This window comes from Sphingomonas pruni NBRC 15498 (assembly GCF_001598455.1).
Classification (GTDB): domain Bacteria; phylum Pseudomonadota; class Alphaproteobacteria; order Sphingomonadales; family Sphingomonadaceae; genus Sphingomonas; species Sphingomonas pruni.
On sequence record NZ_BCYZ01000028.1, the window covers coordinates 1 to 51,887 of the forward strand.

A 51,887-nucleotide genomic window follows, 5' to 3' on the forward strand; every position below is an offset into this window, starting at 1 on the left:
CCGGGTCGGCAAAACTCAAAAGCCCCTCCCCTGAAGGGGAGGGGCTATAAGGGCGTCACGCTTCGCCTCGTCTCTATCCCAAGCAACGACGTCCGCCCCGCTCGCCAGCAGCGCGCGCGCGGTCGCCACGCCCGAGCGCGCCAGTCCGAGCACCGCATAGCGTTCGCCGCGCCAGGACGGACTGGTGATCACCGCAGCTTCAGCGTTGCCAGGCCGGCGAGCGCGAGGACCAAAGCCACGATCCAGAAGCGGATCACGACGGTCGATTCGGGCCAGCCGAGTTGCTCGAAATGGTGGTGGATCGGCGCCATGCGGAACACGCGCTTACCGGTGCGCTTGTAGACGAACACCTGGATGATGACGCTCATCGCCTCGACCACGAACAGGCCGCCGATGATGCCGAGTACGATCTCGTGGTGCGCGGTGACCGCGATCGCGCCGAGGGCGCCGCCCAGCGCCAGACTGCCGGTATCGCCCATAAACACCGCCGCCGGCGGCGCATTGAACCACAGGAAAGCGAGCCCCGCCCCGATCATCGCCCCGCAGAAGATGGCGAGATCGCCGACCCGGGGGACGTGCGGGATGCCGAGATAATCGGCGAACTTCACGTTACCGGCCAGATAGACGATGATCATGAACGCGACGCTGGCGATGATCACCGGCATGGTCGCCAGCCCGTCCAGCCCGTCGGTCAGGTTCACCGCATTGCCGAACGCGACGATCGTGAAGGCGGCGAAGACGACATAGAACCAGCCGAGATCGATCACCACCGAGTTGAAGAACGGCAGATAGAGATGCGTGCCGTTGGAAGTGTTGGTGTGGACGATGATCGCGCTGGCGATGCCGGCGATGGCGAACTCGCCGAGCAGGCGTACCCTCCCCGAGACGCCTGCGGTGCTCGCTTTGCGCACCTTGTCGTAATCGTCGAGGAACCCGATCGTGCCGAACCCCAAAGTGACGAACAGGCACGCCCAGACATAGGGGTTGGTCAGGTCCATCCAGATCAGGATGGCGATCGTCATGCTGGTCAGGATCATCAGCCCGCCCATGGTCGGCGTGCCGCGCTTGGCGAGGTGCGATTGCGGGCCATCGGTGCGGATCGGCTGCCCCTTGCCCTGACGGACGCGGAGCCAGCCGATGAAGCGCGGCCCGATGATCAGGCCGATCAGCAAGGCGGTCGCCACCGCAGCGCCCGAACGGAAGGTCTGATAGCGGACCAGATTGAGAACGTGCGGGAAACCCAGCGCCTGGGCGATCCAATACAGCATTACATTTTCCCGCCGGCGAGCGCCGCGACCACCGCAGCCAACCCGACCCCGTTCGAACCCTTGATGAGAACCGCGTCGCCCGCTTCGAGTGTCGCCATCAGGCGGTCGCGCGCGGCAGCGGCGTCGGGCACATGGACGATTTCGACTTGGCCCTCAAGCGCTTCGGCGAGCGGCTGCATCTTTTCGCCGACAAGAATGACCAGTCGGACGCCAGCGTCACGAACCGGCCCGGCTAGCCCCGCGTGATAGTCGTCGGACTTCTCGCCCAGTTCGCGCATCTCGCCCAACACCGCGATCTTGCGGGTCGCCGCTTCTTCGCCGAGCACGGCGAGCGTTACGCGCATCGACGCCGGATTGGCGTTGTACGCCTCGTCGATCACCAGCGCGCGGCCGCCCTTCACCTCGACCGAGAAGCGCGCGCCGCGTCCGGCCAGCCCGCCGAGATCGGCGAGCGCCAGCCCGGCCAAGGCGAGATCGCCGCCGACCGCATCAACCGCGGCCAGCACCGCGAGCGAATTGGATACCCAGTGCTTGCCCGGTTGCGCGACGGTATAGCTGAGCTCGCGTTCGCCGATCCGCGCGGTGACGAAGGTGCCGCCATTGGCCGCCTTGACCGCCTCGATCGCGCGGACGTCCGCGCCCTCGTCGATCCCGAACGTGACGATGCGAGCGGCATAGGGAGCGGCGGCCGCGGCGAGGCGCTCGCGGTGCGGACTGTCATAGGGGATGATCGCCACGCCACCCGGCTCGAGACCCTGGAAAATCTCGCCCTTGGCGTCGGCGATCGCGCTCTCGTCCGGGAAGAACGCCGCATGCGCCGGCGCGATCGCGGTGATTATGGCGACATGCGGCCGTACCAGGGTGGTCAGATGCGCGAGTTCGCCGGGATGGTTCATGCCCATCTCGAACACGCCGTAATCGACCTCGGCGGGCATCCGCGCCAGGCTGAGCGGAACGCCGGTATGGTTGTTGTAGCTCTTGACCGAGCGATGCGCCGACTTGGCCGGCGAGCGGTCGAGCGCGGCGAACAGCGCCTCCTTGGTGCCGGTCTTTCCCGCCGATCCGGTAACCCCGACGATCCGCGCCGAGGTCCTAGCGCGTGACGCCTTGGCGAGCGCCTCCAGCGCGGCGAACGTGTCCGGCACCCGCACGTTGGGGTGCGAAGTATCTTCACTGACGATCGCCCCCGCGGCGCCGCGGTCGAACGCCTGGTCGAGGAATTTGTGGCCGTCGGTGGCCTCGCCGGTCAGCGCGACGAACAGGTCGCCGGGACCGACTTCACGCGAATCGAACGTGACGCCAGAAACGTCGAACGCCGCCGAAGCGGCGCCGTTGGTGGCTGTCGCGATGTCGGCCGATGTCCAGAGCGTCATTGCGCGCCTCCGGCCGTATGGGGCGATCGAGAGGAGGCGATTGCGAGGAAAGTGGCAAGCATCCCCTCCTCTAACCGGCGAGCCCGGCTTTGGCCACGCGTCACGCCGCCGCCTCCTCGCGTGCCACACTCACGTCGTCGAATGGCAGCACCAGGTCACCGACAATCTGGCCCTGTTCGTGCCCTTTTCCGGCGATCAGCACGATGTCCTCGGCGCCCGCTTGCCTGACGGCATAAGCGATGGCCGATCGACGATCACCGATCTCGATCGCGCCCGGCGCGCCCTTGAGCACTTCGGCGCGGATTGCGGCCGGGTCTTCGCTGCGCGGGTTGTCGTCGGTGACGATCACCAGATCGCCATAGCGCACGGCGATCTCTCCCATCAGCTCGCGCTTGCCATGGTCGCGGTCGCCGCCGGCGCCGAACACGACGATCAGCCGCCCGGCCGTGTGCGGCTTGAGCGCGGCGATCGCCGCCTCCAGCGCATCAGGCGTGTGCGCATAATCGACATAGACCGGCGCCCCGGTTCGCGTGATCACCGCGCGTTCGAGCCGCCCGCGCACCGGCTGCAGCCGCGCGAGATTGGCGATGGTTTCTGCAACATCGCCGCCCGTCGCAATCACCAGCCCGGCCGCGGTCAGCGCATTGGCCGCCTGATACGCGCCGATCAACGGCAATGTGACCCTGAGCTCGCGATCCTCGGCTTCGATCACCAAACCCTGGCCGAGCAAGGTCGGGTCGCGACTGACGAGCCGAAGCGCGCCGCCGCGTTCGCCGACCGTGATGATGCGCTGGCGCCGCGCATGCGCGAGATCGATGACGCGCGCGGCTTGCGGATCGTCCGCCCAAACAACGACGGTGCCGTCCGGATCGAGCACTTCCGAAAACAGCCTGAGCTTCGCGGTCAGATAGGCGGCCATGTCGCCGTGGTAATCGAGATGGTCGCGGCTGAGATTGGTGAAGGCCGCGGCAATCACCTTCAAGCCCTCGGTGCGATATTGCGACAGGCCGTGGCTCGACGCCTCGAAGGCGACATGGGTGACGCCTTCGCGCGCCAGCCCCGCGACGTTGGACAGAAAAGTGACCACGTCCGGGGTGGTCAGACCGGTCGAGACACTATCATCCGAGGTCGTCACACCAAGCGTGCCGATCGACGCGGCGTGGTGCCCGGCCATCCGCCACAATTGGCGCGTCATCTCCACGGTCGACGTCTTGCCGTTGGTGCCAGTGACCGCGACCACCGTTTCGGGGAACGGCGCGAAGAACTGCGCGGCGAGATGCGCGAAAGTCTGGCGCGGATTGTCCGACGCGATGTGCAACGCCCCGTCGACGGTGACGCCCGGACGCGCGACGACGGCGATCGCGCCCGCAGCGACTGCCGCCGGGATGAAGTCCTCACCGTTGACGCGGGTGCCCTCGAACGCGCCGAAGATCGTTCCGGGCGCGACCTTGCGATGATCGATCGCGAAGCCGGTGACGCTGGCGTCGCCCCCGCCCGTCACCAGCTCGCCGAGTTTCATTCGGGGTCCGCCATGGTTTGCGTCTTTTCCCCAGGCCGATGCCAGATCAGCGGCAGCAGCTCGTTCACGTTGATGTCACGCGACGGGTCGGGCATCACACCCAGCATCGGACCGGCGCGCAGAATGAAGCGGTCGACCACCGGCGCGGCGGTGTAGGCCGCGGTCCTGACGGCTCCTTGGGGCGAATCGAGCATCACGATCACCACATAGCGCGGCGCATCCATTGGGAAAGCCGCAGCGAAGGTCGAGACGTTGGCTTTCTTCGAATATCCGCCGCCGGTCGCGACTTCCGCGGTGCCGGTCTTGCCTCCAACGCGGAAGCCGGGGGCATCGGCGGTCCTGCCGGTCCCCTCGGTAACGACGAGGCGAAGCAATTGACGAATCCGGTAACTGGTCTGCTCGCTGATCACGCGGCGTCCCGGGACGTCGGTGCCCGGCTGGACCTTCATCAGCGTGACGGGCCGCCATACGCCGCCATTGACGAGCGCCGCATAGGCAGCGGCCAGATGCATCGGAGTCACCGCGACGCCGTGGCCGAATCCGGCGGTCATCGTCGTCACGCGGCTGAACCTCTGCGGGAACAAAGTCCGTCCGCGCGCGGGCAGCTCGAACGGCATCGGCTTGTCGAAGCCCATCGAGCGGAACATCGCCGACAATTTGTCGCCACCCAGTTCGTCCGCGATCCGCGCAGTGGCGATGTTCGACGAATGGATCAGCGTCTCGGGCATGTCGAGCCAGCGGTTCTCGCCGTCATGGTCGTGGATCTTGAATCCGTCGATCTGCAGCGGCTGGGTCGCGTCGAAGCGCTTGGCCATCGACGTGACTGTTCCGCTGTCGATCGCGGCGGCCATGGTGATCGGCTTGAACGTCGAGCCGAGTTCATAGGCAGCGCTGGTGACGCGATTGAAGAACGGCCCGGGCAGCTGCTTGCCGTCTTCGGTAACGACGGGCTTGGGCGCCATGCCTGGATTGTTGGGATTGAAGGTCGGGAACGACGCCAGCGCCATTATCTCGCCGGTGTGAACGTCGAGCACCACGCCAGCGCCACCCTTGGCCTTGAGATTGACGACCTGCTGGCCGAGCTCGTTTTCCAGCGCCGATTGCGCGCGCGCGTCGATCGACAGCGCGACCGGCTTGCCGGCGGTATCGGCCGAGGTCAGCCGCTGGTCGAGCGCGCGCTCCATCCCGCTCGCGCCCTTGTTGTTGACGTCGAGGAACCCGAGCACTTGCGCCGCCAGCTCGGACTGGGGGTAAAGGCGCTGTTGCTGGCGTTCGAACACGATCGCCGGTTCGCCGATCGCATTGACTTCGGTGACAAGCGACGCCGATGCATCGCGTTCGATATAGCTGAACCGGGTACCCTGCAGTTTTGCGTAGATCTGGTTCTCGTCGAGACCCAGGATATTGGCCAGGCGCTGCGCGATGTCGCGACGGTCACCCAGGATCTGGTCGGGGTGGACGCCGATCGCCCAGGCGTCGATCGTGCGCGCCAGCGGCTCACCATTGCGGTCGACGATATCGCCGCGGATCACGCGGTCGGCCATCGTCGACGCGCTCGCCGCACCCGCCGAAAACGCGAAAAAGCCGAGCTTGGCGACAACGACCCCGATCGCTGCGCCGTAGAGCAGCATCATGATCATCAATCGCTTTTGCGCGGTCGCACGGACCAGCGCGCGCTCGTCGGCAAGACGGCGCGGCGCGATGGGTCGTGCGAGCAGGTTGCTCATCGCGCGCCATCCTCCCGGCGTGCACCGCGCGACAGCGAGCCCAGGGTAGCGTCGCTCAGCAGCTTGCGGTCGAGCAACGCCACCGCCGACTGCTTAGACTTGATCGTCGTTTTGACCGCGGCGGGCTGGAGCTTCGCCCCGACCGGCGCCGAGACCATCGCGACCGCATCCTTGATCTTGGCCGGCACGGCCGCAGCCGGCGCAGACGGAGTGGCGGCGATCGCGGCATCCGCCGGCACGACCGGTGCGCTAGGAATGACCGCCGCCGCGGTCTGGATCTGCGGACCCGCGTTCGGCGTCGGCGCGTTGAAGTCGACCTGGGCGAGTTCGGCGTCGCTACGGATATATTGCGCGGCGGTCGGCGCCGACAGCTTGAGCGTGTCGCCGTTCCAACGCTGCAGCTGCGCGAAACTCGCACGCGTGTCGAATTCGGTTTCGAGCGCGGTGATGTCGCGCTGCGTCCGCGCGATCGAGGATTCGATCGCCGCGAGCTTGTTGCGTTCCGCCGCAACGCGCGATGACATGAGGTAACAGCCGAGGATCACGCTCACGCAGAGCACGAACCAGCCGAACCAACGAAATCGATGCGCCACAACCATCACAATTCTCCCGCAACCCAGGCTGCCGACGCGGTCCGCCTGGCCACACGCAAGGTCGCCGAACGAGCACGCGGGTTCCGCGCCAGCTCGGCGTCACTGGGGCGCACCGCGCGCCCGATCGTTTCGAACGTCGCCTCGGCCTGGGCGACCTGGGGCGGCAGATGCCGGGAGCCGGACGGCGTCGCGCCGCTCCGTTCGCGCAGGAAATGCTTCACCAGCCGATCCTCCAGGCTGTGGAAGGTCACTACTGCCAGCCGCCCGCCGGGCTTGAGCACGCGCTCCGCCGCGGCGAGACCATCGGCCAGCTCGCCGAGCTCCCGGTTGATATGAATCCGTACGGCCTGGAAGGTCCGCGTCGCGGGGTCCTTCTTGTCGTGCGGCTTATGGCCTAGCGCCTTGCGCACCACCGTCGCGAGTTCGGAAGTCCGCGTAAGGGGTCTTGCGGAGACGATCGCGCGGGCGACACGGCGCGAACGCGGTTCTTCGCCATAGAGGTAAAGCACGTCGGCGATATCGCTCTCGTCGGCCGTGTTGAGGAAATCGGCGGCGCTCTCGCCCGACTGGCTCATCCGCATGTCCAGCGGCCCGTCGCCCTGAAACGAGAAGCCGCGCTCCGCCTGGTCGAGCTGCATCGACGACACGCCGATATCCATCACGACGCCATCGACCGGAGCGAGACCGCGGGCATCGAGTTCGGCATCGAGCGCGGAGAACGGCGCCTCGATTAGCGTGAGCCGTCCGTCCGACGCAGCGACCATCTCCTGGCCGCCGGCAATTGCATCGGGGTCGCGGTCGAATGCCACGACCTCCGCCCCCGTGGCGAGGATCGCCCGGGTATAGCCGCCGGCGCCGAAGGTCGCATCGACATGACGCTCGCCCGGGGTGGGGTGGAGAGCATCGATCACCTCATCGATGAGCACCGGAATATGGGGAGTGGTCGTGCTCACAGGAGACCCTTCTCCTGCATGAGGTTGCGGCAGATGCGCTTGAGGACCGGGGCAGCCTGGTCGTCGGTCGCGGCGAGAAGGGTGTGGGGGTCCCAGATCTCGAAGTGCGTCAGCGACCCGTAGAAGAAAGCGTGCTTGGCGATGCCCGCCTCTTCCTTCATCCAATTGATGATGACGGCGCGGCCGGTGCTGTCGAAGCCGACTTCCTCTGCACCGCCGGCAATGACGCGCAGGACGTTGAATGCGGGGTCGTTATCGCCCGCCGCGGCCTTGGCCAGCTTCGCGTCGACATAGCCCTGGTCGTAGGCGATCAGGCACTTCGCCTCGGGGTGCTGGCCCACGAGGACGAACGGGCCCTTTTTGAAGCGCTCGGGCGGCGTGTTGTCGATGACGGCGTCGCGGAATTTGGCGGGTATGGAAACGCGGTTCTTGTCATCGACAAGCTGCAGCGCCGTTCCCGTATAGATGCTGCTCCCAGCCACCGTTCGCCCCGAACCAGACATGCGTTTTCCCGTTCGCGGAACGAGCCTTCGCGCGCGCCGACGTGATCAGAACCAACGGGTAAAAACGCCCCACTTCCAGTGACGGGCGTATCAAGCCACCGGATGGGATTCAATGGGAATTTTTGGTGTTTGATGGGCCAAAATTAGCTTTGGTTCGCTAAGTTGTTCCAAAAACTATGGAATTTTCTTTAGCCATAGCCTGCCCCTTCGCTGCCTGGAGGCACCGGCAAGCGCTTGAAATATTGGAATTGCCCCGACTCGGCGCCGCTTTGGGATGATTTCCCATCGCTTCCCGGCACGGGCCCGGACATCAGTGCTTGGGAGGGGTAGGCGATGCCGCAGGGGCGACGCCCATTTCGGCCAGGGGCTCGCTGGTCGAGGTATCGGCAGGCGCGGTGCTGTTCGATGCGGCCAAGTTGGCGGCGACGTCGACCTTGGGTGCGCCAACCGCATTGAGCGGACGTTCGCGGCTGACAATCGCATATACCGTCGCAACGATGCCGATCATCAGCAAAACCGCCGCGAGGCCGATCATGCCGACCTTCACCCGCTGCATTGTTTGAATGTTGTCGCGAACCAGTGTTTTCATACTTGTGTGGCATTTATGTAACGCGTCGCGCGGCGTTTGTCGACCTTGCCGTTGCCACAGCCTATCGCATCAGGCGGGAACCAATCCCTTCGATGCCAACCAGTCGCTGTTGTAGAGCGTTGAAAGGTATCGGAATCCCGTGTCGCACAGGATCGTCGCGACCCTACTGCCAGCGCCCAATTGCTTTGCCAGCGCGACGGCACCGGCGACATTGATTCCCGACGACAGTCCCAGGCAAAGCCCCTCTTCGTCGAGCAGGCGCCTGACCCAATGATATCCTTCGGCGTCCGAGATGCGGAATTGGGTGTCGACCGGCGCCCCTTCCAGATTGGCGGTGATCCGCCCTTGCCCGATCCCTTCCGCCACTGACGACCCTTCGCTGTGAAGTTCGCCGCAGGCATAATAGGAGTAGAGCGCGGCGCCGTAGGGGTCACTGAGCGCGATCGTCACCTTCTCGTCGTGCGACTTGAGGCCAAGCCCTACACCCGCCAGCGTGCCGCCCGTCCCGACCGCGCAGGTGAATCCGTCGACCCGCCCGTCCATCTGCTCCCAGATTTCCTCGGCCGTACCGACGATGTGCGCCTTGCGGTTGGCGATATTGTCGAACTGGTTGGCCCAGATCGCGTTCGGCGTCTCTTCGGCGATGCGCCGGCTGGTGTGCACGAAATGGCCCGGATTGGAATAAGGCGCGGCGGGCACCAGCACGAGTTCGGCACCTAGCGCGCGCAGCGTATCCATCTTCTCGCGACTCTGCGTCTCCGGCATGACGATGATCGTCTTGTAGCCCTTGGCGTTGGCGACCAACGCGAGCCCGATACCGGTATTCCCCGCCGTACCCTCGACGATCGTCCCGCCCGGCGCGATCAAACCGCGCTCCTCGGCATCCTCGACGATGAACAAGGCGGCGCGATCCTTCACGCTCGCACCGGGGTTGGCGAATTCGCACTTACCGAAAATCTCGGCGCCGGCCGCCTCGCTCGGCCCCTTGAGGCGCACGAGAGGGGTATGGCCGATGAGCGACAGGGTGTCAGACGTAATGGGCATGGTACCTAGATAAACCGGCGCGCGGCGCGGGCAAGCAATCGCTGCTGCGCGGCGGGCAATTCCTTGTTGTCGCCACTTGCTTCCTTCTCCCCTTGTGGGAGAAGGATAGCGAAGCTTGGCGGCTTGGCGGCTTGGCGGCTTGCCGCCTAGTGAAGCTTGGATGAGGGGAGCGGCGCTTTGCGCCGCGCGACCGCCTTGCGGTCGCCCCCTCACCCGCCCATCGGCCTAGCGGCCGACGGGCCCCTCCCTCTCCCATAAGGGGAGAGGGGCCTTAGGGGTTACTCCTGATGCGCGTCGCTGCTCGCCGAAGCGTTGGCCGACGTGTCATTGGTCGCAGCACTATCATCGGGCGCCCCCACATTGTCCGCCGCCGCCGCCGCATTCTCTACCGGTGTCGGCGTCGGACTCGGGACCGTCGCCACGACATTGCCGACGGCGGTGGTGGTGATCGAGTCGGCCGAATTCTGCCCGACCGCCGTCTGGCTGCCGCCGCATCCCGACAGCGCGGCCAGGATCGCGCCCAACAACAACACTCGCTTCATGCCCACCTCCCTGATTGACGAAGATCGTCACCCGATCGGGCAGCGCGGTCAAGGCGGGACGTGCTCGGCCGGCCGCGCTACACCGAGCGGGTGACACTCAAACGCTCCTTCCCGCCCGTCGCCGATGCGCGAACGCAATTATTGATCTGCGGCAGCCTGCCCGGCGACCGCAGCCTCGCCGCGCAACGTTATTATGCGCATCCGCAGAACCAGTTCTGGCGGCTGCTCTCTCCCGTTATTGGCCGCGATCTCGCCGCGCTGAACTATGAGGATCGGCTCGCCGCCCTCCTCGATGCGCATATCGGGCTTTGGGATGTCGTCGCGACCGCGACGCGCACCGGCAGCAGCGACGCGGCGATCCGCGATCACGCGCCCAACGATCTCGAGCAGCTTACCGCGACGCTCCCCCGATTGCGCGCGATCGCCTTCAACGGCGGCACGGCTTACAAGATCGGCCTGCGTCTGATGGACGAGCACGCTCGGCGATATGCCCTGATCGCATTGCCGTCGAGCAGCCCGCTTCACACGATCGGCATCGCAGCGAAGCAGGAGGCATGGACGGCGCTGGGCGACTATCTCTGACCTGTTTCAGGCGACGATGTTCTGATAATGTTCCGCCATGACGCTGGCCGAGTCGATCTCCCCTGCCCCGTCCGACGCGCACGGCCTGTCGGTCGAGTTGACGCTGCCGCCGCGCCCGCTGCGCTGGCTGTTCCTCGACCTCAATTCCTATTTCGCCAGCGTCGAACAGCAGCTCGATCCCGCGTTGCGCGGCAAGCCGGTGATCGTCGCTCCGGTCGGGTCCGACACCACGGTCGCGATTGCCGCGTCGGTCGAGGCCAAAAGATACGGCATTACCACCGGCACGCCGGTGTGGGAGGCAAAGAGGCTTTGCCGCGAATTGCTGATCGCGCCGGCGCGCCACGATAAGTATGTCGAGTTCCATGACGCGGTGATCGCGGAAATCTGGAAGCACATCCCCGTCACACGCGTCTGTTCGATCGACGAAGTCGCGTGCCGCCTGCTCGATAACGAAAATTCGCCCGATCAGGCGATGGCATTGGCTCGGCGGATCAAGGCCGGAATCCTTGCCAATGTCGGCGAGTGCCTGACCTCCTCGGTCGGGATCGCGCCCAACCGGCTGCTCGCCAAGCTCGCCTCCGACATGCAGAAGCCCGACGGGCTGATCGTCCTGACCGCGGAGCAATTGCCGCAGCGATTGTTCGGGCTGGCGTTGCGCGACATTTCGGGGATCGGCGCGAACATGGAGCGCCGGCTAGCGCGCGACGGGGTCAACGATATCCGTCAATATTGCGAGCGCCGCCCGCGCGATGCGGGCACCGCCTGGGGCGGCACCAATGGCGATCGCTTATGGTATCTGCTCCACGGCGTCGACCTGCCCGACAAGGCGACGCGGACGCGGTCGATCGGGCACAGCCATGTCTTGTCGCCCGGCAAGCGCGGGCTCGAGCCGGTGCGGCTGACCGCGCGGCGGCTGGCGCTCAAGGCGGCGAGCCGCCTCCGGCGCAAAGGCTATGCGGCGCGTTTGCTGGTGCTGCATGTCCGCTTCGAGCAGGACAAGGTCGTGTGGCAGACCAGCCGCCGCCTGGCGCAGACGCAGGACAGTTTCCAGGTCCTCGCCGCGCTGGACGCCTTGTTCCCGCGACTGGCCGAAGAGGGGCGGCAGCGCCACGGGTCGCTGCGGGTGCGGATGGTCGGCGTGACGCTCAACGAAATCATTCCGGTCGCCGGCGAGCAAGGATCGCTGTTCGAGCATCTCGACCCTGACGACCCTCTGGCCCGTGAAACACGCGGCCTGGCGCTCAGCCGCGCGATGGACCGGCTCAACGAAAAATTCGGCCGCCACGCGGTTTCGCTCGGTCCTTTTTACGGTGGTAGGGTCGATCGCGTCGGTACGAAAATTGCGTTCGGTCGCATTCCGGACATGGACGAATTTCACGAATGACACTTTTGTTGCAACGCATCATGTCCGGAACGGCCCAAAATGGTTACATCTTGACCTTCACTGCTGCGTGCGCGAAGCGCGAAGCCCTATGAAGACCCCTCTTCTCCCCGCAACCGCCGTGGCGCTTCTGGCGCTGACGGCCTGTCAATCCAAGACCAGCACCACGACTGTCGAGAACTCGACCAGCGTCGAGAACAAGACGGTCGCCGAAAAGCCGAAATTCGAGCTTCCGCCGGCGATCAAGGCCGAGGTTTCGATGCGTTGTCACGGTGATAACTCGTTGGCGCACGTGACTTTTTTCGAAGGCGAAAAGCAGCTGACCGTGTCGGCGCCGTCGGACGCCGCGCCGGTCGTGCTGAAGGCTCCGGAAGCGGGCAAGCCCTATGTCGCCGACGGCGGCTGGGAAGTGTCGGGCACGCCCAAGTCGATCAAGCTGACCGCGCCGGGCAAGCCTGCCCAGACCTGCGACGCCTGATTTTCAATTCGGCGGTCCGCGTTTCGACGCGGACCGCTGTTGCATCACCTGCCCAGATTGGGCACCTTGCCGATCATCGCCCAATGGGAGCGGGCATGGCAACGATCGCGATCTACAGCCTGAAAGGCGGCGTCGGCAAAACGACGCTGGCAGTCAATCTGGCCTGGGCTGCCGCTACGCTCTCGTCCCGACGGACGCTGCTCTGGGATCTCGATCCGCAAGCGGCCAGCAGCTTTCTGTTGCCCACCAAGAGGGGCAAGGCCGACGCGCAGTCGGTGTTCACCAAGGAAATCGAACCTAGCAAGCTCGCGCGCGCAACAGCGATCGCACGCCTCGACGTGATCGCCGCCGACGCGTCGCTTCGCGGTCTCGACCTGCTGTTCCATGAACTCGACAAGAAAAAGCGGCTGCAAAAGCTGCTGGCATCGCTGGACAAGGATTATGATCGGGTAATCCTCGATTGTCCGCCCGGCCTGACCGAAACCAGCGAACAGGTGATCCGCGCCGCCGACCTGATCGTCGTGCCGGTCATCCCCTCGCCGCTGGCGCAGCGCGCCTTCGACGACATGGCCGCATCGCTGGGCAAGGCCAAGGTGCTGCCGGTCCACGTCATGGTCGATCGTCGGCGCCGGCTGCACAGCGACGCGGTCGCCGCGCACCCCGATTGGCCGGTGATTCCGATGGCCAGCATCGTCGAACAGATGGGCGATCGCCGCGCGGCGGTGGGTCAGTTCGGCGGAAGCTCGGCGGCGGCACGCGCCTTCGCCGCGCTCTGGCAGACAATCGAGAAACGGCTGGCGCGATGAAGCCGCCTCCAGAGCCGTCTTATGAGGTGCTCGATCCCAATCTCGTTCTGGGTGCCTATGCCGTCGGCGTGTTTCCAATGGCCGACTCGCGCGATGCGGCCGGCGTCTATTGGGTCGAGCCGCGCAAGCGTGCGATCCTGCCGCTCGACGGTTTCCATCTGTCGAAATCGCTCAGGAAAGTCATCGCCTCGGACCGGTTCCGCGTCACTGCCGACGCCGCGTTCGAGGACATGATCGCCCTCTGTGCCGAAAGCGCCGCCGACCGGCCAGAGACGTGGATCAACACGACGATCGAAAGCGCGTTCACCACGCTTCATTATCAGGGCCGCGCGCATTCGATCGAATGCTGGGACGGCGATGAATTGGTCGGTGGTCTCTACGGCCTTGCGCTCGGCAAGGCGTTCTTCGGCGAGTCGATGGTCAGCCGCGCGACCGATGCGTCAAAGGTGGCCCTCGCCTGGCTCGTGGCGCGGCTGCGGGTGGGCGGGTTCACCCTGCTCGATTGTCAGTTCATGACGCCCCACCTCGCCTCGCTCGGCGCGATCGAGATCAGCCGGAGCGATTATGTCGCGTTGCTGGGCGCGGCGATTGACGGCTCGCTCGGCGCTGCGGTGTCAGGCTCAGCGGCGGGGGATTTCGGCGCGCTCGACCGGCTGCTCGACTTGGGCGATGCCGCAGGCGCCGTCACGGTGTCCGCCCCGCCTTTCGGGAAGGACATCGTGCAGCTCTTGACCCAGACGTCGTAGATCGGATCGATCACGACGTTCAAGTTCGGCCGCTCCTTGTACAGCCAGCCCGAAAATACCCGCTTCCACTGCTTGTCGGTCTGTTCGATGTCGAGCTGGACGAAGGCGCCGGTATAATGCTCGGCTTCCCACGGCGCGGTTTCCTCGCACGCACGCAGGCGGACGATGACATTGCCGACGCGAATCGCCTCCCCCGGCTTCATTGTCAGGTCGCGCGTCTGGCTGTTGCGCTTGTTGAGCAGGCCGAGCGTCGCGACGCGCTGATTCATCGGGGTCGCGCCCTGGGTCGGGTTCGACGCGTCGCCGGATACGTCGATCGTCTCGACGCCGCCCGATTGGCCGCTATCGTCGAGTGCGGTCGGCGCGGCGGTCGCCACCGCGTCGGGCGGCGGCGCAGGCGGCGTCTGATACCAATTATAGCCGGCCCAGCTGGCAGCACCGATCCCGGCCGCCAGCGCGGTGATACCGCCGACGCGGCGCCAGTTCATCCTTCCGGCGTCCAGGCTTCGTAATCACCCGTGGCAGGCGCTCGATGCCCGCCCTTTTCGAGCGCGCCCGGCGGCCGATAGGCCAGAGCGGTCCCGGTCAGATTAGGCACGGCCGGCTTTTCCCAACGGCGCTGCGCCGGCAGCGCACGATCGGGCACGTCGTCGATCTGGTGGTGCAGCCAGCTGAACCATTCGGGCGGCACCCGGCTGGCGTCGTTGGCGCCGTTATAGATCACCCAGCGCCGCGGGTTGCCGTTGGTGTCCTTGCCGCCCCGGTAATAGACGTTGCCGAGGTCATCCTCGCCGACGCGTTCCTTGCCGAGAAGGCCTGCCATCGTGCCCCAGGTCGCGCCGGTCCACCAAGTGAAGGGATTGAGATTGATACCCATGGGCCGCGCTTAGCGGGTGACGGTCCGGCGTTCAACGTCTGCCGTCACTTGCCGGTCCACGTCACCTTGTCGCCCTCGGCAATGCCCAACGCGGAACTGCGCCCGCCTTTGAGCTCGAGCACTGCCGCCACAGGTTCACCTGACGGAATCGGCGTCTCGTCCTCGGGGATCGCATTTTCGGCGATGCGCGCGATCGTGCCGTTGGCGCGGATGAAGATGATGTCGAGCGGGCTCGGCGTGTTCTTCATCCAGAAGCTGGCTTCCTTGGGCGCGCCGCCGCCGGCCGGATAGGGCCAGAACAGCATCCCGCCATTGTCGGCAATGTCGGTCCGGAACATCAGCCCCTTTTCCTGCTCGGCCGCGGTCTTGGCGACCTCGACCTGGAAAGCGTGGGTGCCGTTGCTGCTGGCGACGGTCAGCGCGATTGTCTTGGCCGCGGCATCGCTGTTCGCGCTCGCGGGATCGCTCTGCGAGCAGGCAGTCGGCAAGGCGCACAGCGCCAAGGGCAGCAACACATAGCGGAACTTCATGAAATTCAGTCCTGTTCGACCATGACCGCCAGCGGGCCCTTGCGACCCTCAACGATCCGCGCACGCAAGCGTTGCTCGGGCTCCACCTCATGCAGACCGGCTCGGCGCAGCGTTTCCATATGCACGAATATATCGGCCGAATCGGCATCGCGCACCAGGAAGCCATAGCCTTTCAGGCGATTGAACCATTTGACCGCGACGGGTTCGAACGGACCGGCCTGATCGAGCATGGAGACGGGATCGACGCGATCGCCATCGGGGCGGATGCGGGGCGGCGGCTCCACCGCGGTCGACAGATCGATGGCCAGGATCGCGCTGGCCTGCAGGCCGCGGTCGCGGCGAACCGCCACGCAATCGACTCGCGCGCCTTCGGGCAGACTGCGCCGCCCATGCGGCTGAAGCACCGAAAAGTGGATGAGGATGTCGCCGGCCTGGTCGTCGTCGACCAGGAAGCCGAAACCGCGCGTGACATCGAACCATTTGACGACGCCACGATGATGCGATTCGCCGTCCGCCAGCGCCCCGACGTCGACCTCTCCCAACGACTCCAGCGGGCGGTCGCCCGTTTCCAGCTGCGATTCTACGCGCACAGTCACCCCCTGCGAACGGTCAGTGTAACACGATCATGATGAAAGCCAAAGGCTTAGCACCGCTCGTTTCGGAATCGTTCTATTCGAGCAATTTGGCGGGATCGTCACCGGGATTCATGCCGGCCAGCGCCCGCGCCAGCTCGAACGAATGGCCCGCGCGGAGCAGCGCCGCGAGGTGCTTCTCTCGGATCGGGCGATCGCCCGGCTGGTCGGCAAACGGACCGATCCGCCGCCGGCGCGCATAAGCTATCGCGGCCTCGACCGACCGGTCGGCGACTGCCGGCGCGATGGCATCGGCGTCGTCGCCGGCGATGCCTGCCTGGCGCAATACTCCCGCCACGCGCCGCGCACCCAGTCCGCGCCGTGCCATTGCGCTTGCCTTGGCCTCTCCCCAGGCGCGGTCGTCGATATAGCCGAGTTCCGCCATGCGGTCGGCGATCGCCGCCGGGTCGGCGGCTTCGCCGTCCCAGCCCCGCTCGCGTATCTTGCGGCGGAGATAATCGGTCAGCCGCCCCCGCGTGGTCGCGAAGCGCTCGACATAGCGCAACGCCAGCCGTTCGAGGCTCGAACGGTCGAGCGGTGGGGCGGATTGACGAGTAACGCGGGCCATGTCGCCATGTTTGTGCCACACTGACAACCGAATTTGAACGCGTGCGGGCGGCAGGGGGCCGTCGCTGGCATGAAGCGGCCGGTAAGAGCTGCAGGAACATGGGCGCGAAAGTGATGACGGTAGATATGGCGACTGACGTGGTGGGCGAGCGAACGGAGAGCCTGGTGCCGACTCCGACCGACGACGCCTTGCCGCGGCGACTGGCCGATTTCGCGACGTTGGGCGAAGCGCTGGATTATGCCGCGCAAGGCGTGCGCGGGCTCAATTTCCACGATCCGCGTGGCGCGCTGGTCCGCGCCTATCCGTTTTCCGAGATGCGGCAGGACGCGCTGGCGATGGCCCGCCGTCTGATCGCGTCGGGCGTCAAGCCTGAAGACCGTATCGCGCTGATCGCCGAAACCGGGGTCGAGTTCGCCAGCCTGTTCTTCGGCGTGGTCTATGCCGGCGCCTGGCCGGTGCCGCTGCCACTGCCGACCAGCTTCGGCGGCGCGCAAAGCTATATCGACCAATTGTCGGTCCAGCTCAAAAGCTGCGACCCGACGATGCTGATCTACCCGCCCGAGATCGGCGCGATGTGTGCCGAAGCGGCAAGGATCCAGAATGTCGAGGGAATCGACTGGGCAAGCTTCGCCGAGCGCCCTGCTCCCGATACCGAATTGCCTCAGGCAGTCGGCGAGGACATCGCCTATCTGCAATATTCCAGCGGATCGACGCGCTTCCCGCATGGCGTCGCGATCACCCATCACGCGCTGCTCAACAATCTGGCCGCGCACAGCCACGGAATGCATGTCGGCGAGGGCGATCGCTGCGTCTCGTGGCTGCCCTGGTATCATGACATGGGACTGGTCGGCTGCTTCCTGTCGATCGTCGCCAACCAGGTATCGACCGATTATCTGAAGACCGAGGATTTCGCCCGCCGCCCGCTCGCCTGGCTCGACCTGATCAGCCGCAATCCGGGCACGACGCTCTCTTATTCGCCGACCTTCGGCTACGACATCTGCGCGCGCCGCATGTCGAGCCAGACCAAGGCGAGCGATCGATTCGATTTGTCGCGCTGGCGCGTCGCCGGCAACGGCGCCGACATGATCCGTCCCGACGTGATGCAGTCCTTCGTCGACGCGTTCGGCGATGCCGGGTTCAAGGCGACCGCGTTCCTGCCCAGCTACGGGCTGGCCGAGGCCACGCTGGCGGTGTCGATCATGCCGCCGGGCGAAGGAATCCGCGTCGAACTGGTCGAGGAAACCCAGCTGTCGGGCCAGGAAGGCCGCCACGACCGCCCGCAACGGTATCGCGCGATCGTCAATTGCGGCAAACCAGCGCGCGACATGAAGATCGAAATCCGCGAGGAGGACGGCACGCCGCTGCCCGAACGCGCGATCGGCAAGGTCTGGTGCGCTGGGCCGTCGGTGATGGTCGGCTATTTCCGCGATCCCGAAGCGACCGCCGCCTGCATGCAGGACGGTTGGCTCGATACCGGCGACATGGGCTATATGTCGGACGGCTATATCTACATCGTCGGCCGCGCCAAGGACATGATCATCGTCAACGGCCGCAACCACTGGCCGCAGGACATCGAATGGGCGGTCGAGCAACTGCCCGGGTTCAAGGCGGGCGACATTGCCGCCTTCGCGATCACCACGCCGGGCGGCGAAGAGACGCCCGCCGTGCTGGTCCAGTGCCGCACTTCCGACGAAGCCGAACGCCTGCGCCTGCGCGACGAGATCCGCGAACGGGTGCGGTCGGTCACCGGCATGAATTGCGTGATCGAACTGATACCGCCGCGGACACTGCCGCGCACGAGCTCAGGCAAGTTGAGCCGGGCGAAGGCGCGCAATCTGTACCTCGCGGGCGAGATCAAACCGTACGCGATCGCCGCCTGAGCCCTCACGCGACCCGACCGAACGCGGACGGCGGCGGAACATGCGTATTTTCTGCAGTTTTGGCGGTGAATGGGCTCCTTATTCCTCCCATCGGCGTAAATTCGTCATAAATCGTACATCCGTCTAACTCTTCGCTAACCCTGCGGGCGTTATCCGCGTGGCGTGAGCACGGAGCCATCTTCCCAATTCGCCACCCCGCGGATCGACGTACGTGCGCTGCTTGGTCTCCACGACCCGGCGGACACCACCGATTGGGGCCCGATTCGAGCTGCGCAATTGCACGCGGGTCGCCAGCTCGCCTTGTTCCTGCTCGGCGCCAATGTGATCGGCGCTGCGCTGATCGTGATGATGTTGGACGGCCTTGCGCCACGCGCGCTTTTGATCGGCTGGGCGGTCCTGACCGGGCTGGTCGGCGTCGGCGTGACGATGCGGCGCCTCGCCTCGCGCCATCGCGACGCCAATTCGGCGACGCTGGGCGATGTGCGCGATACCGTGCTGGAGGGAATCGCGCTTGCGTGCGTCTGGTCGATCCCGCCGCTGGCCTTGGGATCGCGTGCCGATATCGGCACTGCCATGGGTCTGTGGGTCGTGCTGTCGGTCATGCTGACGGCGTCGGCCGTGGCAATGGCGGCGCTGCCGCTGGCGACGCTGAGCTTCCTCGGTATCCTCGGCACCGCGATCGCCGTCATGCTGCTATTGATCGGCAGCCCGCTCCTGGCCGCGGCGACGATCCTGTTCGTCGTCCTGCTGATGATCGGTTGTTTCCAGCGCGGAAAGGCGCTGGTGGTGATCCGCGCCAACGAGATCGGGCTATCCGAGCGCGACCAAACCGTCAGCCTGTTGCTTCGGGAATTCGAGGAAGAGGATGGCGACTGGCTGTGGGAGACCGATAGCGCGCGGCGCATCGTCCGCGCCAGTCCGCGCTTCGCGCGCTCGGTCCATCTCGATCCGGTAAAGATCAACGGCATGCCGCTGCTGCAGGCGCTCGCCGGTGCGCAGTGGGAAAGCGGCGACTTCTCCTCCGGGCTGCGCGTGCTCGCCGACAAGCTCAAGAATCGTGAGGCGTTTCGCGATATCCTGCTGCCCGTGCAAATCGGTGAGGCCGAACGATGGTTCGCGCTCGCCGCCAGCCCGCGTCACGATGACGATGGCGCCTTTATCGGCTTTCGCGGTGTGGGGTCCGACGTCACCACCCAGCGCGAATCGGCCGACAAGATCAACCGCATGGCGCGGTACGATATGCTCACCGGCCTGCCCAACCGCCTCCACCTCAACGAGCAGCTCGGCCGCGCGATGGCCGAGGCGGAGAAATGGGGCACGCGCTGCGCGTTCATGATGATCGATCTTGATCGCTTCAAGGCAGTCAACGATTCGCTTGGCCATCCGGTCGGCGACCGCTTGCTGGGACGCGTGTCGGAACGGCTCGGCCATCTGGTGAGCGACAATGAAGTCGTGGGGCGGCTCGGCGGCGACGAGTTCGCCGTGGTGGTGCGCGATGCGTCCGACACGGCGCGCGTCGAGAAGCTGGCGCAGGCGATCATCGAAATGTTGTCGCGGCCGTACGAGGTCGACGTGCACACGCTCTATATCGGAGCGTCGGTGGGCGTCGCGATCGGCCCGCGCGACGGCCGCACCGCGGAAATGCTGATCCGATCGGCGGACCTCGCCCTCTATCGCTCGAAAGATGCCGGCGGCGGCGTGTTCCACACCTACGAACCCCAGCTCCACGTCAAGGCGGAAGAGCGGCGCGTGCTCGAAATGGCGCTGCGCCAGGCGCTCGAAAAGGGCGAGATGCACCTGGAATACCAGCCGGTGGTGGTCGCGGGATCGGGCAGTCTCACCGGTTTCGAGGCGCTGTTGCGTTGGACGCATCCCGAGCTGGGCGTCATTTCCCCCGGCAAGTTCGTGCCCCTGGCAGAGGATGCGCGCCTGATCGTCCCGATGGGCGAATGGGTGTTGCGCGAGGCGTGCCACGAAGCGTCGCGCTGGCCATCGCCGACGCGGATCGCGGTGAACGTGTCGCCCGAACAGCTGCACAATCCGGCGTTCGTATCGGTGGTCGCCTCCGCGCTTGCCAATAGCGGCCTGCCGCCGGAGCGGCTCGAGCTCGAAGTGACCGAAGGCGTGTTCATGCGCGAAGGTACCGTCGCGGTGCAGGTGCTGGAACGCGTGCTCGATCTCGGCGTGCGCCTGAGCCTCGACGATTTCGGTACAGGTTATTCGTCGCTTGGCTATCTCGCGCGCACGCGCTTTTCGACGATCAAGATCGATCGCAGCTTCGTCCAGGGCGCCTCAAAGGGTCAGAAGGAACCGGTCGCGATCATCCGCGCCGTCGTCGCACTCGCCCAGTCGCTGGGCATGGCGACGACCGCAGAAGGCGTCGAGACCGAGGAAGAACATCGCCTGATCCAAGACCTCGGCTGCACCAAGGTCCAGGGTTATTATTTCGGACGCCCGCTGCCCGTAAGCGAAGCACGGGCGCTGGCCTCGCGCGATTGGAGCGGCGAAGCCGCCGCCGCCTGACAAACCGCGACGACTAGGGTGGGGCCTGATATTCCCGTCGTCATCCCTGCGGAATTCCCACCACCCCAGCGCATCCTTACGTCACCCCAGCGAAAGCTGGGGTCTCTGGCGGTGACGCGATGCGGCTTGAGATCCCAGCTTCCGCTGGGATGACGAATTTTGAAAATCGATCGCTTTAAAACAACAGTCTATTTGGGTTCTCAACCTACCTATTGCCGCCCGCGCGCGGTGGCGCTACAGGCATCCGCCGCACAGGGGTGTAGCTCAGCTGGTTAGAGCGTCGGTCTCCAAAACCGAAGGCCCTCGGTTCGAATCCGAGCTCCCCTGCCACTCTTCCTCATCCGCCGGATAGTCCCGCTCGCGTTCGATCGCAGCGAGGATGCGGATAGTGGCGTGGTCGAGTTCCATGGGGTTTCCCTAATGATGCGGTCGCATATCTGACGCTCGCCCAACGATAAGCGGGGGAGCGCGATCCCTCGGAAAAATGGTTAATCCCGACGAACCGTTGATCGCCGCGACGCGCAGATCCGCAGCCTAGCGCGAACGCTTGCCTTCCGATCGGTGCGGCGCTATTTCCGCCTCAATCCGAAATCGGGATTGATTGTCGTCCGTGCCCCTTGAGGGACCGGGCGGCGGTCCTATGTCCCCAATCTCGGCAACGATTACATAGGTTCAGGCACGTGGCGAAAACGTCCCCCATGGAATTCATTCGGCAGGTTCAGTCCGAAACGCGCAAGGTCGTGTGGCCGACGCGTCGCGAGACGATCATGACCGGGGTGATGGTGATGATCATGACGGTCATCCTGGCGGTGTTCTTCTTCGCCATCGACAAGGTGTTCGACATGGGCGTCGAGTTCCTGCTGAGCCTCGCGAAATAAGGTTTCCCATGGCACGCTGGTACATCATCCACGCTTATTCGGGCTTCGAGGGCAAGGTTCGCGACGCGATCCTGTCGGAAGCGAATCGCATGGGCCTCGAGCAACTCGTCGAACAGATCGAGGTTCCGACCGAGACGATCACCGAGGCGCGCCGCGGCAAGAAGATCCAGGTCGAGCGCAAGTTTATGCCCGGCTATGTGCTGGCCAAGCTGGCGATGAACGACGACGTCTATCACCTGGTCAAGAACACGCCCAAGGTGACTGGCTTCCTCGGCCCGAACGGCAAGCCGCAAGCGATCAGCGACGCCGAAGCCGCGCGCATGCTCAACAGCAAGGAAGAGGCCGCCGCCTCCGCTCCGCGCCAGCAGGTCAAGGTCGATTACGAGATCGGCGATTCGGTCAAGGTCCTCGACGGCCCGTTCGCGTCGTTCAACGGCGTGGTCGAAGAGCTCGATTTCGACAAGTCGAAGGTCAAGGTCTCGGTGTCGATCTTCGGTCGTGCCACGCCGGTGGAATTGGATTTTGAGCAGGTCGAGCGCTCGAAGTAAGCCGCAGGCTTACGACCGCACGTAAATAGCGCAGCTATTTACGAGACGGCGAGCGCCGGCCGGCAGGCGCGCGAAGCGCGGCCTGTCCGACGAAGACGCGGGATTTACTCCCGCGTCGGCCCCAGCAGTTTAGGTCCTCTTCGCCCTCTCCCCTCCGGGGAGGGGACAGACGACCCGGCGTAGCCGGGGAAGTCGGGAGAGGGGCAGTCTGCTTACTCAGTGAGACACACTGCCCCTCTCCCCGACCCTCTCCCCGACCCTCTCCCCGATGGGGAGAGGGAGCGCTAGGCTCGCGAGCAACCCACCAGCGTTCGACGCGGAAGTGAATTCCGCGTCGTCGGACCTCGCTTCGCGAGGCCGGCCGGACGGGAACATCGAGTGAAGACAGCCCCCGGCTGTCTTCAGTCCGTCCGGGGGACGGACGGCTCGATGTTGTCTCAGGACTAGCATCTGCTAGTCCTGTGCGGGTGCAACGCTGTTGCTTCCCTTCCTCTTTTCCGCTATCGGCCCGCCCTTCCTAAGCTACAGCTGCGGAATTGCGGGAGGGTTCGCGTTGCGGGCCCGTCTAACCGCTAAACTTGACCTGGACGGTGGAGCCCCGGCCCCCTCGCCCACTACAGAGTGAGTACAATGGCAAAGAAAATCACAGGCTATATCAAGCTGCAGGTGCCTGCGGGCGCTGCCAATCCGTCGCCGCCGATCGGCCCGGCGCTGGGTCAGCGCGGCGTCAACATCATGGAATTCTGCAAGGCGTTCAACGCGGCGACCGGCGACCTGGAAAAGGGCGCGCCGATCCCGACCGTCATCACCGTCTATGCCGACCGGTCGTTCTCGTTCGAGACCAAGACCCCGCCGGCGACGTTCCTGATCAAGAAGGCCGCCAACCTGAAGTCGGGCTCGAAGGAGCCGGGCAAGGTTTCCGCGGGCAAGATCAAGCGCTCCGAGCTGTCGAAGATCGCCGAAGTGAAGATGAAGGACCTGAACGCCAACGACATCGACGCGGCGACCCGCATCATCGAAGGCTCCGCCCGCGCGATGGGCCTCGAAGTGGTGGAGGGCTGAACCGATGACTTTCGTGAGCAAGAAGCAAAAGGCGATCACGATCGACCGCGAGAAGCTGCACGGCGTTGACGAGGCGATCGGTCTCGCCAAGGCCAATGCGACCAGCAAGTTCGACGAGACGATCGAAGTCGCGATCAACCTGGGCGTCGATCCGCGCCACGCCGACCAGATGGTCCGTGGCGTCGTCACCCTGCCCAAGGGCACCGGCAAGGACGTCCGCGTCGGCGTGTTCGCCAAGGGCGCCAAGGCCGACGAGGCGCGCGCCGCTGGCGCCGACGTGGTCGGTGCCGAGGACCTGATGGAAATCGTCCAGGGCGGCACGATCGACTTCGATCGCTGCATCGCGACCCCGGACATGATGGGCATCGTCGGTCGTCTCGGTAAGGTGCTGGGTCCGAAGGGCCTGATGCCGAACCCGAAGCTGGGCACCGTGACGATGGACGTCGCGGGCGCGGTCAAGGCAGCCAAGGGCGGCCAGGTCGAATACCGCGTCGAAAAGGCGGGCATCATCCACTCGGGCATCGGCAAGGCGTCGTTCCCGGCGGAAGACCTGCGCGCGAACTTCGACGCTTTGGTCGACGCGATCGTCAAGGCCAAGCCGTCGGGCGCCAAGGGCAAGTATGTCCGCAAGCTCGCCGTCAGCTCGACGATGGGCCCGGGCATCAAGATCGACACGGCCGAGGTTGCCGGCGCGTAAGCGACCAGCCGAAGCCTGAACGATAGGACGGGGCCGGGAGAGCAATCTCCCGGCCCCTTTCGTTTGCATTATCGTGCGCTGGCCGCACGCGGCTCGTTCAGCGCACCGTCATCCCCGATATTTACGAACGGCCGAAACCGGCCGAAAGAGGCGCCCTGTCGCGAACGGGAGACAAAGCGTGGAAGTCGAAGTCAGCGCCGAAGCGAAGGACAAGAGACTCAATCGCGCGGTCGCGCTGACGGTGGTGATCCTGTCGATCTTCACCGGCCTGTGCAACATCAAGGACGGCAACCTCGTCCAGACGATGCAGCAGACCAAGGCCGATTCGGTCGACAGCTGGAACGAATATCAGGCGACCCGAACCAAGCTGCATATCTCGGAAACCGCGCGGAGCGAGATCGCCGTGCTGGCGACCACGCCCGCGACCAGCGAAGCGTCGAAAGCGACGCTCGCCCGGCTCGACGCCGACATCGCCAAATATCGCAGCGAGACGCCCAAGCTGAAGGCGCAGGCCCAGGCGCAAGCCGACAATTACGACGCGCTCAACGTGCATGACGACCAGTTCGATGCGAGCGAAGCGGCGATTTCCACCGCGATCGCGATGGCTGCCGTCGCCGCGCTGGCGGAAAGCCCGATGTTGCTGTTCGGATCGTGGTTCTTCGGCGCGTTCGGCATCTTCATGGGCATTTGCGGTTTCGCGAAATTCGGTTTTCATCCGGACGTGCTCAGCAACTTTCTCGGCTGAGTTGCCGCGGATCGGGGCCCTCGCGCCGAGATCCTGAGCTCGCCTCATCATCTCCTTGCCTCATCATGCATGCCGGCCTTAGCCGCGCGACATGAGCCACGCTTTTCATCGAGCCGTTGTCGGCGCCCGCGCGGTGTTTGGCGGAGCGCTGGAATGGGACGGGGCGGATGCGCTCGACCCTTCGGCGATGGCGGTCACGGCGCTCGGCATGGGTGTGCCGATCCTGATCGGGGTGCTGGCGGCGTATCCACGGGCCGGACTCGCCGCGTCGCTCGGCGCGATGTGGGTCGGCAACGTGCCGCGTGGCGCAAACCTGGCCGAGCATTGGCGAACGGTTCGCGACATCGTGCTCGCGGCGATCGCGGCCGCCATCGCCGCGGCGCTGATCGCGCGCCATGGCTGGTGGAGCGATGTCGGGCTGGTGCTCATCGCGGGCATCGCCGCATTGCTCGGCGGATTCAGCCGGCCGACCGCGGCCGCCAGCCAGCGGTTCGTCGTGTTCGTCACGATCGGGCTCGGCATCGCCACGCAGGCACCCGATCGCCTCTTGCTCACCATCCTGATCGCCGAAGGCGCGATCTGGGCGGCTTTATGCGCGCTGGCGGTCGGGGCCGCGGCGCGCCGTTGGGGATTCGGCCAGATCGCCCCAGCCGAGCCGCGATCGGGCGCGAGCTTCGCGCAATTATACCGCCGCTGGCGGAGGCTGTTGGCCACCAGCGCGGGCTGGACCTATCCGCTGCGGCTGATGGCCTGTCTCGCCTGCGCCGTCGTCCTGCGCGAGGCGGTGCCGCAGCATCATTACAGCTGGATCGCGGTCGCTGTCGCATTGCTGACTCAGAGGCAAGGCGACGGGCTGGTGGTAAAGGTCCTGCAACGCGCGATGGGAGTCGCGGCGGGCGTGATAGCGACCGAGGCGATCGTCTCGCGTCCGCTGCCGGACTGGGCGCTGGTCCTCGTCATCGCGGCGCTGGCAGCGGCGAGCCCGTGGCTGAGGAAGCGCAGCTATGTCGCCTATACCGCCGCCACCACGCCGCTGATCCTGCTGCTGACCAGCGGCGGCGGGACGATCGCGCAAGGATTGCTGACCGACCGGCTGGTCGCGACCTTGATCGCGGCCGGCCTGGTCATCATCGCCTTCCTCGCCGCTCAGCGATTCACGCCTCGGCCATCTCCGGATAGTCCGCGCTCAGGCTGAGGTCGCGGTCGCGCTCGATGATCGCCAGCCGTTCCTTCAGCTTGGCGACCGCCGTCTCATAGCCGAACTTGCCGAGGACGAGGTGCCGCGGCACGTCGGCGCGCGACACCGCTTCGATGATCGCCTCACCGGCGCGGACCGGGTCGCCGGGCTGTTCGCCGCTATAGCCGCTGGTCATCGCCATGCGCTTGCCCGCGGTCTCGGCATAGGCCTCGATCCGGTTCTTGGTCTGGCGCAGCGAGCGGCCCGCCCAATCAGTGCGGAACGGCCCCGGCTCTACGCACATCGCCGCGATGCCGAGCGGCGCGACTTCGGCGCGCAGGGAATCGGTGAAGCCCTCGACCGCATGCTTGGTCGCCGAATAATAGCCCGAGGCCGGGAAGCCGAGCAAACCGCCGACCGAACTGATGTTGACGATATTGCCGCTGCCCTGTGCGCGCATTACCGGCAGCACCGCGCGCGTCATCGCGAACAGGCCGAAGACGTTGGCGTCGAACTGGTCGCGGATCTCCTGCTCCTCGCCTTCCTCGATCGCGGTCTGATAGCCATAGCCGGCATTGTTCACGAGCACGTCGATCCGGCCGAACCCTTCCTTGGCCGCCGCCACCGCCGCGTCGATCTGCGCCTGGTCGGTCACGTCGAGTTCGACCGCCAGCGCGCGATCGGGCGCGATCTCGACGATATCGGCGACGCGGTCCTTGCCGCGCGCGGTCGCAACCACGCACCAGCCGCGTTCGAGCACGAGCTTGGCGAGCTCACGGCCGAAGCCAGTCGAGCAGCCAGTGATGAACCAGACGGGATCGGCGGGGAGCGTCATCGGGGGCACCTCTTATTGGGGAATATCGCACCGGAAGAGATGGGATTGCGGGCGCCCGGCGACAACCGCCGAACGCCCGTCACCGAACGACAAGAACCAACGTCTCAGCGACAGTCGACATAGATCGGGTTGCCGATCAGCAGCAGCCCGGTCTTGCCGCGCACATTGGCGCTGACCCAGCCACAGGCTTGCGCGCGATCGAGCGATAGCTTCACGCGCGCATCGCCGCTATCGATCGCCGTGCCCAGACCGGCAAGGACCTTGCCGTTGGCGATGACCTCGACCGTCGCGCCGCGCACTGCGACCAGATGCAGTTCCATCGACAATGTCGCGTCCGGGCGCAGCCGTTCGCCCATCACCGCGCGGCGGCCGCCGGACACGACCGCCATCTCGAGCAACCGGTCGCGCGTCCCCTCGGTGTCGATGAATACGTTGCCGCGCTTGATCCCGGCGGTGATGCCCGGGACGGACAAGCTGTCGGCATAAACCACGGTGGTCGGCCGCCCGATCCGCGAGGGGCCATCCGGATCGTGCGTGTCGCTGCCGCCGATGCCGGTCAGCCGCCTGCCTTCGTTCAGCCGGGCGTACCAGAAGCCGATCCCCGCATAAGCCCCTTCGACATGGGTCCCATTGACCGCCTCGATTGCGGTTACCAGCGACCAGTCGGTGTCGGTCCACAGCCAGCCGCAGCCCATGCAGATTTCTCCGCTCGGCGAGGCCGGATGGTTGATCGACATGATCGCGCCGGACGCTGCGATGCTCTTTTGCAGCGCGGGCAGATTGGGGACGCCCGCCGTGCCGACGCGGAAGTCGACGAAGCGCGACGGGCCGAAGATGTTGGTGTGACCGCGAAAGGTCGTGACCTCCACACCCGGGGTCAACAGCATCTTGTCGAACCAGGGCTGCAGCTCGCGTAGATTGTCGAAATGGGCGACCGTATTGTGGTCGGTCACCGCGATGAAATCGAGCCCCGACGCGCTCGCCGCCTCGACCGTGCGGAACAACGGACATGGCACCTTGCGCCCGAGCTGGCTCTTGCAACTGCCGTCGCTATTCGCGTCGTGCATGTGGAGGTCGCCGCGATACCAGCCGGGCTTGTCGACGAGCGGCGGGTTGGCGATCGCGGCGCTGGCGCGCGCCGAACTGGCGCGGTCGAAATAGACCTTTACGGTATAGGCGGCCTTGCTGTCCGGGCGCGCATTGGGCACGCCGAACTGGACGTGCCAGCGGCCAGTCGGGATCGGGCCGGGCAAATAGCCCGGCGTCGCATCGCTCGCCGCGACCGTGATTGTGTCGTAGGAGCCGCCGCTCCAGCCGCGAAACTCTTTGGGATCCCATAGGCCGAGGTCGATCACCGTCTTGTTGCTCTTGTCATAGGACACAGCCACGGTGATCCGTTCGACGCCCGCCGGGACGTCGAACGGGACCTCGCGATAGGTCATCGCGTCCTTGCCGGTAACGACGCCCGACATCGTCACGTCGGGCTGCACCTGATTCTGACCGGCCATCGCCGCCGGAGCGGCAATGAGGGCCAGGATCAGCGCGACGAAAAGGCGAAATCCGCGCATCAGAAGGCGAAGTCCACGGCGAAGCGGAAATTGCGACCGAAGATCGGCCGACCGATGAACAATTGGTCGTTGGCCTGCCCGCTGGTCAGCTCGCCCGCGCGCGGATTGCCTTCGGTCAGCCCGATCGCGTTGGTCAGATTGTCGCCATAGGCCCAGAACGAAATGCGGTCGGTCAGCTTGAACCGCACGCTGGCGTTGAGCACGGTATAGGCCGGCAGCTTCGAGATGTTGGCGGCGTCGGCATAGCGTTTCGAATAATGTTCGACGTCCATCTGCGCGCGGAAACGACCATCGAGCAGGGTCACCGCGGGCGTAGCGCGCAGCCCGAGTTTGGGAACGCGGAGCAGCTGGTTGCCCGAATAATTGCGCGGGATCAGCGTCGTGCCTTGCAACTCATTGTACTTGAGATTGCGGAAGGTCGGATCCTGGATCGTCGCGTTGACGGTAAAATCGAACCACGAAACCGGCCGGATCGTGCCTTCGAGCTCGACGCCATAATCGCGCGTATTGGTGTAAACGGTCTGGGTGATATAGCCCATCGTCTTCGGATCGAACTGGGTGTTGCCGATCGAATAGGCGTCGAAATCGGTCAGGAAGCCCGTCGCGTAGAAGCTGACCAACGGGGTCGAGAGCTTGAACCCTGCTTCCCACATCTTGATCCCCTGCGTCACCGGCTGCGCATTGGCCGAGGTGATGAAGCTGCCCACGCTCGGCATGCGGAATGCCGAGGTGTAGCGCGCGAATATCCCCGCGCTGTGGCTGAACTGCCAATCGGCGCCGATCGTGTAGCCGACATGGTCGAACGTGCGATCATAGGGAGAGAAGACACCGTTTCCGGTCAGCACCTGATCGTCCGCGAGCGTGGTCGGGTCGCCGAGATTGACCGTCTTCTGGCCTTCCTGCGCGCCCTTGGCGGTCACCTTTTCCCAGCGGACGCCGCCGTCGAGGCGCAATTGCGGCGTGATTTGCCACTCGTCCGACCCGTAGAGCGCGAAGACGTCCGACTTGCCATAGCCGTTGGCGAATTCGGAGCCGTAGCGGCTGACACCGTTCTGGGTCAGCGCGCCGACCACCTGACCTGAGGCATTGAGCGCGACAAGATCGAGCAGCCGCGAATTGCCCGATACGTCCTGCAGGGTCGACGCCGAGTAGCGTTTGAACGTCTCGCGGATGTGGGCGTAATAGAAACCCAGGGCGAAATCATGCGTCATGCTCCCCATCTGGAAGCGGTGCGCGAGATGGAGGTCGTCGACGAACTCGCTCTCGTCGACCGTCACCGGGCGCGCGGCGTTGATGAACACGTCGCCATTGCCGTTCTGGTTCGCGACGTCGAACGCCTGGCCTGTGTCGACATAGCGCAACTGAACACTGGCCGCGCCAGGATAGGCCTTGAGCAGCGACGAGCCATATTGCGTGAGCAGCGCCGCCGCCGTGCTGATCGAGGCGGGATAGACGCCGTTGCGTACCGTGCTGCTGTCGCGATAGCGCGCCTTGTTCGACAGCTTCCAGCCCGGCGCGAACTCCCAATCGGCCATGGCCGAATATTGGTTGAGCCGGATGCGCGTGCCGTCGGTGTTGTTGAAGAACACCGGTCCGTTCGCGCTCTTCAGCGTCAGGAACGCGGTCTCGCGGCTGGCAGTCGTGTCGTAATTGGCGTTGAAGCCGGGCAGGCTGACGATATTGCCGTCCGAATCCTTGGTCAGCGGGATGCCAGTATAGAAGATCGCGTTATCGGCCAGATGTTTGTAGCTGAGCGCGATCTGCGCATTGCCGAAATCCTTGGATAGGTCGGCGCGGATCTGGCCACCCTTGTTGCCGGTATAGCCCGGATCACGAACGCCGCGCTCGTTGCGATAGAAGCCGCCGACGTCGAACTTCCACCCATCGACCAGCGGCGTGCCGATCCAGCCGTCGAAGCGGTACAGGTCCGCGGTCGGGCCGTAGAGCATGCGCGCACGCCCCGACAGCTCGTCGCCCGGCTTGCGGGTGATGAAATTGACCACGCCGCCCGGCGCGTTCGAATAGAAGACCGAGGACGGACCGCCGCGCACCACTTCGACGCGGTCGATCGACTCGTCCATGCGGAACGCCTGGTCGGCATTGAGATAGCCCAGCGCCGGGTCGTGCTGCACCGGCAGACCGTCCTCGAGCAGGTTGATCGATCCGAACCCGTCGACCGGGATGCCGCGGGCGCGGACATTGCCCGATCCCTCGCCGCCCGACGCCTCGACCCAGAAGCCCGGGACCGACTTCAACGTCTCGGTGACGCTCGACGCGGCGCGCGAGCGCAGCGCGTCGTTGTTGAGCGTGGTGATCGCGTAGCTGGTGTCGAGCTTGGTGCGCTCGCCCGCGCCGGCGCGGCCGGTGACGACAATGTCCTGGTCGGTCTGCGCGTCCGCGCTGGTCGCCGCGTTGCTGTCGGCCACCGGCAGCGGCGCGCTCTGGGCAAGCGCCGCCGGACTTGCGGTCAGGAGGAACGCTACGACTCCGCAGCGCACGGTAAGTGCTCGGTTGGCCACCCTTTTATCCCTTTTGCTGGTGCAGCGAATCTGCTGTCGGCCGCGACTAGGGACGGGTTTTTGCAGACGGGTGACGTGCCGGTGTCAGCGACGTGACGTCACCGGGTCGGTTCGGTTGCAACGAGGGTACGCGCGATCTTTTGTGCGACCGCCTATAGCTCGAGTCTATGCCTTCACCCTCGCTTTTGCCAAATCGCCAAAAAGCGCGTAGAGGGCCGGACCAATCCACATCCGTACCGCGTTACCTGCCCGGCGCCAGTCGCTCCGGGCCGACGCCGTTTTTGCCATCGAGACAGAATGCCCTTTTCCCACCTCCCCCCGTTGCTTGCCGAAGCGCTGACCGCGCGCGGTTACGAAGCGCTCACTCCGGTCCAGGCCGAGGTCAGCAAGCCCGAGTCCAACGGCCGTGACCTGCTCGTTTCCGCCCAGACCGGATCGGGCAAGACCGTCGCCTTCGGCCTCGCCATGGCCGAGGAGCTGCTTCACAAGGGTCAGACCCCGCCCGCCGGCGCGCCGCTCGCGCTGGTGATCGCGCCGACCCGCGAACTCGCGCTCCAGGTCGCCAAGGAATTGTCCTGGCTCTACGCCAAGACCGGTGCGCGCATCGCCACGTGCGTCGGCGGCATGGACCCGTCGCGTGAGCGCCGCGTGCTTGCGCAGGGTGTGCATGTCGTGGTCGGCACGCCAGGCCGCTTGCGCGATCATGGCGAGCGTGGCGCGCTCGATCTGTCGAGCCTGCGCGTCGCCGTGCTCGACGAGGCCGACGAGATGCTCGACATGGGCTTTCGAGAGGACCTCGAGACGCTGCTCGACGCCGCCCCCGCCGAACGCCGCACCTTGCTGTTCTCCGCGACCTTGCCGCGGCAGATCGTCGCACTCGCCAAGAAGTACCAGCGCGACGCGCTGCGCATCTCGACCGTCGGCGAGGATCGCGGGCATGGCGACATTTCGTATCAGGCCGTGGCGGTCGCTCCTGCGGATATCGAGCATGCCGTGATCAACCTGCTCCGCTTCTACGAGGCAGAGACCGCAATGTTGTTCTGCGCGACGCGCGACAATGTCCGGCATCTCCACGCCAGCCTTGTCGAGCGTGGCTTCGCGGCCGTGGCTCTATCGGGCGAGCATTCGCAGAATGAGCGCAACCATGCGCTCCAGGCGTTGCGCGACCGCCGCGCACGCGTCTGCGTCGCGACCGACGTCGCCGCACGCGGCATCGACCTTCCGACGCTGAGCCTGGTCGTGCATGTCGAGATGCCGCGCGACGCCGAAGTGCTTCAGCACCGTTCGGGCCGCACCGGCCGCGCGGGCAAGAAGGGCACCGCGGTGCTGATCGTACCCTATCCGCGCCGTCGCCGCGTCGAGATGATGCTGCGTTCGGCGCGCATCGCCGCCGAATGGGTGCCGGTGCCGACCGCCGACGACATCCGCGCCAAGGACCGTGATCGCCTGATCGAGGCGCTGAGCGCGCCGGTCGAGCCCGATCCCGACGATTGGGTGATCGGCGAGGAGCTGCTCAAGAACAAGTCGCCGCAGGAGATCGCCGCGGCGTTGGTCCATGCTCATCGCGCCGCCATGCCCGCACCCGAGGAAATGATCGATCGCGTGCCCGAGGGGCCCAAGGCGCATCATCGCCAGGGCTTCGACGATACCGTGTGGTTCCGGATGAATATCGGCCGTCGCCAGAATGCCGATCCGCGCTGGATCCTGCCGCTGATCTGCCGCCGCGGCGGGATCACCAAGAACGAGGTCGGCGCGATCCGCATTCAGGCCAACGAAACCGGCTTCCAGATCCCGCGCGGGATTGCGGCGCGGTTCGCCGCCGCCGTGCTCAAGAGCGCCGGCGCCGATGGCGAGGATGATAGCGGCGTGCGGATCGAGCCGGTTGAGGGCTCCGGCCCCGCTCCGGCGCCGGCTCCGGCCCGTGCGATGCTGCATCGCGCGGCACCGAGCAGTGATGGACAGGCCGGCGCCCCGCGCCGTCAAGGCCCGCCGCAGGGTCGCGGCCGTCCGCCGCATGCACACCGCAAGGGGCCGCGGCCGAACAAGGGTCCGCGACCGCAGTCGTAGTTTTTCGTCCGACTTTTCCCTCTCTTCACACTTCCCCGGCGAAGGCCGGGGCCCAGCCGCTGCGAATTCTCGTCGCCGGGATGCGATCGCAATGTCAGGGAAACTGGGCCCCGGCCTTCGCCGGGGAAGCGTATGAGGAGTCCCTCTGATGCGCTTCGACAAGTGGCGCGAACGACGTAGAGAGGCGCCATGAACACCCCGCCTTCCCGCCGCATCCTGGTCGACGCCGATGCCTGCCCGGTCAAGGACGAGATCTACAAGGTCGCCTGGCGGCTGGAGGTCCCCGTCTGTGTGGTCAGCAACAGTCATCTCCGCGTCCCCGCGCACCCGCTGATCACGCGCATTGTCGTGAGCGACGGGTTCGACGCCGCCGACGACTGGATCGCCGAGGCGGCCGGCCCGAGTGCGGTGGTGATCACCGCCGACATCCTGCTCGCCGACCGCGCGCTCAAGGCGGGCGCGCAGGTACTAGCGCCGACCGGCAAGCCGTTCACCACGAGCTCGATCGGCGCGGCGATCGCGACGCGGGCGATCATGGCCGATCTGCGCGCGGGCGGCGATCAGATCGGCGGACCGGCCGCCTTCAGCAAGGCCGACCGCTCGCGTTTCCTGCAGGCGCTTGACGCCGCGTTGGTCCGCGCGCGTTAATCGAGCCATGGATCTCGACGATCGCCTGCGCCATTATTTCGGCACCGCCGACATCGCCACGCTGACGCCCGCCGCGTTCGAGGCGGGGACCGAGCGAATGCGGGTCGATTTGGGGCTGGAAAAGGACCGCCCGCGCCGCTTCGCTTTGTGGACGCTGATGTACATGCTCGGCGTCGCGCCGGATCTCGACGTGGCGTTCAAGGACGAGGCCGATCGCGACGCCGCGCGGAATTTCATGGATATGGCGGACAAGGCCGAAGGGTGAACGTCTGCCCCTTCCTCCCCTCCCGCTTGCGGGAGGGGTCGGGGGAGGGCATGTCACGAGCCGCTGCCCAGAAACACACCCTCCCCTAGCCCCTCCCGTAAACGGGAGGGGAATCTGGCATGCTGCCTCCTCCACCGCTAAAGCACCGCCATGATCCGCCTGACCGACCTTGCCCTTCCGCTCGACCATACCGACGAGGCCTTGCCCGCCGCGATCTGCGCGCGCTTGGAGATCGCGGCGGACGAGTTGCTGAACTTCGAGGTCGCGCGGCGCGGCAACGATGCGCGGCGCAAGAACGCGATCATGCTGATCTATGCGATCGACCTGACCGTAGCGGACGAAGCGGCCTTGCTCGCGCGCTTCGCCGACGATCGCAACGTCAGGCCAGCGCCCGACACCGAATACCGCCCGGTCGCCCGTGCCACCGGCAAGGGCCTGCGCCCCGTCGTCATCGGTACCGGTCCCTGCGGGCTGCTCGCGGCGTTAGTGCTCGCTCAAATGGGCTTCCGGCCGATCATCCTGGAACGCGGCAAGGTTGTGCGCGAGCGGACCAAGGACACCTGGGGCCTGTGGCGCAGATCCGTGCTCAACCCGGAGAGCAACGTCCAGTTCGGCGAGGGTGGCGCGGGCACTTTTTCCGACGGCAAGCTCTACAGCCGGATCAAGGATCGCCGCCATCTCGACCGCAAGGTGCTGACCGAGTTCGTCAAGGCCGGCGCGCCCGAGGAAATTCTGACCGAAGCGCATCCTCATATCGGCACGTTCCGCCTGGTGACGATGGTCGAGAGCATCCGCGCGACGATCGAGCAATTGGGCGGCGAATATCGCTTCGGCACGCGCGTCGACGGCGTCGACATCGCCACCGACGCGGCAGGGCAGCGCCATATCCGCGGTCTCCACCTGCATGATGGTGGCTATCTCGAGGCCGACCGCGTCGTGCTGGCGATCGGCCATAGCGCGCGCGACACGTTCGCGATGCTCCAGGCGGCGGGCGTGTTCGTCGAGGCCAAACCGTTCTCGATGGGCGTGCGGATCGAGCACCCGCAATCCTGGATCGACAAGGCGCGGTTCGGTAAGTTCGCGGGAAACAAGATATTGGGCGCGGCCGAATATCACATCTCTCACCATGCCTCGAACGGCCGCACCGTCTACAGCTTCTGCATGTGTCCGGGCGGGACGGTGGTGGCGGCGACGTCGGAGGAAGGCCGCGTCGCGACCAACGGCATGAGCCAATATTCGCGCAACGAGCGCAACGCCAATTCGGGCTTCGTCGTCGCGATCGATCCCGAGCGCGACTATCCGGGCGACCCGCTCGCGGGAATCGCGCTGCAACGCCATTGGGAAGAGCGCGCCTTCATCGCCGGCGGCTCCAACTACAAGGCGCCGGCGCAGAAGCTCGGCGACTTCCTCGAAGGCAGGCCTTCAGCCGAATTGGGCGAGGTCCTCCCCTCCTATCGACCCGGCGTGCAGCTCACCGACCTCAGCCAATGCCTGCCCGATTTCGCGGTGATCGCGATGCGCGAAGCGATTCCGGTGTTCGGCCGCCAGATCCCCGGATACGACCATCCCGACGTACTGATGACCGGCGTGGAGACGCGGACATCGTCGCCGGTGCGCTTCACCCGCGGCAAGGACTTTCAGAGCCTGAACACCGCCGGCCTGTTCCCTGCGGGCGAAGGCGCGGGCTATGCCGGCGGTATCCTGTCGGCGGCGGTCGATGGCATCAAGGTCGCCGAGGCGGTGGCGCTGAGCATCGAGGGTGAGGCGCAGGTCAATTCCCCGGCGGTCGCCCGCGCCTGACGCGACGCGCAGAGACCAATCTCTCACGTTATCCCGGACTTGTTCCGGGGTCCGAGGCGCCGCAACGGTAAAGCGGGAGGCTCGACGGATTCCGGCCGGGCACGTTGGATGCCGGAACACTTCCGGCATGACGGTGATTTCCGCGACGTGTTCCGGCAGAAATCCAACGCGCTCAATGCGAAATGCCGCGAATATTGAATGTTGGCCTAACCTGGATCAAAGGCGCCGCATGGCCCGCCTGATCCTGTTCAACAAACCCTATGGCGTGCTGTGCCAGTTCACCGATCGCGGGACCGAGGGATCGACACGCCCCACCCTCTCCGGGTTCATCGACACGCCGGGAGTCTATCCGGCGGGGCGGCTCGACCTCGACAGCGAGGGGCTGTTGCTGCTGACCGATGACGGCCGGCTGCAGTCGCGTATCGCCGATCCCAAGTTCAAGACCGCCAAGACCTATCTCGCGCAGCTCGAAGGCGATGTGAGCGACGACGCGCTGGCGGCCTTGCGGAGCGGCGTGCGGCTGAAGGACGGCATGACGCGCCCGGCCGAGGCCGAGCGCATCCCCGCCCCCGATCTGTGGTCGCGCCATCCGCCGATCCGGTTCCGCAAAAACGTGCCCGATGGCTGGATTCGCCTGACGATCCGCGAGGGCCGCAACCGCCAGGTCCGTCGCATGACCGCGGCGGTCGGCCACCCGACGCTGCGGCTGGTGCGGTGGAGCATCGGCGACTGGACGCTGGACGGCATCGCGCCGGGCGAATGGCGATGCCTGGACGTGTGAAGATCTTCTTCGACGGCGGCTGGCGGCCGGCGTCGGGGATGGAAACCGCGGTGGTGCTGCGCGGGCAGGTTTATGTGCGTCAGGGGCTCGGCACGGGATCGGCGATGGATGCGGAGTGGCTCGCTTTGTTGCACGCGGTCGAAATCGCCCGCGCGTCCGGCGTGGCCAACCCGGTTTTTTGCGGCGATTCGCTCGCGGTGATCGGCCTGGCTTCGGGCACGGTTGCGTGCCGAAACGGGAGCCGCGAGTACCTCAAGGCGCTCACCGAATTCGACTACCCGGCGGGATCGCTCCGCCTTCGCCATGTCGGGCGATCGCAGAATCTTGCCGGCATCGCGCTGGCGCGGCTCCACGAACGATAGGCAGGGCAGCCGCAGCGTAGCGGCGGCCGATCGCGGGCATCCTCGCGCGCCACCGATCCGGGTCCGGATATGTACGGATGGAGTTGGCGCGACGGACGACGGATGGTGTGACCGTCCGCTTAGGGAGAATGTCGATGCGAGCAATGCTGTTGCTCAGCGGCGTGCTGGTGCTGGCCGCCTGCAAGCCCGTGGAGAGCCCGACCTTCAACAGTTCGGCGGGGTCGACGCCGACCCCGACCAACGTCAGCGCCGCGGTCGACGCGCTGCCCCCGGCGCAACGCGATGCCGTGCTGTTGCGGGCGATCATGGACGCGGACCTGCCGTGCCAGAAGATCGAGAAGGCGGAGCGGATGAGCACGCCGGACGGCAAGATGGAATGGCGCGCGACCTGTGACGGCGGCGCGCAACATCTGGTCGACATCCAGCCGAACGGCTCCGCCACGGTGGTCAGCCGCATCCATTCGTAACCACCGCACCATCGGCTCAGCGTCCCCCTGGAGGATGTAGCAATGACCACCGAGATCAATCGAGTAGAACTGCACACGATCGAGATCGACAAGAACGCCTGGCGCTGGTTCGTCGGAATGGGCTGCGCGCTGGCGCTGCTCGGCCTGCTCGCCTCGGCCAATCTGGTTCTGGCGACGGTCGCCGCAGCCTATATCGTCGCCCTCTCTATGTTCGCCGCCGGCATCGTCATGGTCGTGCATGCGTCCGCGGTGCGCGGGCTCGGCTGGGCGCTGGTCTGGGCGGCGTTCGGCATTCTCTATGCCGCCGCCGCCACATTCCTGTTCTACGATCAGCAGCTCGCGGTCAGGCTGATCACAGTCTGGCTGGCGGTTCTCCTGACCGCATCGGGCTCCGTGCGCCTGGTCGCCTCGTTGGTGCACCCGCTCCCCGGGTGGGGCTGGATGCTGGTGTCCGGGATCTTCAGCGTTGCGGCCGGTCTCATCATCGCCAGCGGCTGGCCGGCGAACGCCGTCTGGGTGCTGGGCCTGGTGATGGCGATCGACTTGCTGGTCCACGGCATGATGCTGATCCTGGTCGGCGTCAGGCTGCGCCCAGCGACAAGCGACTGACGCTGCGACCGCGGCGGTCGGCCACCCGACGCCCGGACTGATAAAGGACCGGCGGCGGCTGGACGCTGGCCGGCTCAGGTTGGCGCGGCTGCACGAGCAAGGATCGGCAAAAAAACGCGTTTCCGAGTAAATTTGTTACTGTAACCGCGTCAGCCGCATTTTCTTGTTGCAAATAAATGATCAACTGCGCAGCTTGTGATTCGCCAGGGCGATGACAAGCCCTGCCCGCAGGAGAGGCCTCTCATACAGGGGGTAGGTCTTGACTGCATCGCAAGCCGCTTGGCTGATTCCGTTGATTGCGCTGTTATGCGCCGGACTGATCGCAGGCTTCGCCGCCGGCATTTTCGGTATTGGTGGAGGCTTCATCGTCGTCCCGGCGCTGATGCTGGTCCTGCCGCTTTTGGGCGGAGACAAGCATCAATATGCGCATGTCGCGATCGGCACATCGGCCGCGACGATCATCCTGACATCGCTGCGATCGCTGCGATCGCACGCCAAACGCGGCGCGGTCGAATTCGAGATTTTGCGCGCCTGGGCGCCGTGGCTGATCTTCGGCGATGCCGTCGGCGTGATCCTTGCCAGCCATGTCGATGGGCATGTGCTGCTGCTGATCTTCGCCATCGGCGTACTGCTGATGTCGCTCAACTTCCTGGTGCCGCGCTTCAGCGACCACGTCATCTCGGACTCGATGCCGGGCCTGGCGCCGCGCGTCGCGATTGCCGGCGGGCTCGGCACCTTCTCCTCGTTGCTGGGGATCGGCGGCGGCACGATCGCGATCATGGTGATGACGCTGCACGGCCGTTCGATCCATCGCGCGATCGCGACGGCGTCGGGCATCGGCGCGCTGATCGCGATCCCCAGCGCGATCGGGTTCGCCATCATCGGGTTCCGCGAGCCGGGTCTGCCCTGGGGATCGCTGGGTTACGTCAACCTGCCGGCGACAATCGTCATCGCCTCGATGTCGGTGCTGACAGCGCCGCTCGGCGTGGCGGCTGCGCATAGCCTGCCGGCCGGGCCGCTCAAGCGCGTGTTCGGCCTCTACCTCGTCTTCATCTCGTTCGTGATGCTGAGGAGCGCGATGAAATTCTAAGAAATTTTGAAACGGCGAAGGGTCGACGGGACCGACCAGCGCGAACAGGGAGCAGTAAGATGATCGAGCGTGAAGGCGTTACCGATACCGTTCTGAACGAAGAGTCCACCGACGACCTGCTCAGCCGCGGCTATGCCCGGCGCGACCTTGCCCGTATCGCCGCGATCTTCGGCGTCGGCGCCGTGGCGGCGGCGAGCGGCCGGCCCGCCTGGGCATCGGCCGGCGTCCCCGATCCTGCCCCCAGCGCCAAGACGCGGATCGGGGCCAACGAATGCTGGACCGGACCGCTCGCCCCCGGCCAGGTGGCGGCGGCGAAGATGATCGCGCAAGGCAATCGCTATTCCCCGCACAATGAACGCAACGATTTCATCAAGGCGGTGACCTCGGTCGAGGGCGTACCGTTCGACCATGTTGCCCCCTGGCCCGGATCGAGCGATCCGCTGTCGCGCGCCGTCGTGACCTATTGTTCGCCGACCAAGGGGCTAGTCACCGCCGACCCGACGTTCGAGCTCGCCGGCCGCACCGCGAGCTGGCTCGGCGCGCCGGTCAAGGCGGTGCCGCTCACGCCCGATTTCCGCCACGACGTGAAGGCGATGCTGGCCGCCGACCCCAATGCCGGCCTCTATTATATCTGCACCCCCAACAACCCGACCGGGACGATCACGCCGCTCGCCGATATCGAATGGCTGATCCAGAACAAGCCGGCCGGATCGATGGTGCTGATCGACGAGGCCTATACCCATTTCGCCGGCGTGCCGGTGGCGTCGCCCTTCGCGGTCAAATATCCCGACGTCATCGTCATGCGGACCTTCTCGAAGATCTTCGGGATGGCCGGGATGCGGATGGGCTATATCATGACCCAGCCCGCCAATATCACCAAGATGATGCGCTATGACGGCGGCATGCAGTCAGGCGCTCTGCCGCTCCCGTCCCTGGTCTGCGCCACCGCCAGCCTGACCGCCGCGCCGCTGATCGCGCAACGCCGTGCCCAGATGCAGGCAGCACGCGCCTTCGCGATCGACCATGTCAAGAAGCGCGGGCTGAAGGTCGCGCCGACCGAGGCGAACATGTTCATGATCGACTGGAAGACCAAGCCGGCCAAGGACATGCAGGCCGCGTTCCGCACGCAGAGCGTGGAGATCGGCCGGTCCTGGCCGATCTGGCCGACCGTGTCGCGTGTCACGGTCGGGTCGATGGCCGACATGGTCGCGTTCGCCACCGCGCTGGACAAGGTCTGGACCGCCTGACGATGCGGCGCATGCCGTTTCTTACTTTGATGACACGACAGGTCAGCGGCTCCCCCGCGTCCAACGCGGCCGCGCGCCCTGTCGCATTTTCCACGTCACCCGCTGCCGCGCCCCTGCGGGCAAGGCAGCCAATCCGTTCGCGTCGCGGCGAGCCAGGACAGAGAACGTCCACCGGCGCTTCGCGAACGGCACTGAGCGGGAGGGGGGTCTGAAGGCTTTCTGTTGAAAGGGGCCTTCGAATGAAAAGATCGGTATCTATTGCGGCACTTGCACTCGGCACTTTGTGGGCGGCGAGCGCACAGGCCAAGACGGCTGACAGCACCGCCGACAAAGGCGCTGACAAGGCGGAGACCGCGGCGCCCGCTGCCACGCCGGGCGATCCCCAGGCAACCGTACTTCCCGCAGCGTCGGTCGCGATTGACCAGGCCAGCGATGAGATCATCGTCACCGGCACCCGCGTCGTCGGCACCACGGCGGCGGAAAGCTCCGCCCCGATCAAGGTCCTGGATGCGGCGACCCTGAGCCGCGTCGGTCAGCCCAATCTCAACCAGGTGCTGACCCAGCTCGTCCCGTCGTTCAACGCCCAGGCGTTCGGCGGCGACACCGCGAACCTGACGCTGTCGGCGCGGCTTCGCGGGCTCAGCCCGAACCACACATTGGTCCTGGTCAACGGCAAGCGGCGGCATGGCACCGCCAACCTCGCCGTCCTCGGCGGACCCTATCAGGGAGCAGCGGCGCCAGACCTCGACCTCATCACCCCCGCATCGGTCAAGCGCATCGAAGTGCTCGAACAGGGCGCGGCGGCGCAATATGGATCCGATGCGATTGCCGGCGTCATCAACATCATCCTGAAGGACGATACGAGCGGCGGCGAGGCGACCGCCACTGGCGGCTCCTATTACGATACCGGCGGCGAGACCTGGGCCGGCAGCTTCACCATGGGCACGAAGATCGGGGAGAACGGGTTCATCGATCTCACCTTCTTCCACCGCTTCCATGCTTTCAGCCAGGTCGGCGGCCTCGATCGCCGCGTGACCGATGACAAAGGCGTGCTGCGCACCAACCTCTCAGCGGCGCAACAGGCGCTCTATGCCGGCATTCCCGGCTTCCCTTACGTCAATCGGATCAACGGCGACGCGCGCTCGCACCTCACCAACCTGCAATACAATGCCGGCTACGATTTCGGCGACGTTCAGCTCTACAGCTTCGGCAGCTATTCGAAGCGGATCGCCTCCGCGTACGAGAATCTGCGCGTGCCCGATCGCATCATCGCCTCGCCGGTGCTCGGCGTCGGCGGAACGCTCGGCGCGCCTGGCTCGATCGTCTATGATCCCGATGGCGACACGCCGCCCAACGGCTTCAACCCGCGCGAAGGCATTCGCGAGGACGATTATTCGGTGACCGGCGGCGCCAAGGGCGACATCGGCGGTTTCCGATGGGATCTGAGCCTGACCTATGGCCAGGACAAGAACCTGATCTACACGCTCGATTCGGCCAATCGATCGCTGTTCATCGATACCCATTTCACCCCGACCGACTTTTACGACGGCCTGTTCAAGGCAACCGAATGGACCGCGAACGCGGACTTTTCGAAAGAGGTCGATCTCGGCCTCGCACAGCCGCTCAATATCGCCTTTGGCGGCGAATATCGGAAGAACATCTACGAGATCGGATCGGGCGATCCGGCGTCGATCTACAAGGAAGGCGGGCAATCCTATCCCGGCTTCCGCCCCTCCGACGCGGGCAAGCATAGCCGGCACAATTGGGCCGGCTATCTCGATCTGTCGATCGAGCCGGTCGACGGACTGAAGCTCGACGGCGCGCTGCGTTACGAGAATTATTCCGATTTCGGATCGACCTGGACCTGGAAAGCGACGGGCCGCTACGATTTCAGCCCGGCGGTGGCGATCCGCGGCACGGTCTCGACCGGCTTCCGCGCACCGACTTTGGCCGAAAGCTATTATTCGGCGACCAACGTTTCGCCGTCCTCGGCCTTCGTCCAGCTTCCCGCCAACTCGGCCGCGGCCAAATTGCTCGGCTTCAGCAACCTCAAACCTGAAAAATCGACCAATTACAGCCTGGGCTTCGTGTTCCGACCGGCGCCCAAATTGACGATCACGCTCGACGCCTATCAGGTGAAGATCCGCGACCGCATTCTGGGCACCGGGTCGATCTTCGGCAGCGGCGGCGCGGTCAATTTCCCGGTGGTGACACAAGCGATCGTCGCCAACGGCAACGTCCTCGACCCGACGGTGAGCCAGACCGGCATCAACATCTTCACCAACGGCGCCGACACACGGACCCGCGGCGTCGACCTGGTGCTGACCTATTTCAGCGACTTCGGCGATGCCGGCAAAGTCGATTGGACGATTTCGGGCACCTATAACGAAACCAAGGCGACCAAGATCGAGCTCGCGCCGGCCCAGCTCACGCCGCCGGGCGGTACCATGCCAATCGCATTGTTCGACAAGACGGCGATCGCCAATCTGGAAACGGCATCGCCCAAGGTGAAGATCGTCGGGTCGGCCGCCTACAAATTGGGCGCCTTCGCCTCGACCTTGCGCGGCACGCTGTTCGGCAAGAGCACGGCCTATGCGTCGCCCGATGGCGGTACCTATTACAAGCAGGACATCGGCACCGCGTTCATCGTCGATCTCGATGCCAGCTACACCATTGCCCATACGGTGACGCTGACGGTCGGCGCCAACAACCTGTTCAACAAGAAGCCACCGACGGTCGCTTTGGTCCCCGGCACGACCAGCTTCACTTTGGTCAATGGCGGCAACGTCATCGACGCGCCGCTGACCTTCTCGCCTTACGGCATCAACGGCGGCTATTATTACGGCAAGGTCTCGATCAAGTTCTGACGCGATGGCGAGCCACCCGGGGCACCGGGCGGCTCGTCACCTTAGCCATGGGTAAGCGGGTCAAGCTCGCGAATGGAATGCCGCCAAATCCGTCGCCCATATTGAGCGAAGTTAAGACAGCTTTTGTAGCGTTTCGCTTCGTCAACAATTAGACGACACCCGATGTCCGGTGTGTTGGCTCAGCGTATCAAATCTCCCGAAGGGCATGCACGTCGATTCCTCGTCGTCTGCATGGTCATCGGTTTCGCCGGCCTGGCGCTGATCGGGATCGCGGCGGCATTGCTGACCGCGCGCACCAGCGAACATACCCAATGGGTCAACCATAGCTATCAGGTCGAAGTTTCGATCGGCCGGCTGCAGGCCCTGATCGAGCAGGCCGAGACCACACGGCGGGGCTATGTTCTTACCGGCCATACCAGCTATGCCGACAATGCGCGGGCGACCGCAGCCAGGATCGGGCCGGCGATCGAGGCGGTCGCGGCACTGACCGCCGACAATTCGCGCCAGACCGCGCGGATCGCGGGCCTGAGGGAGCAGCTCGCCGCGATCGCCGCCGAACAGGACAAGACCATCGCGCTCACCCGCGCCGGCCGCCGCGACGAGGCGGTCGCGTCGTTCGCGGCGGAAACCGGGTTTCGCCGGATGCGCGCGGTACGCGGCCTGCTGGCGGCGATGCTCGCCGACGAGCGTTCGCTGCTTGCTGCCCGCGATGCTGCGCAACAGAGCGGGCTGCAAACCTTCTGGATCGTCCTGGTCGCCTCGGGCGTGCTGATCGTCGCGGTCGCGGCGGTGAGTTTGGCAGCGATCACGCGCTATACGCGCGACCTGACGACGGCGCGCGATCGGCTGCAATTGCTCAACACCGATCTGGAGGGCGCGGTGGCCGAGCGGACCGCCGACCTCTCACGCGCCAATGAGGAAATCCAGCGCTTCGCCTATATCGTCAGCCACGATCTGCGCAGTCCGCTCGTCAACGTCATGGGCTTCACCAGCGAGCTCGATGCCGCGCGCCAGTCGCTCGCCGATCTGGTGGACGCTGCCGAGCAGACCTCCCCCGAAATCGTGACCGACGAAGCGCGTCTGGCCGCGCGAGAGGATTTGCCCGAAGCGATCGGCTTCATCCGCACCTCGACGCAAAAGATGGACAGGCTGATCAACGCGATCCTCAAGCTGTCGCGTGAGGGCCGGCGCGTGATGACGCCGGAAAAGCTGCCGCTTGACGAGATCGCGGCGGGCGTGCGCGATTCGCTCAGCCATCTCGCCAGCGACCGCGGCGCCGAGATCATCGTCGACTCGCCCTTGCCCGAACTGATCAGCGACCGCCTCGCGATCGAGCAGATCCTGTCCAACCTGGTCGAGAATGCGGTCAAATATCTGTCCCCCGATCGCCCCGGCCGCATCGTCATCAGCGGACAGCGCACGCGCGACCGCGTGATGGTCGAGGTCAGCGACAATGGCCGCGGGATCGCGGCCGCCGATCATTCGCGGATTTTCGATCTCTTCCGGCGCTCCGGGACGCAGGACCAGCCGGGCGAAGGCATCGGCCTCGCGCATGTCCGCGCCCTCGCCTATCGCCTGGGCGGCACAATCGACGTGACATCCACTTTCGGCGAGGGCAGCATTTTCCGCCTCTCTTTGCCCTTCTCTCTCCCTGACGCAGGAACGACCGCATGAACGAGCATCGCAGTGTCTCCATCATCATGATCGAGGATGATGAGGGCCATGCCCGGCTGATCGAAAAGAATATCCGCCGCGCCGGTATCCTCAACGACATCAAGCATTTCACCGACGGTACGAGCGCGCTCGATTATCTGTTCAAACATGCCGACGGTCCCGCGCTGAACGGGCCGGCGCTGGTGCTGCTCGACCTCAACCTGCCCGACATGTCGGGCACGGACATCCTGACGAAGATCAAGGCCGAGGATTCGCCGGTCAAGCGCACGCCGGTCGTCGTGCTGACGACGACCGACGACAAGATCGAGATCCAGCGGTGCTACGACCTGGGCTGCAACGTCTACATCACCAAGCCCGTCAATTATGAGAGCTTCGCCCAGGCCATCCGTCAGCTCGGCCTGTTCCTGTCGGTGATCCAGGTGCCGGACGCGATCGTCGACTGATGCCCCATAATTTGCGCCGCCTTCTCTATATCGACGACGATGCCGGCCTGCGCGCGCTCGCGACGCGCGCGCTGACCCGGCGCGGCTTCGACGTGACCTGCGCCGATAGCGGCGAAGCGGGGATCGCGCTCGCCAGGTACGAACATTTCGACCTCGTCGCCGTCGACCATTACATGCCCGGGATGGATGGGCTGGCGACGCTGGTGCAGCTGCGCGCGCTCGAAAACCCGCCGCCCGTCGTCTACGTCACCGGATCGGAAGAAGGCCCCGTCGCGGTCGCCGCGCTGAAGGCGGGCGCCGCCGATTATGTCGTGAAGACGGTCGGCGCCGACTTTTTCGACCTGCTCGCCGCCGCGCTCGACCACGTCCGCGAACATAGCGCGCTGGAGCGCGACAAAAGGCTCGCCGAGGAGCGTTTGCGCGCCAGCAACGCCCGGCTCGAGGCCTTGCTGGGAGAGGTCAATCACCGCGTCGCCAATTCGCTGCAATTGGTCAACGCGATGATCCGCCTGCAAGCCAATGCGCTCGACAATGAAGAGGCGCGGCAGGCGCTGGCCGATACCGAACGGCGGATCGAGGCAATCGCCCAGGTCCATCGCCGACTCTACACGTCCGACGATGTCGAGGGCGTCGACATGGAGGATTATCTCAAGGCGCTGGTCGATGAACTTGGCGAGGCCTGGTCGAGCGACGAGCCGCGGCGCGCGCTGCGGCTGGAAGTCGACCCGATGCGCCTGCCACCCGACAGCGCCGTGTCGCTGGGCGTCATCGTCAACGAGCTCGTCTCGAACGCGTTCAAATATGCCTATGGCCCGACCGTCCCCGGCGAAGTGCGTATCTCGCTGAAGCAGGACGGCGATACCTATATGCTCGCGGTCGAGGATGACGGCGTCGGCATGGACCCGACGCCGCGCACGCGCGGATCGGGCCTCGGCAGCCGGCTGATCAAGGCGATGGCGCAGAGCCTGCGCGGATCGATCCAGTACGACACGAGCGGCCAGGGGGTTCGCGCGGTCCTGCGCGGCGCGATGGCCTAAGCCTGATGGTGCCGCTCATCGCGCGCGCCGGCCTTACGTACTGAAACGTATTCGCAATTCGGCGCGGCTTTCTTATTTCCAGGCCATGCAGATCACCGAAGGCGATATCGCGAAGCTCGTTCCCGCTTTCTATGCGCGCGTACGCGACGATGCGGTGCTCGGGCCGATCTTCAACGGCGCGATCGAGGATTGGCCGCATCACCTCGCCAAGCTCCAGGCGTTCTGGTCTTCCGTGCTGCTGACCAGCGGCCGCTACAAGGGCCAGCCGATGGTCGCCCATGTTCGCCACGAGCCGCATATGACGCAGGACAATTTCGCGCGCTGGCTCGCCTTGTGGCGCCAGACGAGCGCCGAGCTGCTCGCACCCGAGGCGGCCGCCGCGTTCCAGGAAAAGGCCGATCGCATCGCCGAAAGCCTGCAACTGGGCGTGCAATTCTACCGGGATCGCAACGCCGCCTGATCGGGGCGCCCAAGGAAAGGTCGACCGCCGAGCCTGAGGCGCCGAAGCCCCCTACCCCTCAACCACTTCGCTGATCTGCACGATGGGCGCGATGTCCGTATAGTTGGCGACGTCCGCGACGATCTCCGCGCGGTGGGGACCGAACGCAGCCTGGAATGCCCCAAGGGTCGGCGCGTAGATGTGACACGCCGCAACGAACTTCGGCGCGCTTCCGGGTTCGCCACCCGCAAGGCCCTTTTCGATCTCATAGCGCAGGCAGGCGTCGCCGAGCCGTTCCTGGATCAGCGGCATGTGACGCGTGCGGTAATAATCGTGATCGAACTTCGAGCCGTCATCGGCCGGATAATAGACGCTCATCTTGATCATCGTCGGGCTCCTGCCTGAACGCCTCTCCGAGCGTCCGAGGGGCCTCTCTAACTCGCCGATACGTAAAAGCGCATCCAGACTTTGGCTGAAGCGGGCGGCGGCGGCATGCCCGGGAGTATCCCCCAATGGCGAGATGGTCCCTTGCAGCTACCGCCGCCGGCTTATGAGTGCGCGATCTAGCGGAAGCGGCGCTCCGCCCGCCGCTTGCGTAGCGCACGGCCGAACTCGGCGATGCGGCTCACCAGCAAGCGAGCGCGGGGAAAGACCTTGCGGTCCACTGCGTAAAAATCCGGATCGGACGCGACGAACCTGAAACCGCCGGGCACGCGAACCGCGATCCCGACCACACGTCTTTCTGCTTCGACCACGAAACGGTCCATGATGCACCTCCTCGATGCGCGCGCGTTCGCGGCCCGTGGGCCGTCGCAAACGCCGCTTCTGTTCAGGGAGCCGGCTCAGTCGCCGGCGCGAGGGGGGCCCTAGGTCAGGCGCCTAAAAGGCCGCGCGCCCGCCCAGGGCGGGGAGGCGCTCGGTGCTGCTGCCCGGATGCACTTCGATAGGTTGAAGGGAGGGGGTTGGGGACATGGTAGGGATTTGGGGCTTCGGGAGCGTGGGTACAAGGCGTGGTGCCGCGCGCGTCTCCGCGCGTGATGAGCGCGGGGGAGTTTGGTGCATTTAACAAACCATCACCGTAACCCGCGGTCGAGATCTTCTGGCGTTTGTTCAATAGCGCACAACATGCATTAACCTTCGGCATGCTTCAGACGCTTTGGCCTGATAGCATTGAATGCGGCCACCTGCGCCTTGAGAACCTGGTTTTCGATCTTTAGCTTGCGGTTCTCGGCTTCGACTCGACCTGCGCGAAGCGCAGTCAGCGCCAACCCCACGTCGTGCGCCGCGCCGCCTAGAACGGTGATCTCGTCAGGCCGATACAGAGCGCCGCCGCCTTTTAGATCCATCAGCACCAGGCCCGATAGCGCGCCATGATCCAGCATTGGAAGCGCCAGCACGCCGGGCAAGTTACCGCGAGTTTCGCCAAGATCCAGGGGCTGGCCTTCGGCGCGCATCAGAGCATAGACGGCATCGTCGCCAGGTAAAGTAAGCGGGCTACTGTCCCACGATCCTGCGACCCGCCGAAAGGAATTGTCGCGCGAGCCGGTATCGCGCCAATAGAGCGCGACGGGAATGTCCCCTGCGAAGCGGGATAGTTCGTTCGTAAATGCGGCGGCGAGGATCGCTTCGTCATCAAAATGCGTGGCCGTGGCGACAAACCGGCGCAAGGCCTCTTCGTTCCGGCGCCACTTCCGAAAAAACACGTCTTCGACGCGGTGTTCGACGGCATCGTGTACGCGGTGAAATGCCAGATAGACCAGTACCGCCGCGGCGGCATCTATCCACGCGCTGACCTTCACCCATTCTTCGGGCAAGAGATGCTCGATGCCCCATTCGATCAGGCCGAAGCTGGCCAGCAGGATCGCGCTGACCGAGCCATAAACGATCGTGCGGTTGATCGCGAAACCCAGGTCGATCACGCGGTGGCGCAGTACGGCATAAGCAAGCGAAAGCGGGATCAGCAGATTGATGATGAGGAGCAAGCCAATCCTGAACAGGATTCCTTCGGTCGCACTGCCTGGTATGTCCAGCAAACCGGCGGTGACGAAGAACAATCCATTGAAAATCTGCGCGATGGTGACGACGAGGATGGTGCCGAACCGGGCACGGTCGGCGGCGCTCGCGTCGCGGCGCCCTCGCCAGGACCAATAGATGCCCTGAAAATTCAGCGCGAAGAGCAGCAGCCAGAACAGCGCCGCGCCATCGCCAACCACCGGATAGCTGGCATCCGACACGTCGCACCACAAGCGCAACAGGATCATGCCCGTCCACAGGGCGGCGATGACGCCCAGTGCGATCGTCCAGCGACGGGAGGGCGAGCGGACGCGTTCGGCGTAAAGCGCGGCGGGCAGCAACAGCAGGCCGAGGCCGCTGAGCGCTATGACATGGTTGGCGACCTGCAACAGGATCGTCGTCGCTGGCTCGGTCACCCAGATCGGAACGACGTTCTCATGGCTATAGCCAAGCAGGCCGAGGCTGAGCGCCAGCGCCGTCAGGCTGCCCCATCCCCGCACGAGGACGAGCACACCCAGCGCCAACGCCAACCATTGGCCGATCGAGTAGATGATTTCGTCGACCCGATCCTGCAGCGGGAGTTCGCTAAAAGATGTTGGTTGAGCAGCGAGGGTAACGGGGTGCGCGGCAAGGACGCTTTGATCCCCCAAGCCCAGCACGATCAAGCCTACGTTTCTACCGGCGGCAAGGTCCGCAGTCGCCTCGTGGGGATGAGCAAACCGGATCCGCGTCCCCGGCGTCAATCCCGCCTTTGCGGCCGCGCCGCCCGGGGCCACGCTGGCCACTCGCTCCCAGCCAGCTTGCCCTACGATCTTTTCCGATGCGAAACCGAGCGTGCCATAGGCGCTTGCGCCAAAGACACCGAATTCGCGCAGCCGTTCGGTGTTGCTTTGCACGCTCAGCAAAACCCCGGCCATCGCAAAAATCGCGATTGCGATACCGTGCCAGCCCGTGAACAAGGCGTCGAACCGGCCCTTGCTGCTGCCTTCGACTTGCCCCATTTGATCGACCTTGTTGTTCGCCCGAACATACGGGCCCGTTCCGGGTAAGTAACGAAGTTTTTCGCGGCGATTTCGAGCCGGGGACGTGTGTTGCAAACGGCATACCGGTTACCGGACAGACGTCTTGGGTGTAGCTGGCGCGCAGTTTGAAGGTACTGGCGCTCGGCGAGGTTCGCTTTGGGTCAACTCCATCGGCCATTTTGGGGCGCAAAGCAGCCGCCTAACGGCCCGGCGACCGGCGAGCTCTCCCCCCAAAAATTGACTTCCCCCAAAATCCCCGTATAGGCGCGCCTTCGCAGGCGGGCTTTGGCCCTCCCCTGCGTTACCGTCCGAGACAGCAGGTGCAGGGTATTCGCCCCGCTTAATGTCCTGCCTAGACGGGGAATGGAATTTGCCCGCCGTGCGGTTTGCCGCGCGTATGGGACTGCCGCTCTCCATGAAGACAGCGGCCGGCGCCATGCCCCATCGACGGAGAATTGGCCATGCGGGTCCGCCCGCAGGGTCGCTTTGAACCGGGCCGTTCGCCGTCAGGCGTGCGGTCCAAAACGTGGAGAATGGCATGGATCGTGGTCAAAAGGCCGCAGCCGTCGCCGAGCTCAAGCAGACCTTCTCCGAGGTCGGCGTGGTGGTCGTCACCCGCAACCTCGGCCTGACCGTCGCCCAGTCGACGCAGCTCAGGACGAAGATGCGTGAGGCCGGTGCCAGCTATAAGGTCTCGAAGAACAAGCTTGCCAAGATCGCGCTGGATGGCACCGACTATCTCTCGCTGGGCGATATGCTCACGGGTCCGGTCGGTCTAGCCACTTCCATCGACCCGGTCGCCGCCGCCAAGGTGGTGGTCGACTTCGCCAAGACGACCGACAAGCTCGAGATCGTTGGTGGCGCGATGGGCGCGACGGCTCTCAACGTCGAAGGCGTGAAGGCTCTGGCCACACTGCCGTCGCTGGATGAACTGCGTGCGAAGATCGTCGGCCTGATTCAGGCTCCGGCGCAGAAGCTCGCCAGCATCACCCAGGCGCCGGCCGGCCAGCTGGCTCGCGTGTTTGGCGCCTATGGGGCCAAGGAAGCCGCTTGACGATTTTGGTCGTCACCCCGGCGCAGGTCGGGGTCGCCGGCCGCAAACGTACACTTGTTGAGAACGGCCCCGGCCTCCGCCGGGGCGACGTAAATTTTGGAGAATGTAAATGGCAGACCTGAACGCGCTGGTTGACCAGCTGAGCGAACTGACCGTGCTCGAGGCCGCTGAGCTCTCGAAGATGCTCGAAGAGAAGTGGGGCGTTTCCGCCGCCGCCGCGGTTGCGGTTGCGGCTCCGGGTGGTGGCGGTGCCGCTGCTCCGGCCGAAGAAGCGAAGACCGAATTCGACGTCGTCCTGACCGGCGACGGCGGCAAGAAGATCAACGTCATCAAGGAGGTCCGCGCGATCACCGGTCTCGGCCTGACCGAGGCGAAGACGCTGGTCGAGTCGGCTCCGAAGGCCGTCAAGGAAGGCGTCAGCAAGGACGAAGCCGAGAAGATCAAGAAGCAGCTTGAAGAAGCCGGCGCGACCGTCGAGCTGAAGTAAGCCGCGATTGGGGAGACGGGCCGTTCCGGCCCGCACCCCCGCAAGGCCGGCCGGCGTGGCCATTGGCCACGTCGGACGTCACGGGATTTACTCTCGTGACGGCCAGCAGAACGAAAGGGCGACCCCAGCAATGGGGCCGCCCTTTTCTTTTTCATCAAGCCCCTCCCCTTCAGGGGAGGGGTTGGGGGTGGGGGAGTGCGGCAGGCAACATTGCTTGTGGAGAGCCCCCACCCCAACCCCTCCCCTGAAGGGGAGGGGCTTATCGCCGCTCGTCGGCCAGCGGATATATCGTCATGCCGGGCTCGTCCCGGCATCCACCGTGCAGCGTAACCAAAGGCCGATGGGAGCGTGACGCCGTGGATGCCGGGACGA

50 protein-coding genes, 1 tRNA gene and 2 pseudogenes are annotated in these 51,887 nt (G+C 65.4%); 31 read left to right on the top strand and 22 right to left on the bottom strand.

Annotation, left to right across the window (positions count from 1 at the left end):
- Nucleotides 1-42: 42 nt before the first annotated feature.
- From SPR01S_RS21550 to SPR01S_RS10220, 11 genes and pseudogenes are all read right to left on the bottom strand, one after another.
- Nucleotides 43-192 (bottom strand): annotated as a pseudogene (locus SPR01S_RS21550) (UDP-N-acetylmuramoyl-L-alanine--D-glutamate ligase); the annotation flags it as partial.
- Nucleotides 189-1,268: a phospho-N-acetylmuramoyl-pentapeptide-transferase gene (mraY, locus tag SPR01S_RS10175; RefSeq protein ID WP_066588933.1), complete on the bottom strand. Its 1,080-nt coding sequence runs from the start codon at nucleotides 1,266-1,268 to the stop codon at nucleotides 189-191. The pseudogene SPR01S_RS21550 and the gene mraY, both read right to left, overlap by 4 nt.
- Nucleotides 1,268-2,641 (bottom strand): UDP-N-acetylmuramoyl-tripeptide--D-alanyl-D-alanine ligase, encoded by a 1,374-nt coding sequence (locus SPR01S_RS10180; protein ID WP_066588937.1) that lies wholly within the window; start codon nucleotides 2,639-2,641, stop codon nucleotides 1,268-1,270. The genes mraY and SPR01S_RS10180 overlap by 1 nt, the downstream gene beginning before the upstream one ends.
- A gap of 100 nt (nucleotides 2,642-2,741) precedes the next feature.
- Nucleotides 2,742-4,160: a UDP-N-acetylmuramoyl-L-alanyl-D-glutamate--2,6-diaminopimelate ligase gene (locus tag SPR01S_RS10185; RefSeq protein ID WP_066588942.1), complete on the bottom strand. Its 1,419-nt coding sequence runs from the start codon at nucleotides 4,158-4,160 to the stop codon at nucleotides 2,742-2,744.
- Nucleotides 4,157-5,887 (bottom strand): peptidoglycan D,D-transpeptidase FtsI family protein, encoded by a 1,731-nt coding sequence (locus SPR01S_RS10190; protein ID WP_066588944.1) that lies wholly within the window; start codon nucleotides 5,885-5,887, stop codon nucleotides 4,157-4,159. The genes SPR01S_RS10185 and SPR01S_RS10190 overlap by 4 nt, the downstream gene beginning before the upstream one ends.
- Nucleotides 5,884-6,486: a hypothetical protein gene (locus SPR01S_RS10195; protein ID WP_066588946.1), complete on the bottom strand. Its 603-nt coding sequence runs from the start codon at nucleotides 6,484-6,486 to the stop codon at nucleotides 5,884-5,886. The genes SPR01S_RS10190 and SPR01S_RS10195 overlap by 4 nt, the downstream gene beginning before the upstream one ends.
- On the bottom strand, nucleotides 6,486-7,433 hold the full coding sequence (gene rsmH, locus SPR01S_RS10200) for a 16S rRNA (cytosine(1402)-N(4))-methyltransferase RsmH (protein WP_174531885.1): 948 nt from the start codon (nucleotides 7,431-7,433) through the stop codon (nucleotides 6,486-6,488). The genes SPR01S_RS10195 and rsmH overlap by 1 nt, the downstream gene beginning before the upstream one ends.
- Entirely contained in the window at nucleotides 7,430-7,915 is a 486-nt protein-coding gene (locus SPR01S_RS10205) for a division/cell wall cluster transcriptional repressor MraZ (RefSeq protein WP_066588950.1), read from the bottom strand. Before SPR01S_RS10205 ends, rsmH begins: the two co-directional genes overlap by 4 nt.
- A gap of 331 nt (nucleotides 7,916-8,246) precedes the next feature.
- Nucleotides 8,247-8,492: a hypothetical protein gene (locus tag SPR01S_RS10210; RefSeq protein WP_245661941.1), complete on the bottom strand. Its 246-nt coding sequence runs from the start codon at nucleotides 8,490-8,492 to the stop codon at nucleotides 8,247-8,249.
- A 102-nt stretch (nucleotides 8,493-8,594) separates the two neighbouring features.
- Nucleotides 8,595-9,569 carry a cysteine synthase A gene (locus SPR01S_RS10215; protein ID WP_066588968.1) on the bottom strand — a complete coding sequence of 325 codons (975 nt, stop codon included), beginning with the start codon at nucleotides 9,567-9,569 and terminating at the stop codon, nucleotides 8,595-8,597.
- 278 nt (nucleotides 9,570-9,847) lie between these two features.
- Entirely contained in the window at nucleotides 9,848-10,111 is a 264-nt protein-coding gene (locus SPR01S_RS10220) for a hypothetical protein (RefSeq protein WP_066588969.1), read from the bottom strand.
- Nucleotides 10,112-10,171: 60 nt separating this feature from the next.
- On the opposite strand from SPR01S_RS10220, the gene SPR01S_RS10225 reads away from it, so the two are divergent.
- The 5 genes from SPR01S_RS10225 to aat all read left to right on the top strand — a co-directional run bounded on the left by SPR01S_RS10225 (nucleotide 10,172) and on the right by aat (nucleotide 14,104).
- Nucleotides 10,172-10,693: a DNA-deoxyinosine glycosylase gene (locus SPR01S_RS10225; RefSeq protein ID WP_245661942.1), complete on the top strand. Its 522-nt coding sequence runs from the start codon at nucleotides 10,172-10,174 to the stop codon at nucleotides 10,691-10,693.
- A gap of 37 nt (nucleotides 10,694-10,730) precedes the next feature.
- Nucleotides 10,731-12,077, top strand: coding sequence for a DNA polymerase Y family protein (locus SPR01S_RS10230; protein ID WP_066588970.1), 1,347 nt, complete (start codon nucleotides 10,731-10,733; stop codon nucleotides 12,075-12,077).
- Between the two features lie 88 nt (nucleotides 12,078-12,165).
- The gene (locus SPR01S_RS10235; RefSeq protein WP_066588977.1) at nucleotides 12,166-12,552 is read left to right on the top strand and encodes a hypothetical protein; all 387 of its coding nucleotides are present in this window, start codon (nucleotides 12,166-12,168) and stop codon (nucleotides 12,550-12,552) included.
- Between the two features lie 95 nt (nucleotides 12,553-12,647).
- On the top strand, nucleotides 12,648-13,358 hold the full coding sequence (locus SPR01S_RS10240) for a ParA family protein (RefSeq protein ID WP_066588979.1): 711 nt from the start codon (nucleotides 12,648-12,650) through the stop codon (nucleotides 13,356-13,358).
- Entirely contained in the window at nucleotides 13,355-14,104 is a 750-nt protein-coding gene (gene aat, locus SPR01S_RS10245) for a leucyl/phenylalanyl-tRNA--protein transferase (protein ID WP_066588981.1), read from the top strand. The genes SPR01S_RS10240 and aat overlap by 4 nt, the downstream gene beginning before the upstream one ends.
- A gap of 35 nt (nucleotides 14,105-14,139) precedes the next feature.
- Here the strand turns inward: aat and SPR01S_RS22195 are convergent.
- The 5 genes and pseudogenes from SPR01S_RS22195 to SPR01S_RS10265 all read right to left on the bottom strand — a co-directional run.
- A pseudogene (locus SPR01S_RS22195) lies at nucleotides 14,140-14,592 on the bottom strand (DUF2155 domain-containing protein); the annotation flags it as partial.
- Nucleotides 14,589-14,981 carry an NADH:ubiquinone oxidoreductase subunit NDUFA12 gene (locus tag SPR01S_RS10250; protein ID WP_066588984.1) on the bottom strand — a complete coding sequence of 131 codons (393 nt, stop codon included), beginning with the start codon at nucleotides 14,979-14,981 and terminating at the stop codon, nucleotides 14,589-14,591. The pseudogene SPR01S_RS22195 and the gene SPR01S_RS10250, both read right to left, overlap by 4 nt.
- A 44-nt stretch (nucleotides 14,982-15,025) precedes the next feature.
- The gene (locus SPR01S_RS10255; protein ID WP_066588987.1) at nucleotides 15,026-15,511 is read right to left on the bottom strand and encodes a DUF192 domain-containing protein; all 486 of its coding nucleotides are present in this window, start codon (nucleotides 15,509-15,511) and stop codon (nucleotides 15,026-15,028) included.
- A 5-nt stretch (nucleotides 15,512-15,516) separates the two neighbouring features.
- A complete protein-coding gene (locus SPR01S_RS10260; RefSeq protein WP_066588992.1) occupies nucleotides 15,517-16,101 on the bottom strand; it encodes a cold-shock protein in 585 nt (194 codons plus the stop codon).
- 79 nt (nucleotides 16,102-16,180) lie between these two features.
- The gene (locus SPR01S_RS10265; RefSeq protein ID WP_084251089.1) at nucleotides 16,181-16,711 is read right to left on the bottom strand and encodes a regulatory protein RecX; all 531 of its coding nucleotides are present in this window, start codon (nucleotides 16,709-16,711) and stop codon (nucleotides 16,181-16,183) included.
- A gap of 113 nt (nucleotides 16,712-16,824) precedes the next feature.
- Here SPR01S_RS10265 and SPR01S_RS10270 point away from each other — a divergent pair, with 113 nt between their 5' ends.
- The 9 genes from SPR01S_RS10270 (at nucleotide 16,825) to SPR01S_RS10310 (ending at nucleotide 26,239) form a co-directional block, all read left to right on the top strand.
- Nucleotides 16,825-18,591 (top strand): fatty acyl-AMP ligase, encoded by a 1,767-nt coding sequence (locus SPR01S_RS10270; RefSeq protein WP_066589079.1) that lies wholly within the window; start codon nucleotides 16,825-16,827, stop codon nucleotides 18,589-18,591.
- A 162-nt stretch (nucleotides 18,592-18,753) separates the two neighbouring features.
- Nucleotides 18,754-21,114, top strand: coding sequence for a putative bifunctional diguanylate cyclase/phosphodiesterase (locus SPR01S_RS10275; RefSeq protein WP_066588994.1), 2,361 nt, complete (start codon nucleotides 18,754-18,756; stop codon nucleotides 21,112-21,114).
- A 253-nt stretch (nucleotides 21,115-21,367) separates the two neighbouring features.
- A tRNA-Trp gene (locus tag SPR01S_RS10280) sits at nucleotides 21,368-21,444 on the top strand.
- A gap of 350 nt (nucleotides 21,445-21,794) precedes the next feature.
- Nucleotides 21,795-21,992, top strand: coding sequence for a preprotein translocase subunit SecE (secE, locus tag SPR01S_RS10285; protein ID WP_066588995.1), 198 nt, complete (start codon nucleotides 21,795-21,797; stop codon nucleotides 21,990-21,992).
- A gap of 8 nt (nucleotides 21,993-22,000) precedes the next feature.
- Nucleotides 22,001-22,540: a transcription termination/antitermination protein NusG gene (nusG, locus tag SPR01S_RS10290; RefSeq protein WP_066588997.1), complete on the top strand. Its 540-nt coding sequence runs from the start codon at nucleotides 22,001-22,003 to the stop codon at nucleotides 22,538-22,540.
- A 630-nt stretch (nucleotides 22,541-23,170) separates the two neighbouring features.
- Nucleotides 23,171-23,602, top strand: coding sequence for a 50S ribosomal protein L11 (gene rplK, locus SPR01S_RS10295; protein ID WP_066588999.1), 432 nt, complete (start codon nucleotides 23,171-23,173; stop codon nucleotides 23,600-23,602).
- A gap of 4 nt (nucleotides 23,603-23,606) precedes the next feature.
- Complete coding sequence (gene rplA, locus SPR01S_RS10300) at nucleotides 23,607-24,299, top strand: 50S ribosomal protein L1 (protein ID WP_066589006.1); 693 nt, start codon at nucleotides 23,607-23,609, stop codon at nucleotides 24,297-24,299.
- A gap of 178 nt (nucleotides 24,300-24,477) precedes the next feature.
- Nucleotides 24,478-25,044, top strand: a complete 567-nt coding sequence (locus SPR01S_RS10305; protein WP_066589008.1) for a DUF4337 domain-containing protein — start codon at nucleotides 24,478-24,480, stop codon at nucleotides 25,042-25,044.
- A gap of 91 nt (nucleotides 25,045-25,135) precedes the next feature.
- The gene (locus SPR01S_RS10310) at nucleotides 25,136-26,239 is read left to right on the top strand and encodes an FUSC family protein (protein WP_066589010.1); all 1,104 of its coding nucleotides are present in this window, start codon (nucleotides 25,136-25,138) and stop codon (nucleotides 26,237-26,239) included.
- Here the strand turns inward: SPR01S_RS10310 and SPR01S_RS10315 are convergent.
- From SPR01S_RS10315 to SPR01S_RS10325, 3 genes are all read right to left on the bottom strand, one after another.
- A complete protein-coding gene (locus SPR01S_RS10315; RefSeq protein ID WP_066589013.1) occupies nucleotides 26,199-27,056 on the bottom strand; it encodes an oxidoreductase in 858 nt (285 codons plus the stop codon). The two genes, SPR01S_RS10310 and SPR01S_RS10315, sit on opposite strands and share 41 nt — an antisense overlap.
- A gap of 104 nt (nucleotides 27,057-27,160) precedes the next feature.
- Nucleotides 27,161-28,624, bottom strand: coding sequence for a CehA/McbA family metallohydrolase (locus tag SPR01S_RS10320; RefSeq protein ID WP_066589016.1), 1,464 nt, complete (start codon nucleotides 28,622-28,624; stop codon nucleotides 27,161-27,163).
- Nucleotides 28,624-31,143, bottom strand: a complete 2,520-nt coding sequence (locus SPR01S_RS10325; RefSeq protein ID WP_066589019.1) for a TonB-dependent receptor — start codon at nucleotides 31,141-31,143, stop codon at nucleotides 28,624-28,626. The genes SPR01S_RS10320 and SPR01S_RS10325 overlap by 1 nt, the downstream gene beginning before the upstream one ends.
- A gap of 297 nt (nucleotides 31,144-31,440) precedes the next feature.
- On the opposite strand from SPR01S_RS10325, the gene SPR01S_RS10330 reads away from it, so the two are divergent.
- From SPR01S_RS10330 to SPR01S_RS10400, 15 genes are all read left to right on the top strand, one after another.
- A complete protein-coding gene (locus tag SPR01S_RS10330; protein WP_066589021.1) occupies nucleotides 31,441-33,210 on the top strand; it encodes a DEAD/DEAH box helicase in 1,770 nt (589 codons plus the stop codon).
- A gap of 189 nt (nucleotides 33,211-33,399) precedes the next feature.
- Nucleotides 33,400-33,858: a YaiI/YqxD family protein gene (locus SPR01S_RS10335; protein ID WP_066589023.1), complete on the top strand. Its 459-nt coding sequence runs from the start codon at nucleotides 33,400-33,402 to the stop codon at nucleotides 33,856-33,858.
- 7 nt (nucleotides 33,859-33,865) lie between these two features.
- Nucleotides 33,866-34,123 (top strand): hypothetical protein, encoded by a 258-nt coding sequence (locus tag SPR01S_RS10340; RefSeq protein ID WP_066589027.1) that lies wholly within the window; start codon nucleotides 33,866-33,868, stop codon nucleotides 34,121-34,123.
- Between the two features lie 150 nt (nucleotides 34,124-34,273).
- A complete protein-coding gene (locus tag SPR01S_RS10345; protein ID WP_066589030.1) occupies nucleotides 34,274-35,923 on the top strand; it encodes an NAD(P)/FAD-dependent oxidoreductase in 1,650 nt (549 codons plus the stop codon).
- Nucleotides 35,924-36,152: 229 nt separating this feature from the next.
- Nucleotides 36,153-36,704, top strand: a complete 552-nt coding sequence (locus SPR01S_RS10350; RefSeq protein ID WP_066589032.1) for a pseudouridine synthase — start codon at nucleotides 36,153-36,155, stop codon at nucleotides 36,702-36,704.
- Nucleotides 36,689-37,066: a reverse transcriptase-like protein gene (locus tag SPR01S_RS10355; RefSeq protein WP_084251093.1), complete on the top strand. Its 378-nt coding sequence runs from the start codon at nucleotides 36,689-36,691 to the stop codon at nucleotides 37,064-37,066. The genes SPR01S_RS10350 and SPR01S_RS10355 overlap by 16 nt, the downstream gene beginning before the upstream one ends.
- Before the next feature lie 134 nt (nucleotides 37,067-37,200).
- On the top strand, nucleotides 37,201-37,533 hold the full coding sequence (locus SPR01S_RS10360) for a hypothetical protein (protein WP_157082146.1): 333 nt from the start codon (nucleotides 37,201-37,203) through the stop codon (nucleotides 37,531-37,533).
- Nucleotides 37,534-37,575: 42 nt separating this feature from the next.
- Nucleotides 37,576-38,142 (top strand): HdeD family acid-resistance protein, encoded by a 567-nt coding sequence (locus SPR01S_RS10365; RefSeq protein ID WP_066589037.1) that lies wholly within the window; start codon nucleotides 37,576-37,578, stop codon nucleotides 38,140-38,142.
- 259 nt (nucleotides 38,143-38,401) lie between these two features.
- Entirely contained in the window at nucleotides 38,402-39,232 is an 831-nt protein-coding gene (locus SPR01S_RS10370; RefSeq protein WP_066589039.1) for a sulfite exporter TauE/SafE family protein, read from the top strand.
- Nucleotides 39,233-39,291: 59 nt separating this feature from the next.
- Nucleotides 39,292-40,479, top strand: a complete 1,188-nt coding sequence (locus tag SPR01S_RS10375) for a pyridoxal phosphate-dependent aminotransferase (protein ID WP_174531886.1) — start codon at nucleotides 39,292-39,294, stop codon at nucleotides 40,477-40,479.
- 239 nt (nucleotides 40,480-40,718) lie between these two features.
- Nucleotides 40,719-43,346, top strand: a complete 2,628-nt coding sequence (locus SPR01S_RS10380) for a TonB-dependent receptor plug domain-containing protein (protein ID WP_084251092.1) — start codon at nucleotides 40,719-40,721, stop codon at nucleotides 43,344-43,346.
- 162 nt (nucleotides 43,347-43,508) lie between these two features.
- Nucleotides 43,509-45,020 carry a sensor histidine kinase gene (locus tag SPR01S_RS10385; RefSeq protein WP_066589042.1) on the top strand — a complete coding sequence of 504 codons (1,512 nt, stop codon included), beginning with the start codon at nucleotides 43,509-43,511 and terminating at the stop codon, nucleotides 45,018-45,020.
- Complete coding sequence (locus SPR01S_RS10390) at nucleotides 45,017-45,463, top strand: response regulator (protein WP_066589044.1); 447 nt, start codon at nucleotides 45,017-45,019, stop codon at nucleotides 45,461-45,463. Before SPR01S_RS10385 ends, SPR01S_RS10390 begins: the two co-directional genes overlap by 4 nt.
- Nucleotides 45,463-46,500 (top strand): sensor histidine kinase, encoded by a 1,038-nt coding sequence (locus tag SPR01S_RS10395; RefSeq protein WP_066589047.1) that lies wholly within the window; start codon nucleotides 45,463-45,465, stop codon nucleotides 46,498-46,500. Before SPR01S_RS10390 ends, SPR01S_RS10395 begins: the two co-directional genes overlap by 1 nt.
- 85 nt (nucleotides 46,501-46,585) lie before the next feature.
- Entirely contained in the window at nucleotides 46,586-46,960 is a 375-nt protein-coding gene (locus SPR01S_RS10400) for a group III truncated hemoglobin (RefSeq protein ID WP_066589050.1), read from the top strand.
- A gap of 51 nt (nucleotides 46,961-47,011) precedes the next feature.
- On the opposite strand, the gene SPR01S_RS10405 is transcribed toward SPR01S_RS10400, so the two are convergent.
- From SPR01S_RS10405 to SPR01S_RS10415, 3 genes are all read right to left on the bottom strand, one after another.
- A complete protein-coding gene (locus SPR01S_RS10405) occupies nucleotides 47,012-47,326 on the bottom strand; it encodes an EthD family reductase (protein WP_066589052.1) in 315 nt (104 codons plus the stop codon).
- A gap of 176 nt (nucleotides 47,327-47,502) precedes the next feature.
- Nucleotides 47,503-47,706, bottom strand: coding sequence for a hypothetical protein (locus SPR01S_RS10410; RefSeq protein ID WP_066589053.1), 204 nt, complete (start codon nucleotides 47,704-47,706; stop codon nucleotides 47,503-47,505).
- A 363-nt stretch (nucleotides 47,707-48,069) separates the two neighbouring features.
- Nucleotides 48,070-49,953, bottom strand: coding sequence for a hypothetical protein (locus SPR01S_RS10415; RefSeq protein WP_066589056.1), 1,884 nt, complete (start codon nucleotides 49,951-49,953; stop codon nucleotides 48,070-48,072).
- A gap of 559 nt (nucleotides 49,954-50,512) precedes the next feature.
- Here SPR01S_RS10415 and rplJ point away from each other — a divergent pair.
- Together rplJ and rplL are read left to right on the top strand one after the other, a co-directional pair.
- Complete coding sequence (rplJ, locus tag SPR01S_RS10420) at nucleotides 50,513-51,028, top strand: 50S ribosomal protein L10 (RefSeq protein WP_066589060.1); 516 nt, start codon at nucleotides 50,513-50,515, stop codon at nucleotides 51,026-51,028.
- A gap of 109 nt (nucleotides 51,029-51,137) precedes the next feature.
- The gene (rplL, locus tag SPR01S_RS10425; protein WP_066589066.1) at nucleotides 51,138-51,515 is read left to right on the top strand and encodes a 50S ribosomal protein L7/L12; all 378 of its coding nucleotides are present in this window, start codon (nucleotides 51,138-51,140) and stop codon (nucleotides 51,513-51,515) included.
- Nucleotides 51,516-51,887 lie beyond the last annotated feature (372 nt).

Bases quoted from the DNA above. Each gene is read 5' to 3' on its own strand.
- SPR01S_RS10335 (WP_066589023.1), top strand. From the start codon at position 33,400: ATGAACACCCCGCCTTCCCGCCGCATCCTGGTCGACGCCGATGCCTGC.
- rplJ (WP_066589060.1), top strand. From the start codon at position 50,513: ATGGATCGTGGTCAAAAGGCCGCAGCCGTCGCCGAGCTCAAGCAGACC.
- aat (WP_066588981.1), top strand. From the start codon at position 13,355: ATGAAGCCGCCTCCAGAGCCGTCTTATGAGGTGCTCGATCCCAATCTC.
- SPR01S_RS10185 (WP_066588942.1), bottom strand. From the start codon at position 4,160: ATGAAACTCGGCGAGCTGGTGACGGGCGGGGGCGACGCCAGCGTCACC.
- SPR01S_RS10320 (WP_066589016.1), bottom strand. From the start codon at position 28,624: ATGCGCGGATTTCGCCTTTTCGTCGCGCTGATCCTGGCCCTCATTGCC.
- SPR01S_RS10190 (WP_066588944.1), bottom strand. From the start codon at position 5,887: ATGAGCAACCTGCTCGCACGACCCATCGCGCCGCGCCGTCTTGCCGAC.
- SPR01S_RS10210 (WP_245661941.1), bottom strand. From the start codon at position 8,492: ATGCAGCGGGTGAAGGTCGGCATGATCGGCCTCGCGGCGGTTTTGCTG.
- SPR01S_RS10385 (WP_066589042.1), top strand. From the start codon at position 43,509: ATGTCCGGTGTGTTGGCTCAGCGTATCAAATCTCCCGAAGGGCATGCA.
- SPR01S_RS10340 (WP_066589027.1), top strand. From the start codon at position 33,866: ATGGATCTCGACGATCGCCTGCGCCATTATTTCGGCACCGCCGACATC.
- SPR01S_RS10180 (WP_066588937.1), bottom strand. From the start codon at position 2,641: ATGACGCTCTGGACATCGGCCGACATCGCGACAGCCACCAACGGCGCC.
- SPR01S_RS10350 (WP_066589032.1), top strand. From the start codon at position 36,153: ATGGCCCGCCTGATCCTGTTCAACAAACCCTATGGCGTGCTGTGCCAG.
- SPR01S_RS10410 (WP_066589053.1), bottom strand. From the start codon at position 47,706: ATGGACCGTTTCGTGGTCGAAGCAGAAAGACGTGTGGTCGGGATCGCG.
- SPR01S_RS10395 (WP_066589047.1), top strand. From the start codon at position 45,463: ATGCCCCATAATTTGCGCCGCCTTCTCTATATCGACGACGATGCCGGC.
- SPR01S_RS10250 (WP_066588984.1), bottom strand. From the start codon at position 14,981: ATGGGTATCAATCTCAATCCCTTCACTTGGTGGACCGGCGCGACCTGG.
- rplA (WP_066589006.1), top strand. From the start codon at position 23,607: ATGACTTTCGTGAGCAAGAAGCAAAAGGCGATCACGATCGACCGCGAG.
- SPR01S_RS10310 (WP_066589010.1), top strand. From the start codon at position 25,136: ATGAGCCACGCTTTTCATCGAGCCGTTGTCGGCGCCCGCGCGGTGTTT.
- SPR01S_RS10230 (WP_066588970.1), top strand. From the start codon at position 10,731: ATGACGCTGGCCGAGTCGATCTCCCCTGCCCCGTCCGACGCGCACGGC.
- SPR01S_RS10270 (WP_066589079.1), top strand. From the start codon at position 16,825: ATGACGGTAGATATGGCGACTGACGTGGTGGGCGAGCGAACGGAGAGC.
- SPR01S_RS10235 (WP_066588977.1), top strand. From the start codon at position 12,166: ATGAAGACCCCTCTTCTCCCCGCAACCGCCGTGGCGCTTCTGGCGCTG.
- SPR01S_RS10390 (WP_066589044.1), top strand. From the start codon at position 45,017: ATGAACGAGCATCGCAGTGTCTCCATCATCATGATCGAGGATGATGAG.
- SPR01S_RS10195 (WP_066588946.1), bottom strand. From the start codon at position 6,486: ATGGTTGTGGCGCATCGATTTCGTTGGTTCGGCTGGTTCGTGCTCTGC.
- SPR01S_RS10365 (WP_066589037.1), top strand. From the start codon at position 37,576: ATGACCACCGAGATCAATCGAGTAGAACTGCACACGATCGAGATCGAC.
- mraY (WP_066588933.1), bottom strand. From the start codon at position 1,268: ATGCTGTATTGGATCGCCCAGGCGCTGGGTTTCCCGCACGTTCTCAAT.
- SPR01S_RS10360 (WP_157082146.1), top strand. From the start codon at position 37,201: ATGCGAGCAATGCTGTTGCTCAGCGGCGTGCTGGTGCTGGCCGCCTGC.
- SPR01S_RS10330 (WP_066589021.1), top strand. From the start codon at position 31,441: ATGCCCTTTTCCCACCTCCCCCCGTTGCTTGCCGAAGCGCTGACCGCG.
- SPR01S_RS10405 (WP_066589052.1), bottom strand. From the start codon at position 47,326: ATGATCAAGATGAGCGTCTATTATCCGGCCGATGACGGCTCGAAGTTC.
- SPR01S_RS10400 (WP_066589050.1), top strand. From the start codon at position 46,586: ATGCAGATCACCGAAGGCGATATCGCGAAGCTCGTTCCCGCTTTCTAT.
- SPR01S_RS10315 (WP_066589013.1), bottom strand. From the start codon at position 27,056: ATGACGCTCCCCGCCGATCCCGTCTGGTTCATCACTGGCTGCTCGACT.
- SPR01S_RS10220 (WP_066588969.1), bottom strand. From the start codon at position 10,111: ATGAAGCGAGTGTTGTTGTTGGGCGCGATCCTGGCCGCGCTGTCGGGA.
- SPR01S_RS10255 (WP_066588987.1), bottom strand. From the start codon at position 15,511: ATGAAGTTCCGCTATGTGTTGCTGCCCTTGGCGCTGTGCGCCTTGCCG.
- nusG (WP_066588997.1), top strand. From the start codon at position 22,001: ATGGCACGCTGGTACATCATCCACGCTTATTCGGGCTTCGAGGGCAAG.
- SPR01S_RS10375 (WP_174531886.1), top strand. From the start codon at position 39,292: ATGATCGAGCGTGAAGGCGTTACCGATACCGTTCTGAACGAAGAGTCC.
- SPR01S_RS10240 (WP_066588979.1), top strand. From the start codon at position 12,648: ATGGCAACGATCGCGATCTACAGCCTGAAAGGCGGCGTCGGCAAAACG.
- SPR01S_RS10345 (WP_066589030.1), top strand. From the start codon at position 34,274: ATGATCCGCCTGACCGACCTTGCCCTTCCGCTCGACCATACCGACGAG.
- SPR01S_RS10265 (WP_084251089.1), bottom strand. From the start codon at position 16,711: ATGGCCCGCGTTACTCGTCAATCCGCCCCACCGCTCGACCGTTCGAGC.
- SPR01S_RS10355 (WP_084251093.1), top strand. From the start codon at position 36,689: ATGCCTGGACGTGTGAAGATCTTCTTCGACGGCGGCTGGCGGCCGGCG.
- SPR01S_RS10380 (WP_084251092.1), top strand. From the start codon at position 40,719: ATGAAAAGATCGGTATCTATTGCGGCACTTGCACTCGGCACTTTGTGG.
- SPR01S_RS10215 (WP_066588968.1), bottom strand. From the start codon at position 9,569: ATGCCCATTACGTCTGACACCCTGTCGCTCATCGGCCATACCCCTCTC.
- rplK (WP_066588999.1), top strand. From the start codon at position 23,171: ATGGCAAAGAAAATCACAGGCTATATCAAGCTGCAGGTGCCTGCGGGC.
- SPR01S_RS10415 (WP_066589056.1), bottom strand. From the start codon at position 49,953: ATGGGGCAAGTCGAAGGCAGCAGCAAGGGCCGGTTCGACGCCTTGTTC.
- rplL (WP_066589066.1), top strand. From the start codon at position 51,138: ATGGCAGACCTGAACGCGCTGGTTGACCAGCTGAGCGAACTGACCGTG.